Below are 56684 nucleotides of genomic sequence, written 5' to 3'. Positions count from 1 at the left end.
GTCCCGCCTGGAGCGCCCTCTCCTCGTCCACATCCGCAACAGCCGCGAGCCGCGCTCCGGCCTGCCGAGCGGCCCGTGCGTGGATCTGGGCGATAAAGCCAGTTCCGATGATTCCAACACGGACTTCCGATGATTCTCGTCGTATATCCAGCATGACATGGATGCTATGGACGACTTATGCTGCCAGTCAAGCAAAAGCTTCGTGCTCGGTATGCTTTTGTCCATCGGTGAGCGTCACGACGACGAGGGGATGCGGAGTTGACCATCGAAGCGGCAGGCGCAGGCGCACTTCTGGCGATCCTGCGGCATGGCGAAGCCCTGACCCGTACCGAATTGATGCAGCTCACCGGTCTCGCCAGGTCCACGGTGTCCCAGCGGCTCGATGCCCTGCTCGACCATCGATGGATCATGCCGGCGGGTGACGCGATCTCCTCCGGAGGAAGGCCCGCCGTCGCGTTCACGTTCAACGCCGGGGCAAGAGTCGTGCTCGCCGCCGATCTCGGCGCCACGCACGCGCGGCTCGCCGTGACCGACCTGGCCACCCAGGTGCTGGCCGAGCGCAGCCAGGACAGGGCGATCACCGAGGGCCCCGAGCGGGTCTTGGAGTGGCTTGTCCAGGAGTTCGAGAGCCTGTTGAGGGAGAGCGGGCACACGCTGTCCGACATTTGCGGAGTCGGCATCGGCCTGCCGGGACCGGTCGAGCACTCGACGGGCCAGCCCGTCAACCCGCCGATCATGCCCGGCTGGGACGGTTTCGACGTACCGGGCTGGCTCGAACCACGCCTCGGCGCCCCCGTCCTCGTCGACAATGACGTCAACATCATGGCGCTCGGCGAGCATTGGGCGGTCAGCCCCGAGATCGGGCACATGCTCTTCGTGAAGGTCGGCACTGGAATCGGCTGCGGCATCATCACCGAACACCGCCTGCACCGTGGCGCCCAGGGAGCCGCAGGCGACATCGGGCACGTCCAGGTCACCACCGCGCCCGAGCGGGTCTGCCGGTGCGGCAACGTCGGCTGCCTGGAAGCCGTGGCCGGGGGCGCGGCGATCGCCGAGCGGTTGCGCGCCGGCGGCGAGGACACGGCTGACAGCCGGGACGTGGTCGCCCTGGTCCGGTCCGGAAACCCCGCGGCGATCCAGATGATCCGCCAGGCCGGACGGGACATCGGGGAGGTCCTGGCGTCGCTGGTGAACTTCTTCAACCCCGGCGCGATCGTCATCGGCGGCGACCTGTCCGAGGCCGGCGAGCATCTGCTGGCCGGCGTCCGTGAACTCATCTACAGCCGCTCCCTGCCCTTGGCCACCCAGCACCTCACGGTCCGCGTCCGCCAACTCGGCGACCGCGCCGGCGTCATAGGGGCGTCGGTCATGGTCCTGGAGCACGTCCTCAACCCCACCGCGGTGGACCGCTCGGTCGCGGGTGCGTAGCCCTGGATCGACACAGGTCTGGCCCCGCTGGCATGCGGCGGGGCCAGAACCTGCGGCCTACGTCTGGTCGGCGGTCAGGACGCGGCCTTGGTGAAGGTGAATTCGTCCACGTCGAACAGGCCGGACCCGCTGCCCGCGAAGGTCAGATGCACGTCCGAGGTGCCCGCCGGGACATTCGACAGGGTCGTCGACACCTCCCGGAACGTCGACCAGCCACCGGTGTTCGGCACGGCGACCGAGCCCAGGATCGGGCCGGTCGGGGAACCGGTCCGAACCTGGAGGGTGCCGCCCGGACCACCGGACACGACCCGGGCGCGGAAGCCCGTAGCGCCGTTCACCGCGACCCCGTCGTATCGCGCCCAGTCCCCCGGATCGATGTAGCCCAGAGTCCGCCCGCCGTTCGCCCCGGCCTTGGTGTACGGCGACACCCCGCTCGCGGACGAGTACGACTCGGCCTGCACCGTGGTCGGGGAAGCCGTGGTCAGGTCCTTGATCCTGATGTTGCGGAACGAGACGTCGTCACCGGTCCCGTGGTTCTGGAGGCCGATGTGGCCGGCCAGGGAGCGGGCGGGGTTGGTGTTGGTGTAGTCGTTGATCTTCGTGCCGTTGAGGAACACCTGGAGACGCTCGCCCTCGACGAGCAGCTCGAAGGTGTTCCACTCACCTGACGGGTTGAGCGCGGCGTCGCGGGCTGCGACATCCGGGCCCTTGAAGGAGTAGACGGCCCCGGTGGTCCGGTCCGGGGAATCGGTGGGATCGATCTGGACCTCGTAGCCGTTGTTCACAGCCGACCATGGGTCGTTGGACGGCGGGAAGCCCAGGAAGACGCCGGAGTTGTCGTCGCCGTCCGTCTTCCAGTCCAGCTTCAGCGAGTACGAGGTGTACTGCTTGGCGCTGTACCAGAACAGCCCCATGCCCCCTTGCGACTTCAAGGTGGCGTCGGAGTTGCTGAAGCTCCCGGCTCCGGCTTGGGACCAGCCGGTGGTCGATCCGTTGTACAGGGCGGTGTAGCCGGTTTCGGGGCGGCAGTCGGCCTTCTTCTCACCCGCCGCGTACCGGATGCCGCCCAGCAGGTGCTTGCGGAAGGCCGCGTCGGTGTAGGACTGATCGGTGTGGCCCATGCCGGTGTACCAGGAGCGCCCGCCCTGGTAGGGCTTGCACCAGGCGATCGGATGGTCCCCCATCGCGTCGGACCCCGGGCTGTAGCTGGACTCGTCCAGCGAGGCCAGCACGTGCGCGCTGGAGCGGGGGTTGGTCTTGTAGTTGTACCACTCGTCGAACCTGCTCCAGGTCCCCGGCAGGTGCGCCGTACTGGAATGCGCCCCGTCCTCCACCTTGACCGCTGCGGTCTGCTGGTGCGGATGGCTCGTGAAGTAGGCGCCGACGAGCCCGCCGTAGAACGGCCAGCCGTACTCGGTGTCGGCGGCGGCGTGCACCCCGACGTAGCCGCCACCCGCCTTGATGTAGGCCTCGAAAGCCGATCGCTGGGCGTCGGTGAACAGTCGGCTCGCGGGATCGTTGGTGACGGTCGTGGTGTTGAGGAACACGACGGCCTCGTATTGGGCCAGGTTGCCCGAGGTGAAGGCGCCCGCGTCCTCGGTGGCGGTGACGGTGAAGCCGTTCGCCGCACCCAGGTCCTTGATCGCCTGGAGGCCGGCGGTGATGGCCGAACCGTGCCGGAACCCAACGGTCTTGGAGAAGACCAGGACGTCGAAGTCGTCCGCCGCTGCGGCGGTCGGCGCGGCGCTGACGCCGACGAGCGTGGTGAGCAGCGCCGCTGATGCGCTCAGGAATGCTCGGTATTTCACGTCAGGACCTTCCACTTCTGGTTCGCTCCGCCCCAACAGGTCCAGAGCTGGGTGCGCGTGCCGTTGGCGGAGTTGACGCCCTCCACATCAAGGCACTTACCGGAGTTGGGATTGACCAGCGAACCGTCGGCCCGCTGCTCCCACTTCTGCGCGACGGTGTCGTTGCATTGATACAGCTGCACCTTCGCCCCGTTGTCCTTCGAGGCCCCGCTCACGTCCAGGCACTTGCCCAGCGCCCGAAGCGTCTGGCCGTCGCGCTGCCAGGTCTGCGCACCGGTGTCGTTGCAGTCGTAGATCTGCACCTCGGTGCCGTCCTCGGACTTGCCGCCCTCGACGTCCAGGCACTTGCCGCCGAGGCCGACGATCGGGCCCGCGGTGGTGAAGCTGAAGGAGTCGACGTCGAAGAGCTTGCCGGAGCCGCCGGAGAAGGTCAGGTACAGCGTGGTCGTCTGCGCGGCCGCGCCGGAGACATTGCCGGTGACCGTCTTGAACGACTCCCAGCCGCCGGTGTTCGCAACCGCCGCCGAGCCCAGTACGGGTCCGGTGGGCGAGCCCGACCGGATCTGCAGCGTGCCGCCGACACCGCCGGAGGAGACCAGGGCGGTGAACGACTTCACCTTCTCCAGACGGTAGGGCGCGAAGGAGATCCAGTCACCGTTGTCGATGTCGCCGACGGTCTGCCCGCCTTCCGCGGCGGTCTTGTCGTACGGCCTGACGCCCGAGGACTTGTCGTAGTGCTCGGCCTGCCGCTTGCGCAGCTGGGTGGTGACGCGCTTGCCGCCCGGGAGGGCCTTGCTGTCGGTGTACGCGGCGTCGAATACGGGGAAGAGCCGCGCGGCGTCACCCTCGTTGGAGTCCTGCGCCTCGATCCATCCCGAGCAGCCCTTCTCCGAGGTCAGCGCGTGCGTGTGTGTGGTCGGAGGGGTGTCGTGCCGGACCAGGTTGGTCATCGAGGCCCGGTTGCAATCGGGTGAGGAGCCGTCCTCGGCGTCGGTCGCGGTGAACTGGAACGGGATGATGTCGCCGTAGGAGACCAGCTGGCCGTCCACCGGCTGGCTGACCGTGACGGTCGGCGGAGTGTTCCCGACCCCGATGACCGCGTCGGCCGTCGCGGTGGCGCCGTTGGAATCGCGGACGGTCAGGGTCGCCTTGTAGGTGCCGTTGGCGGTGTAGGTGTGGGACGGGTTGGCCTCGGTCGAGGTCTGTCCGTCCCCGAACGTCCACGAGAAGCTGATCGCATCGCCGTCCGGATCCTTCGACCCGGCGGAGGAGAAGTTCACCGCGAGGGGTGCGTGCCCGTACTTGGGGTTCGCGCCGGCCTCGGCCACCGGGGCGTGGTTGCCGCCCGCTCCGACGTAGTCGTACCGCAGCAGCCGGGAGTTCTCGTTCGGCAAGAAGTTCCCGCCGGTGCCGTAGTCCAGGACGTACAGGGCGCCGTCCGGACCGAACTCGACGTCCATCACCTGGTTGACGTTGTCCGACGGACTGTCCTTGAAGGTGCTGATCTCACCGACCCCGCCGCCGGACGTGACATGGACGGCCTTGATCCAGCCGCGCGCGAACTCGCCGGCGAAGAAGTGCTCGCTGAGCGACTGCGGGAACTTGGTCGTCGAGGGGTTGGTCGCGTCGTAGCGGTAGACCGGGCCGGCCATCGGCGCTTCCCCGCCCCCGCCGAACTCCGGCGGGCTGCCGGCGTCGCCGCCGTAGCGGATCCAGGACGGCTTGGCCGGGGGGAGCTTCGCCAGGCCGGTGTTGTTCGGGGAGTTGTTGGTGGGGCCGTCGACGCAGTCGTACTTCGGTCCGGTCGTGTTGGTCGCGAAGTTCCAGTCGTTGTACGTCTCGGCCGTGGTGTTGGTGCCGGTGCAGTAGGGCCAGCCGTAGTTGCCGGGGCCGGTGATCCGGTTGAACTCGACCTGCCCTGACGGACCGCGGTTGGGGTCGGTGGGGCCGCCGTCGGGGCCGTAGTCGCCCACGTAGATCGCGCCGGTCTGCTTGTCGATGTTCATGCGGTACGGGTTCCGCAGGCCCATCGCGTAGATCTCGGGCCGGGTCTTGGCCGTGCCGGGCGCGAAGAGGTTGCCCTGCGGGATCGAGTAACTGCCGTTGTCGTTGACCTTGATCCGGAGGATCTTGCCGCGCAGGTCGTTCGTGTTGGCCGAGGTGCGCTGGGCGTCGTAGGCCTCGCGGCCGGGCTGCTCGTCCAGCGGCGCGTAGCCGGTGGCGAACGGGTTGGTGTCGTCCCCGGTCGAGAGATACAGGTTGCCGGCGGAGTCGAAGTCGATGTCGCCGCCGACGTGGCAGCAGATGCCCCGGGTCGAGGCGACGTCGAGGACCTTGACCTCGCTCGTCGTGTCGAGGGTGTAGTCGGCCTTCAGCGTGAACCGGGACAGGCGGTTCACGTTCTCCGAGGCGGGCGCGTAGTAGAGGTAGATCCGCCGGTTCGAGGCGAACCCGGGGTCGACGCCGACGCCCTGCAGGCCTTCCTCGTCATGCGTGTAGACCGGAAGCGAGCCGATGACGGTGGTGTTGCCGCTCTTGTCGGTACGCCGCAGCTTGCCGTCCCGCGCGGTGTGCAGGACCGAGAGGTCGGGCAGCACCTCCATCGCGATGGGCTCACCGAGCTCCCCGCCGCCCTTTGCGAGGGTGACCTCCGAGAAGTCCTCGGGAACGATGTCATGCGCGGCAGCGGGGGTGGAGAGCCCGGCAACCGCTGAGAGTGACGCGGCCATCAGCATGAACGACACCATTGCCGCACGCCAGGGACGTGTTCTTCGAGACACGAAGTTGCCTTTCGACATTCGACACGCTCGCCGACCGCGTCGAGAGGCTGGATCACCCGCCCCTGCCGGCGTGCCACCCGCCGGCGTCCGGGACGCGCCGCCACAGTGACAGGCCCCCTTTTGCTCGTCAAGAGTCTTAACGGAAGCCTTGCACGCAGGTTCTTTTGCTTGACATCCGTCATAAGGGCTCGCATGATATCGACCAACAAAGGGGACTTAGGCCCAAGTTGAAGTCGGCGTGAGCCGCAATCCGGACAGCCGCCCCGGGACCCCCAACCCGCCGTACCGACACCTCTGGCACGCCGAGCCGGTGTCCGTACGGTTGCCACCCTGCGGGTTGGGGCCCGGTGCGGCGCCACGACGCCATCAGGGCGCCCCCGCAAGACCCAGTAGCAGGTTCTTCACCTCCGTGGCCCGGACCGGGCCAGTGACGGCATGCCGGTCGGAGCAGAGGATGAGAGGGCCGTCCTCCGGGTCCTCGGGCAGCCGGCCGTGACTGCCACGTACCGGCGAGGAATCGAGCGGTACGACCGCCATGCGGTACCGCATGCCGAGCTTCTTGCGCGCCAGGGCTGTCGCGGCCTTGACCATGACGTAGGGGTCGAGCGGGTCCATGAAGAGTTCGACCGGGTCGTAGCCGGGTTTGCGATGGATCTCGACCAGCCGCGCGAAGTCGGGTGCGCGGGCGTCGTCGAGCCAGTAGTAGTAGGTGAACCAGGCGTCGGGCTCCGCGATCGCGACCAGTTCCCCGGAGCGCGGGTGGTTCAGTCCCTGCGCCTTCTTGCCTTCGTCGTCAAGGAGTTGACCGAGGCCGGGCAGTCCTTCCAGCGCGGCACGGGTCGCGTCCAGGTCCTCCGGGCGGCGCACATACACGTGGGCGATCTGGTGGTCGGCGACCGCGAACGCCCGTGACGCCATCGGGTCCAGGTACTCCATGCCGTCCTGTGTGTGCACCTCCAGCAGGCCCGCGCGGCGCAGCACCCGGTTGATGTCTACGGTGCGGGTGACACGGGTGATGCCGTACTCGGACAGGGCGACGACGGTACGGCCCTCGGCGCGGGCGTCGTCCAGGAGCGGGGCCAGCGCGGTGTCCAGATCGGCGGCCGCTTTCAGGGAGCGCGGGTCGTCGGGGCCGTAGCGCTGCAGGTCGTAGTCCAGATGCGGCAGGTAACACAGGGTTAGGTCAGGACGCCGGGTGGTGATGATGTGGCGGGTGGCGTCGATGATCCACTGAGTGGAGACCAGGTCCGCGCCGGGGCCCCAGAAGCGGAACAGCGGGAAGGTGCCGAATTTGTCGGTCAGTTCGTCGTGCAGGGCGACGGGGCGGGTGTAGCAGTCGGGTTCCTTGCGGCCGTCGGCGTAGTAGATGGGGCGGGGGGTGACGGTGATGTCGGTGTCCGCGCCCATCGCGTACCACCAGCAGATGTTGGCGACCGTGTAGCCGGGGTGGGCGCGGCGGGCCGCGTCCCAGAGTTTGTCTCCCTCGACCAGGCCGTTGTGCTGCCGCCACAGCAGCACCTCGCCCAGGTCGCGGAAGTACCAGCCGTTGCCCACGATGCCGTGCTCGGCGGGCAGGGTGCCGGTCAGGAACGTCGACTGCGCCGCACATGTCACCGCGGGCAACACCGTGCCGAGGGGCGCCTGGGAGCCGGTCTCGGCCAGCCTGCGCAGGTTCGGCATGTGGTCGAGGAGACGGGGGGTGAGGCCGACGACGTCGAGCACGAGCAGGGGGGTGGGCCCGGTCATGGCAGCTCCTTCAGGCCGAGGTGGATCAGCAGGTCGCGGGCGAAGGCGAGTTCGGCGGCGATGCCCTCGATCAGGCCGGCGCGGTCGACAGGCCGCAGTGAGGGCGGCAGTGCCTCCCAGGTGTAGGTCTCCACCTCCAGGTGGCGCGTGCGGGCGACGGAGCCGCCGACGAGATGGGTGAGGCAGTCCCGCAGCACGGGCAGCGTGGAGGTCAGCGGCCTCGCGGGCACCGCGTGCAGGGGCACGTGGAAATGCGCACGCCAGGGTCCGGTTACCGGGAGGCCGCCGAGCCCGAGGGCCTCATCGAGGTCGTCGGTGCCGATCAGCCCCTCCGTCGTCCTCACCCGCGTCTGGTGCAGGAAGCGGGGTTCGTCGAAGGCGCGCAGCGCCTCGCGTACCTCGGGCAGGTGCGGGTCCTGCGCGTGCAGGGCGGCGGAGAGCTGAGCCTTGACCACGGGGATGTCAGCGGACCAGAGGTTGCCGAGCGCGGTCGCCGGGTCCTGGAAGGACGTGGCGAGGTGACAGGTGTCGACGCAGACACCGATCCGGTCGTGGCCTATGTCGAACAGTGGCCCGATGGCGTCGGCCGTCGTCTCCACGACACAGCCGGGCTCCGGTTCCAGGCCGATGCTGATCGACCGTCCGGTCGATCGCTCCATGGCATCAAGGTATTCGGCCAGGGAGAGGAGTGCGTTGTGCGCTGTGTGAGCCGACCTGGAGTCGTACGACGTCCGCCAGGCGAGCGGGAGGGTGGAGATGCTGCCTTCCCTGACGCCATCCGGCAGGAGCGCGGTGAGCAGACGGGCCAGGTTGGCGGTGTAGCGGAGGCGTTCGGGTTCGGCCCAATCCGGCCTGTACACCCGGTACTTGACCTCCTGGGCGCCGAACCCCTTGTAGGGAAAGCCGTTGAGGGTGACGACCTCAAGGCGCCGCATTGCCAGCTCGGCGCGCAGGAGTTGCAGGGCGTCGGGATCACTGATGAGCGTGAACGCGGCGTCCTCGGCGAGCCACAGGCCGATGCCGAGGCGGTCCAGGCCGAGGCGGCGGCGGACCGGCTCGCAGTAGTCGCGGAGTTGGGCCAGGACACCCGCCAGGGTCTCGGCCGGGTGGGCGTTGGTGCAGTACGCGAGGTGGACGGTGGAGCCGTCCGGGTGGAGGAAGCGCATGCGGTCACTCCCCGCCTCTGAGTACGGAGTTGCCCTCGTGCGTGGCGTCGGTTGCCTGGACGTCGAGGGCGAGGCGGCCGCTTTGCCCGTAGAAGGCGACGGGGTTGCGCCACAGCACCCGGTCGACCTCGTCCTCGGTGAAGCCCTCGGCCAGCATCAGGTCGCCGACCCTGCGGGTCTTGAGAGGATCGCTCCGTCCCCAGTCGGCGGCGGAGTTCACCAGCACCTGCTCGGGCCCGTATTCGCGCAGGATCGCGACCATCCGTTCCTCGTCCATCTTGGTGTCGGGATAGACGGAAAAGCCGAGCCAGCAGCCGCTGTCCTTGGCCTCCTTGACGGTGGTCTCGTTGAGGTGGTCGACCAGGACGTGGTCCGCGGGCAGGGCCGACTCCCGGACGACGTCGAGGGTACGGCGCAGACCCGCCAGCTTGTCGCGGTGCGGGGTGTGCACGAGTGCGGGCAGGCCGTACTCGGCGGCGAGCGCGAGCTGGGCAGCAAGGGCGGCGTCCTCGGCGGGGGTCATCGAGTCGTAGCCGATCTCACCGACGGCGACGACCTGGTCCTTGACCAGATACCGGGGCAGCTCGGCAAGGACGGGTAGGCAGCGCGGGTCGTTCGCCTCCTTGGGGTTGAGGGCGAGCGTGCAGTGGTAGGCGATGCCGTACTGGGCGGCCCGGAAGGGCTCCCAGCCGAGAAGGGAGTCGAAATAGTCGAGAAAGGAGGCCGGCGAGGTGCGGGGCTGGCCCAGCCAGAAGGAGGGCTCGACGACGGCACGGACGCCGGCGGCGTGCATGGCCTCGTAGTCGTCGGTGGTCCTGGACGTCATATGGATGTGCGGGTCGAAGATGCGCATCAGGACTCCTGGGTGGCGAGGCGCAGGGCGCGCTGGAGGTCGGTCGACACGGGACGGCCCGCCGCGGTGCGTTCGGCGGCGTAGTCGGTGAGCATCCGTGCCAGTTCTGCGTCCCCGGCCGCCCGGCGTTCGAGGTCGGTCACCGCGTTCAGAGGCACGCCGGTGAACAGGCATTTCAGTACGGCGTGCCGCCAGGCGTGGGCGCCCAGGTGCTCGCCGGCGTACGGGCCTACGGCGATCGCGACGAGCCGGGTGTCGTTGGTGCGCAGCGCGTCCTCGATCAAGGGGAGCGCGTCGGCGGGGGTCAGGTGCGGGAGATGGGGCAGGACGCGGAGGACGGCGCGGCGTTCGGCGGCCGTGCCGCGCGTGTACAGCCGGGCGAGGGCGGAGGGGGCCGGCTGGACCGCGTGCAGGAGGAGGACGCGGGCGTCGTCCTCGGCACCCCGACAATGCCGGCCCGCCTCCGCGAACCGCGCCTCCCAGACCGGCAGCGAGTGCCGGAAACCGTCCTGATCGACGGCCGCGTCGAGCACGGCCTGGGCCAGCCAGGCGCGGACCGGAGAGTCGAGGCTCTCCCACAGCTCTATGAGGCCGTTGGCCTGCGGAGTGGTCATGCGTGTGCTCCTTTCTCAAGGCCACGCAGGTAGTGGAGGCAGCTCTTGGCGAGGCTCGGCCCTGCGTGCGAGTGGCGGGGCAGCTCCACGCTGATCAGGCCCGGGTAGCCGTCGTGGGTGAGGTCGGCGAGGGCGTCAAGGACGGGCGGGAAGTCGATCTCGCCTGCCCCGAACGGGAGATGCTCGTGGATGCCCCGCCGCATGTCCTCGATCTGCACATGGCGCACCCAGGGCGCCGCGCTGCGGACGCAGTCGGCGGGCGAGGCGCGTTCCAGGCACTGGCAGTGGCCGATGTCGAGGGTCAGGCCGAGCGCGTCGGGGCTGCCGAGCAGGTGGCGCAGGTGGTGGAAGTCGGCGAGGGTGGCGAGGAGATGGCCGGGCTCGGGCTCCACGGCGAGCGGCATGCCCAGGCCGGTGGCGGTGTAGAGGACAATCGACAGCTCGTCGGTGAGCCACTTCCACGCGCTGTCCGGATCGACACCGTCAGGGAGGACGCCGCTGAAGCAGTGCACCGCGTGCGCTCCGAGGTCGGCGGCGATCTGGACGGCACGCATCAGCATGCGGACCCGGGCCGCGCGTCCCTCCGGGTCGGGGTCGAGCAGCGAGGGGCCGTGCTTGCGGCGCGCGTCGAGGATGTACCGGGCGCCGGTCTCGATCGTCACCGACAGCTCGAGGGTGCGCAGAGTGCGGGCCAGTCGGCCAACCCGGTCGGAGAGGTCCGGCGCCATGGGGTCGAGGTGCATGTGGTCGAGCGTGAGGGCGACGCCGTCGTAGCCGAGATCAGCGAGGAGGAAGAGGGCGTCGTCCAGGCGCAGGTCGGTGAGGCCGTTGGTGCCGTAGGCCAGGCGCAGGGTCATGTAGGGCTCACCTTCCGAGAGATACGGCGTGCCAGTGGTGCCAGTGCCATCAGTGCCGCGCCGCATGCGGGGGCGCCGGCGCGGGCCGCGAGGGCGGCCTGGAGCGGGATGAGTGACCTGATGCCGCCGCCCACGGCGCGTTGTGTGAGGTCCGGGGAGGGGTTGAGGGCGGCGTGGAGGTAGGGCCGGGCGGCAGTGGCGCCGTACAGAGCTGCGAAGGTCGGGGCGGCGAGGTCGCGGACCAGTCGCGTGCCCGGGGCCCCGTCCACTCGCCTGAATGCAAGTGCCGCAAAGATGACGGCACTTGTTGCCAGTGCGGCCATCGGAGCCAGGCCGGATCCGCCGGTGGTCTCGTTGCGGGCGACACGAGTCACCGCGTAGGTGTGGGCGGCCAGTGCCGCCGAGGACAGGGTCACGGCGGGGCGGAGAGGCCTCGCCCCGGTCGCCACCGCGCCGAGCAGCAGGTCCAAGCCGCGGGCGGCGCCCATGGCGACGGCGCCCGCGGGGGTGTGCTTGAGCTTCAGGTCGTACGCCCAGACGGTTGCGGCCAGGACGCCTGCGACCGCCGCCGCGGGGCGCCCCGCCCGGGCCGCGAGGGCCAGGCCGACTGTGGTCAGCCCGGCCGCCGCACCCATGGCGGCGGCCGGGTGGATACGACCCGACGGCAGCGGCCGGTCGGGGCGTTCGCGCGCGTCCTCGTCCTGGTCCGCCCAGTCGTTCAGGGCCATGCCCGCCTCGTAGAGGCACAGGGAACAGCCGATGGCGAGCGCCGTGCGCCGGTCGGCTCGCACGCCCGCGGCCGCCGCCCCGGCGAGTGCGTCGCCGGGGACGGTGAACAGTGCCGAGACGCGCAGGAGTTGGGCCCAGTCACGTGCCGCGCTCACGCCTTCGCCACCCGCAGCCGGACAGCGAGGACGAGCAGCGCGGCGTACTGCGCGGCCAGCGACGACGGCGCCCCCGGATCGGGGTCCTTGAAGTAGAACCCCAGCTCGGGGAGCGGGCCGGTGAGCCCCACTTCGTGCGCCCGGGCGACAATCCGGGCGAGGTCGAGGACCAGCGGTGCCGCGAGGGCGGAGTCGCATCCCTGCCAGATGGTCTGCAGGACCATCCGCGTGCCGAGGAATCCCTCGAAGGCGATGTGGTCCCAGGCCGTCTTCCAGTCCCCCATCGACGGTACGTCGTCGATGTGCACCACTCCCTCGGGGACGGTACCGAGGGTGTCGGCGAGGACCCGTTCCTTGCCGGCGTTCTTCGCGGCGGCCGCGTCCGGGTCGGCGAGCGCCGCGCCGTCTCCCCCGCCGAGCAGGTTGGCGCCGGACCACGAACGTACGGTGAGCGCGCGCTGGGCGAACATCGGGCCGAGCACGGAACGCAGCAGGGTCTGCCCGGTCTTGCCGTCCCGCCCGGCGACCGGCACCTCGTACGGACCGTGCAGCGCCGGATGGTGCAGTCCGGTTGACGGGGTGAAGTTCACGTATGCGGCCTGGGCGCGCAGCGCGGCAGCAGCGTACAGCGAGCTGGCGGGCAGCCTGTCGTCTCCCGCGAGGGGCGCCGGTTCGGTGGATGCGACGTTGACCACGACGCATCGGGCGAGGTTGTTGCGCATACGGAACGAGGCGATGTCCTCGGCGAAGGCGCTGATCAGTTCATGGTCGTCGCGCAAGTCGTCGAGGGGGCCGCCGGTCCGTATCTCCGCGTCGGCCGCGGCGAGTTCGGCGCGCACCGCGTGCGGCAGATCGTGCGGCAGGACTCCCTGGTCGGCGAGCTGCTCGGCGCGCTTCGGCAGGGGGCATGCCGCGACGTCGTGGCCGCCGAAGACCAGGGACGGCAGATCCGGCAGGCCGCAGTCGGCGAAGGACGGAGTGTGGGTGACCATGCCTACGGCCGGTTGGAGCCCCGCCGCGACGGCCGCGCACCCGGCGACCACCGTGGTGCCGACCGAGCCGCGGGCTCCTATCAGCCAGATTCCCGTACGTGGCGCTGCCAGTGCGGATGTCGATGATGTCGCCACGACCGCCTCCCTGCCGTTGTCTCTCGTCGCGTCATGCGTGTGAGGGGTGGACGGCCCGTGCCGGGGGCGTGAGTTGCCACCCCGGCACGGGCCCGTCTTTGGGGCCCCGTGTCCCGCCACGAGGGCCTTTCGTGCAAGTTCGTCGGAAACCTAGCCCTCTTTCGCGCGTATTGAAAGAGCTTATGCAGAAGAATTCTTGACTTTCATCGCCAGAGAACAAAAGTTTCCCGCTCCCTGCCTGGGGCGACCGCAACACCCTCCATCCATCCCGCCCCGTTACCGGTTCGTTGCTCGCAACCCTCGCCACAGCATGCCCTTTGTCTTCTGGCAATCAGAAGTAGTCGAAGATCTTGACCTAAGTCCTTTCCAGAACCGTCAGAGCACTGCTAAGTTCCACCGCTGAAGACACCGAAGCTAGAAGGCATGCGGAGGGAGGGCGACGTGAGACGCATGACGGCACGGCCCGCTAACGCACATCAGGCGCACATACTCAGGCTGTTGCGCGACGAAGGCCCCAACTCGCGTGCACAGCTGAGCGAGTTCGTGGACCTGTCCCGCTCCAAGCTCGCCGTCGAGGTGGACCGGCTCATGGAGATCGGGCTCGTGACGAACAACGGCCTCGCCGCCTCCAGGGGCGGACGCCGGTCGCACAACATCCGGCTCGCGCCCGAACTCCGCTTCCTGGGCGTCGACATCGGCGCCACCTCGGCGGATGTCGCCGTCACCAACGGGGAATTGGAGGTTCTCGGCCATCTGAGCAAGCAGGTCGACGTGCGGGACGGCCCCGTCGCGGTCTTCGAGCACGTCCTCGACATGGCCGGCAAGTTGAGGGCTGCCGGCATCGCCGAGGGCTTCGACGGGGCCGGGGTCGGCATCCCCGGGCCGGTGCGGTTCCCCGAGGGCATCCCGGTCGCGCCACCGCTCATGCCGGGCTGGGACAACTTCCCCGTCCGCGAGGCCCTCAGCCAGGACCTCGGTTGCCCGGTCATGGTCGACAACGACGCGAACCTGATGGCCCTCGGGGAACAGCACACAGGTGTGGCCAAGAACGTCAAGGACTTCCTCTGCCTGAAGATCGGCACCGGCATCGGCTGCGGCATCGTGGTCAACGGCGAGGTCTACCGCGGGGTGACCGGGAGCGCCGGCGACATCGGCCACATCCAGGTCGATCCCGACGGCCATCCCTGTGCCTGCGGCAACACCGGCTGCCTGGAAGCCCACTTCAGCGGTGCGGCGCTCGCCCGCGACGCGCTCATGGAGTCCGGGCACCCGGGTGAACTCGCCGACCGGCTGGCCGCATCGGGCACGCTCACCGGGGCCGACGTCGCCGCGGCAGCCGCGGCCGGTGATCCTGCGGCCGGTGATCTCATCCGGCAGGGCGGCGGCCACGTCGGGCAGGTCATCGCCGGGCTGGTGTCGTTCTTCAACCCGGGCTTGGTGGTCGTCGGCGGTGGAGTGACCGGTCTCGGCCACTCGCTGCTGGCCGCCATCCGCACCCAGGTCTACCGCAGGTCCCTTCCCCTGGCCACCGGCAGCCTTCCCATCGTCCTCAGCGAGCTCGGCCCCCAGGCCGGCGTCGTCGGCGCGGCCCGGCTCATCACCGAACGCGTCTTTTCCCCGGCATGACCCCCAAGGCCCGCCCCACCGTCTCAGTTCCCCGCCGACGGTGGGGCGCCTGAACCCGCCCGCCCCGGCGTCGAAAGCGCTCGCCAAGAGCCCACGCCGAGGGCGGCGGTTACGGCCCCGCCCCACCCGAGCGGTCTCCGCACCGCGCACCGACCGACACCCGCATCCCACAGCGCGGGAAACACAGCGCCACGCCCTTGAACGACCACGGAACCGAGGAACCGTCCCATGCCGCCATCACCCCCCGACACTCCAACAGCCGACTCCCCTGCGCCGCTGCTCAGGATGACCGGGATCACCAAGTCCTTCCCCGGCGTCCGCGCTCTGGCCGGCGTCGACCTGACGGTCGTCGCGGGCGAGGTGCACTGTCTCCTCGGCCAGAACGGTGCGGGAAAGTCCACCCTCATCAAGGTCCTGGCCGGCGCCCATCAGCCCGACGGCGGCGAGATCGTCTGGCAGGGGCAGCCCACCCGGCTGAAGTCCCCCATCGACGCCATGCGGCTCGGCATCGCGACCATCTACCAGGAACTCGACCTCGTCGAGCATCTCTCCGTGGCCGAGAACATCAGCCTCGGCCATGAACCGACCCACGCCGGATTCGTCGTACGCACCCGGCTCGCCCGCCAGCGCGCCGCCGCCCTCCTGAACCGGCTCGGCCACACGGAGATCGACCCCGCCGCCCCCGTCGCCGAACTCTCCGCCGCACAGCAGCAGATCGTCTCGATGGCCCGCGCCCTGTCCCACGACGCGCGGCTGATCGTCATGGACGAGCCGTCGGCCGCACTCGACCCGGATGAGGTGCGCAATCTCTTCCGCACCGTGGACACCCTGACGAGTGAGGGCGTCGCCATCATCTACATCTCCCACCGGTTGGAGGAGATCCGCACGATCGGCGACCGAGTTACCGTCCTCAAGGACGGCCGGTCAGTCGCCGACGGCTTGCCGACCCGGTCCACGCCCACGCCCGGCATCGTCGCCCTCATGACGGGTCGCACCGTCGAGCACGTCTTCCCCTACTCCCCGCGTGCGGCCAATCCGGTCACCTCCGCCGTGCCGCCCGTGCTGAAAGTGGAAGAGCTCAGCCGCCATGGGGAGTTCGAGCCGCTCGACCTTGAGGTCCGCCCGGGGGAGATCGTTGGGTTGGCCGGACTGGTGGGGTCCGGGCGGTCCGAGATCCTGGAGACCATCTTCGGTGCCCGTCAGCCCACGACGGGCCGGGTGTTCGTGGACGGCGAGGAGGTGCGGCCCGGCAACGTCCGTGCCGCGGTGCGCGCCGGCATCGGGCTCGCTCCCGAAGAGCGCAAGGCACAGGCCCTGCTGATGCTGGAGTCCGTCACCCGCAACGTCTCCATCTCCACCCTCGGCCGGTTCTCCCGACTCGGCTGGATCGACCGGGCCGCTGAGCGTGCCTCGGCACAGCAGGTCACCCGCGACCTGGCGCTCCACCCGGACAACCCGGACGCCCAGGTCAAGAACTTCTCCGGCGGCAACCAGCAGAAGGCCGTCCTGGCGCGCTGGCTGCTGAGGGGGTGCCGCGTCCTGCTCCTGGACGAACCCACCCGTGGCGTCGACATCGGGGCCCGCGTCGAGCTGTACGCGGTGATCCGGCGGCTGGCGGACGAAGGGATGGCCGTCGTCGTGGTCTCCAGCGAGATCCCCGAGGTTCTCGGCCTCGCCGACCGTGCCCTCGTGCTCCGTGAGGGCCGCGTCGTCCACCGCGCGCCCGTCGACCAACTGGACGAACACCGCGTACTCGATCTCGTACTCGAAGGGAACAACGCATCATGACGCAGTCCGCGGCCGCCCCCGCGGCCGAGAAGCCCGCTCCCGCCGCGCCACCGCCGCGCAGGCCCGCTCTCGGCCTCCGGCTCGATGTCCGCACTCTGTCGCTGCTGGGTGTGCTGGCGATCCTCGTGCTCGTGGGCGGCGTCACCAAGCCGGACGAGTTCCTGGCCGTGAGCAACCTTCAACTCGTGCTCACCCAGGCCTCGGTGATCGGTGTCGTCACGGTCGGCATGACCTTGGTGATCATCAGTGGTGGCATCGACCTGTCCGTCGGCGCGATCGTGGCGCTCGCCTCGGTATGGGCGACCACGGTCGCCACCCAGGAGTTCGGATTCACCGGCGTCCTGTTCACCGCGGTCCTGGTCGGTGTGGGCTGTGGCCTGGTCAACGGCGTGCTGATCGCCTACGGCCGGATGGTGCCGTTCATCGCCACCCTCGCCATGCTCGCCTCGGCCCGCGGCCTCGCCCTGCAGATCACCGATGGCAGCACCCAGGTCGTCACCATCCCCGAGATCCTCGATCTGGGCGAGAAGGACGCCTACATCCTCGGGGTGCCACCGCTCGTGATCGTCTTCGCGGTCGTCGTCGTCATCGGCTGGCTGCTGCTCAACCGGACAACGTTCGGACGACGCACCGTCGCCATCGGCGGCAACCCCGAAGCGGCCCGGCTCGCCGGCATCGACGTCCGCCGCCAGCGCCTCTACCTCTACCTGCTGTCCGGACTGTGCTGCGGCATCGCCGCCTTCATGCTCATCATCCTGTCCGGCTCCGGCCAGAACACCAACGGCAACCTCTACGAACTCGACGCCATCGCCGCGGCCATCATCGGCGGCACCCTGCTCAGCGGCGGCCGCGGCACCATCACCGGCTCCGTGCTCGGCGTCCTGATTTTTACCACCATCACCAACATCTTCGCTCTCAACAACCTCGAAACCGCGACCCAGCAGATCGCCAAGGGCGCCATCATCGTCGCCGCCGTCCTCATCCAACGCCGCACCGCCCACGAGTAAAGCGCCAGCCAAGGAGACACGAACATGGCTCAGCAAGTCGACCCCATCCGCAGAAGGCTGCTCTTCGGCACCGCCGCCGTGTCGGCAGGCGCGCTGCTCACCGCCTGCACCTCCAACGACTCCGGCTCCGACGACGGCTCGGCCGAACAGGCCCCCGTCGCCGACGACAAGCCCGGCAAGCACGTCACCATCGGCTTCGCCGGACCCCAGGCCGACCACGGCTGGCTCAACGCCATCAACGTCAACGCCCGTGATCGCGCCAAGAAGTACAAGGACGTCTCGCTGGAGATCACTGAGGGCTCCAACGACACCGCCGCCCAGATCGGCCAGATCGAGACGCTGATCAACAAGAAGGTCGACGTCCTGGTGATCCTGCCCGCCGACGGCAAGGCCCTCACGCAGGTCGGCCTGAAGGCAATGCGCGCGAACATCCCGGTCATCAACCTCGACCGCGTCTTCAACACCCCGCAGGCGTACCGCTGCTGGATCGGCGGCGACAACTACGGCATGGGCCTCAACGCCGGGCATTACATCGGCGAACAGCTCAAGGACAAGCAGAACGCCAAGGTCGTCGAACTCGCGGGAATGGACACGCTGGAGCTGACCCAGCAGCGCACCAAGGGCTTCGACGACGCCCTGAAGAACTACCCCAACATCAAGAAGGTGGCCCGCCAGGCGGCGGAGTTCACCGTCGAGTCCGGCCAGTCGAAGATGGCGTCACTGCTCCAGGCCAACAAGCAGTTCGACGCGCTGTGGAACCACGACGACGACCAGGGCGTCGGCGCCCTGCGCGCGATCGAGCAGGCCGGGCGCGACGAGTTCTTCATGGTCGGCGGCGCGGGGGCCCTCTCCGCCTTCCAGGCCATCAAGCAGGACAGCGGAGTGCTCAAGGCGACGGTCCTGTACCCGCCGACCATGGCCGCCTCCGCCATCGACCTGGCGCGCGCGCTGGGCCAGAGCAAGGGCCTGGGTGGCATGGCGGAGTTCGAGATCCCCTCGTCCATCACCCTGTACTCGGCCGTCGTCGACAAGGCCAACGTCGACCAGTACATGGCGACCGGATTCAAGTAAACCGCTCCGGGGATTCCCCCCACCGTCGCCGAGGCCCGGGGGCGGCGCGCCACACCACGCCGCCCCGGCCGCGTCAGGAGAACTCGCGCACATGACATCCCCGAACACGCAATCCGCCGTAACCCGGAAGCCGGTCCTCGGCATCGGCATGGTCGGCTACGCCTTCATGGGGGCCGTCCACTCCCAGGGCTGGCGCACGGCGGGCCGCGCCTTCGACCTGCCGTTCGAGCCGCAACTCACCGCGGTGTGCGGCCGGAACGAACAGGCGGCGCGGGCGGCCGCAGATCGGCTGGGCTGGGCGTCCGCCGAGACCGACTGGCGGGAGTTGATCGCACGCGACGACATCCACCTCGTCGACATCTGCACCCCCGGCGACAGCCACGCCGAGATCGCCGTCGCCGCGCTCGACGCCGGCAAACACGTGCTGTGCGAGAAGCCGCTGGCCAATACGGTCGCGGAAGCCGAGGCCATGGTCGCCGCGGCTGCGCGGAACCCGGGCCGCATCGCGATGGTCGGCTTCAACTACCGCCGCACTCCCGCCATTTCACTGGCACAGGCCCTCATCGAAGCGGGCCGGCTCGGCACACTCCGGCACATCCGCCTGACCTATCTCCAGGACTGGCTCGTCGACCCCGACTTCCCGCTCACGTGGCGACTGCGGCGGGAGACGGCCGGCTCCGGCGCGCTCGGAGATCTGGGATCGCACGTCGTCGACCTCGCCCAGTTCCTGACGGGCGAGCCATTGATCGGGGTTACCGGGCAGACTGAGACGTTCGTCCCCGAGCGCCCCCTCACACCAGGCCCCGGAGGTGACCGGGGCCAGGTCACCGTTGACGACGCCGCCCTGTTCACCGGCCGTTTCCCGTCCGGCGCACTCGCCTCGTTCGAGGCCAGCCGCTTCGCCCACGGCCGCAAGAACGCGCTGCGGTTCGAAGTCAACGGCGTGCGCGGCTCGTTGGCCTTCGACCTGGAGCGCCTCAACGAACTGCACTTCTTCGACGGCACCGCCCCCGCCCCCGAGGCCGGCTTCCGCCGCATCCTGGTCACCGAGCCCAAGCACCCCTACCTCGCCGGCTGGTGGCCTCCCGGTCATGGTCTCGGCTATGAGCACACGTTCGTCCACCAGGCCCATGACCTTGTGCACGCCATCGCCGACGGAACCCAGCCTTCCCCATCCTTCGCCGACGGTCTCCAGGTACAGCGCGTGCTCGCCGCTGTCGAGGAGAGCGCGTCCAAGGACAGCACGTACACCCCCGTCTTCACCACCGACCACGAATAAGGACGTGTGTCATGACCCACCGTTTCACGCTCTTCACCGGCCAGTGGGCGGACCTGCCCCTGGAGGAGGTCTGCAAGATCGCCACGGATGCCGGATTCGACGGCCTGGAACTCGCCTGCTGGGGTGACCACTTCCAGGTGGACGAGGCCCTGACCGACCCGTCCTATCTGGAATCTCGTCGCCAACTCCTGCAGAAGTACGGCCTGAAGTGCTGGGCGGTCTCCAATCACCTGGTCGGCCAGGCCGTTTGTGACGCCATCATCGACGAGCGTCACGAGGCCATCCTCCCGCGCGAGGTGTGGGGTGACGGCGACCCCGAGGGCGTACGGCGACGGGCCGCCGACCGGATGAAGGACACCGCCCGCGCGGCGGCGGCCTTCGGCGTCGAGACGGTGGTCGGCTTCACCGGCTCCGCCATCTGGCACCTGGTCGCCATGTTCCCGCCCACCACCGACGTCACGATCGAGCGCGGCTACCAGGACTTCGCCGACCGCTGGAACCCCATCCTCAACGTCTTCGACACCGAGGGCGTCCGGTTCGCCCACGAGGTCCACCCCAGCGAGATCGCCTACGACTACTGGACCACCGAACGGGCCCTGCAGGCCGTCGACCACCGGCCCAGCTTCGGCCTCAACTTCGACCCCTCCCACTTCGTCTGGCAGGACATCGACCCGGCGGGCTTCCTCTACGACTTCCGGGACCGCATCTACCACGTCGACTGTAAGGACGCCCGCAAGCGCCTCGACGGACGCAACGGCCGCCTCGGCTCCCATCTGCCCTGGGGCGACCCGCGCCGCGGCTGGGACTTCGTGTCGGTGGGCCGCGGCGACGTGCGCTGGGAGGACATCTTCCGCATGCTCCGCTTCATCGGGTTCGAGGGCCCCATCTCCGTCGAGTGGGAAGACGCCGGCATGGACCGCCTCCAGGGCGCCCCAGAGGCACTGGCCCACCTCAAGGCATACGACTTCAACCCGCCGTCGGCCTCGTTCGACGCGGCGTTCGGAGCAGCTCCCTGACAGGGCCCCGAAGGGCAAAGCGTTGGCAAAGCAGCGGGAGCGTGGGGCCGACTCACGCTCCTGACTCATTGAAGACACCGCCTGGAGGGAGCGGTACCCCGAACGGTCCCGACATCCCATCAGCACGAGCTCAGCGGGTGGCGGTGCACGCCCCCTCGACGGTCACTCCCTCCTCGACCGTCACCAAGCACCGCCACCCACCCTGCCCGTGCTGACGCGGACGCGTCGCTCCTGGCCTGTGACTACGGGCCAGGAGCGACGCGCTGCCGTTTCTCCGCGGCATCCGCCAGCAATTCGACGAGGGCCGCGCGGGCCCGGGCCACACGGGAGCGGACGGTTCCGATGGGGCAGTCGCTCACCTCGGCCGCCTCCGCGTAGGGCATGCCCCATCAGCTGCGTGAGGAGTGCATCATTCCTGACACAGCGGCCGCGTGGGGATATTGTGTCGAAACTGCTCCCACAAGGCGGCCTGGACGAATACGAGGTCCGTCGCTACGTCGGCTGGTACCGGCACATCACCCTGTCCATGCTCGCCCACGCATTCCTCGCGGCCCGGGCCGTGGGCGCGGCAAAGGGGGCGGCAGAAACGACACCACCAGCATTGTCCCTCTCACCGTGGCAGAGATCCAGCGCCTGCTGGACGCTCTCCTGCCCCACCTCAGACCCCACCAGGACCGCCAATGGCACGCACTGAGCTGGTCCCACTGGCGCAGACACCACCAAGCCATCGCCCGACGTTGCCACCACCGAAGAAGAACCAGCTCAGGACACGAATTCTCACTGGAGTATTAAGGCATTCCGTTATGCCTACCTGGATCGATCGATGATTCTCCTCTTCGCGTCACGATCCGTGCTGTGAGCGGTGGCGTGGAGCAGCTCCTCGCCCGGTCGGTTCTGGGAACTTTCTGAGAAGGGGTCGGCCCCTCGTTCGTGCGAACTCCGCGACCTGCGCCGTCCTCCCGCCGACTCTCAGAAATCTCCCAGAACCTCTCGGGAACGTCGTACCCACGACAGCCAGTGTGTGCTCGTCCCACGGCACGCGGCGCCGCCGTAGTCTCCCCCGTTCGGCGCCGCGTGCTCCCCGCGAGCGAAGCGGAGTGTTTCCCGTATGGCTGCCATCACGTCCCGTCGCCAGACCAGGCCCGGTCCCAGTCCGCGGCCTGGCACGAGTCCGCGGTCTCAACGCCGCACCGTGCCTGTACAACTGATCGGTCCGTGGCAGAACGCCCTGGAAGGGGCGGCGGCCGCGATGTGCGCGACAGTCGCCATGGCGGCTGTGTCCGCGCTGGCACTGGTCCTGCTCGACGCGGGGTCCGTCGGATCGCTGTGGTCGTTGGCGATGGTCCTGACGGCCATGTCTGTCGGCGGTTCGCTGAGCGCGAGTTCGGATGTCTCTGCGGACACCGGGTCGATGGGCGGGCTGGCCTCGCTGTTCGGCGGTGGTGGCGGCATGGGACCGTCGATGAGCGGTGCCGCCGATGTCATGCCGCTCGGAGTCACTCTGGTCGGCGCCGTCATCTTCTGGATCGCGTTCTCTTGGCGGCTGCGTCAGGGGCGGCAGCGGCGGTTCACTGGCGGTGAGCTGGCCGTGCGGGCGGCCGGAGCCGTGACCGCGGCGCTGGTCGCGCTCATGATCGTGGCCGGTCTCGCACAGGGATCTGCCACCGTGCCCGCGTCGGCGATGAGTCGGATGGGGGGAACCGGCGCGGGTCAGTCTGCGGGGGGCTTCGGTGGCGGGAGTGATCGCCTGAGGGAGCTTTTCGGCGGCGGCGGGGGGCTGGGTGATCTCTTGGGCAGCGGTGGTGGTGGTGACCTGGGCGGCCTGATGGGCGGTGGTGGCGCGGGGGCCGAGCCGATGCTGACGTATCACGTGAGCGTGGGAACCGCGGGCCTTGGTGCGGTTCTGTGGGTGGCCGTCGTACTCGGTGCGGGGTGCCTGATCAGCCGCCGGGTGCGGCTGCCGCTGGGCGGTGCGCTGGACGGGCTGCGCACGGCCTGGGGCCCAAGCTTCTCGGCCGTGGTCCGCACGACCCTGGTCCTGGCGGCCGTACCGATGGTGGCCTTGGCGATCATTGGGGCTGTGGTCGGCGGCCGGGCCGGCTCGGCGGCAGGCTCCGCCCTGTTGCTCGCCCCGAACGCCCTCGCGGTGTTCCTGACCCTGGGCGTCGGTTCGTCGTGGACGGCCGAGGTGCACCCGGTGCAGAGCGACGGCGGCAGCAACCCGCTCGCCTCACTCATGGGCGGCCTGGGTGGTACGGGTGGAATGGGCGGCGGCCGGCAGCCCGACCGTACCGAGCACCTCAGGTCCCTGTCGGCAGGCGGATGGCCGCTGTGGCTCGCGGCCCTCGCAGTGACCGGCCTGATCCTGCTCGCCTGCGCCCACCGCGCCGCCCGGGCCACACACCCCGGCCACAAGCTCCCGCTGCTCCCCTACCGCGGTCCGCTGGCCGGGCACCTCGGCATGGCCGCGCGGTTCGGTGTCGTCACGGCCATCGCCCTGGGCGTGGCCGCCTGGCTGGTGGGGGCGTCCGGGCGTTTCGGCGTCAGCGTGTTCGGCAGCGAGATGGGGGGAATGCAGGCCGAGTTGAGCGGCAGTGTGCTGCGGACGGTGGTCTTCGGGCTGCTCGTCGGCGGGCTGGCAGGGTTCGTGGGAAGTCTGCCGACCGCCGCGTTGCGCGGTGGCCGTGCGGCTCGGTGACAGCAGGCTTTGCGGCTCGGCTTTACGCGGTGAAGACAGCCCTCTTCGTATCCTGCCCGGCAAGCTCCCGGCTGCTGCGGGCCGCGCGCCTTCCGCCATGCCCCTCACCCGGAAATGTCCCCGTGTCTTGCCGGGCCGGGAGCGTGTCCCGGTCGCCTGGAGGCCCCCTTTGACACCTGTTGAGCGCCCTGCCCTGCCCGGCATCGGCATCGAGAGCGCGCCCGACGCGGCGGTTGCCGCGGGCGTGAACCTGCTCGTCGTGGACGACGAACCCACCGTGCGGGAACTGCTGTGCGCGGCCCTGCGACACGCCGGTTTCACTGTCGCCGCGGCCAGGACGGGGCAGGAGGCCCTGGATCGTGCGGGAGAGGTCTCGCCGGATCTGGTCCTGCTGGACGTGATGCTTCCCGACCTGGACGGCTTCGAGGTGATCCGACGGCTGCGTGAGCAGCACCGGCCGGCCTCGGCACCCCGTACCGGGCACATGCCGGTCGTGTTCCTCACCGCCCGCGACGCGACGCAGGACAAGATCGAGGGGCTGGTCCTGGGCGGCGACGACTACGTGACCAAGCCGTTCGACCTCCAGGAGCTGATCGCCCGCATCCGCGCCGTGCTGCGCCGCACCAGCGGCGACCCAACCGCGCAGCTGCGCGTGGCCGATCTGGAACTCGACCCCGACAGCGTCCAGGTGGCCAGAGCGGGGGAGCCGATACGTCTGTCGCCCACTGAGTTCCGGCTGCTGCACTACCTGATGATCAACGCCGGGCGCACGGTGTCCAAGCCGCAGATCCTCCAACGAGTCTGGAACTACGACTTCAACGGCGACACCGGCATCGTCGACACCTACATCAGCTACCTGCGCCGCAAGATCGACAACGGCGGCCCGAAGCTCATCCACACCGTGCACGGCGTGGGCTACGTACTGCGCGCACCGAAGACATAAGGACCGCAGGCATGAGGACTGACGTCACGAAGACCGAAGTCATGACCCCGCCCCGTCGTGCCCGTGCGCTGTGGGCACACGCGTCCCTGCGCAGCCGCGTGCTGATGCTGGCCGTCGCCCTGCTGACCACCGGGTTCACGGCGTTCGCCCTGGTCACCGGCAACGCCCTGCGGGGGTACATGGAGAACCGGGTCGACTCGCAACTCCGTGCGGCTGCCAGGGTGTTCGCCCTCCTGCCGCCGGCCGTGGCGGAGACCGGGGCCGAACGCAAGCCGCCGACGCGCCTCGCCGACTTCAGTACGGACGTCCTTGGCAACCCCGTGATCACGTACGTGGCGAAGGACGGCACCGTCGAGAGAAGCATCGACTCCCTCGCGGGAGCGAACCGGACGGACAACGCGCGAGGCCTGGCCCTTTCCCGGCTGGACACGGCCGCGGTCGCCGCCCACGGCGGCCAGCCGTTCACCGTCGACAGCACGACGGGCGACGCCCGCTGGCGGGTGATCGCCATGCCCAGGGCGGCGTCACGTGCCGTCCTGCCGCGGGCCGCGGTGACGACGTCGGCCGACTCGGGCAGCGTGGTCGTGGCGACGTCGATGGACCAGGTGGACAGCACGGTGGACCGTATGTGGCAGAACTACCGGAACACCGGCCTCGGTCTGCTCGCGGTCCTGGCCGTGGCGGGCTGGTTCGCGGTCCGATCCGGGCTGCGCCCACTGTCCCGCATCGAGCAGACGGCCGCCGAGATCGCGGGCGGTGACCTCTCCTGCCGAGTACCCGAACTAGCGAGCTCCAAGACGGAGTTGGGTCGTCTGACCGCCGCCCTGAACGGCATGCTCGGGCAGCTGGAGACCGCCTTCGCCACCCGCGCCGAGTCCGAGGCGCGAATGAGCCGGTTCGTCGCCGACGCCAGCCACGAGTTGCGCACCCCGCTGGCCGGCATCAAGGGTCTGACCGACCTTCACCGCATGGGCGCCCTTCCCGACCGCGAGGACATCGATGACACGATGGCCCGAATCGCCCGTGAATCCGAACGCCTCACGCGCCTCGTCGAGGACATGCTCCAGCTGGCTCGTCTCGACGAACATGCCCTGAAGGCCCCGGGGCAGCCCGCTGTCCGCCCTGCGTCCAGCTCCCCGCCAGGTCTCGACCTCACCCCCGCCGACCTGCGCACGCTCGCCGCGGACGCTCTGCACGACGTACGCGCCCTGGACCCGACCCGTGCCGTCACGCTGACCGGGCCGACCGGCGACGACCCGCCCGCCTCCGCGCCGGCCCTCGCCGACGAGGCCCGACTGCGCCAGGTAGTCACCAACCTGGTCGGCAACGCCGTCACCCACACACCACCCGGCACACCCATCCGCATCGGCGTGGGCACGGTCGGCGGCCATGCTCTCCTGGAGGTCGCCGACCAGGGCCCGGGTCTAAGCCCCGAGCAAAGCGGCCGTATCTTCGAGCGCTTCTACCGCGCCGACACCTCCCGCACCCGCGCCACCGGCGGCTCCGGCCTCGGCCTCGCCATCGTCCATTCCCTCGTCACCGCACACGGGGGCCACGTCGAGGTCGACTCCGCCCCCGGCCAGGGCGCGACCTTCCGCATCCTCCTGCCTCCGCTCACGGACCAGCAGACGTACCTCCATCAAGGGCGGGAACCACGCCCGTCGCGTGGATAGGACCAACTCGCCCGGCAGCCTTCTGAGTTCCTGCGACTCCCCTGGTCCAGATCAGTGCCGGTCCGACCAGAGGAGGCGTTACTGAGCGTTCGGCCGGCTCCCCGGCGGCCCACTGGTTGGCGCCGGGTGCGGCGCCAACCAGTGATGTGACAGTGACCCACCAGTGCCGTGACAGCAGTCCACCAGTGCGCTGGGTAAATCTCGGAGCCGCCAGAGCCTGGAAACCCCATCGATCGCGAGGGTTGTGGATTTCGCCGAGAAGGCGGGTCCCGACCCTTGTCCGCTCAAGGGCCAATTCCACCAGTACCGCGCGCCCGCTAGAAAGGACATGGAAGTGAACCCTGATCACGAATCCCGCAGCGGCGGACTCACCCCGCAGCGCCGCACCCTTCTTCTCGGCATGCTCGGCGGTGCCGGACTCAGCCTCGTCGGAAACACCGGAACCGCCGTGGCCGCCACGTCGAACGACCCAGCGGCGAATCCGGAAGCCGATTTCAACTTCGACACCGGAAACGCCGTCAGAGAACTGTTCGTCGAAGGGAGGCAGGCAGCAAGTGGCCTCAAGGCCATCGCTCCGATGGACGTCACCATGATGATTCGCGTCACGCAAATGGCACAACTCGCGTGGTTCGACGCGGTGGCGCCGTTCCACCCGACGGCGGTCGGCGTGTACTCGAGGCTGGGCCGTCGCCCCGCAAGCGAGAGCACCACCAACAGGAACAAGAACATCGCCCTCCTCTATGCCTCCCACCGGGTGCTCGAAACCCTGCTCCCAACGCAGAAAACGGAGTGGCGCAAGATCATGACCTCGGTCGGCCTGGATCCAGACGACAGGACGGAGAACAAGACCACTCCCATCGGCATCGGAAATCTCGCAGGGAAGGCCATCCTCGCGCACCGGCTGCGCGACGGCATGAACCAGCTCGGAGACGAAGGCGGCCGCACATACCACCCGCAGCCCTACGCGGACTACCTCGGATACCGCCCAGTCAACTCGGCCTTCGAGGTCCGCGACCCCTCACGCTGGCAGCCCCTCCTCGCACCCCACGATCGCCGGCTCAAGCAAGGGACCGGAGACGTCGGCGCCTTCGTCATACAGCAGTGTGCGACGCCGCAACTGAGTGTCACCAAGCCGTACTCCTACACCGACCCCGACGAATTCCGTCTCGCGCCTCCCAAGAAGAGCGACCACACCAACGCCAGGGCGTACAAGCGTCAGGTGGACGAAATCCTGGCGGCATCGGCGGAACTCACGGACGAGCAGAAGCTGATGGCGGAGATCTTCGACGACAAGTTTCTCGGTATCGGCCTCTCCATCGGAGAGGCGTGCGCGGCCCATGACCTGGATCTCGACGGATGGATTCAGGCACATATGCTCGCGGCCACTGCCGCTTTCGACACCTGCATCGCGGTGTGGAAAAGCAAGATCCGCTACGACGCGCCACGGCCGTTCACCGCGGTTCGGCACGTGTACGGCAGCGAGAAGGTCACGGCCTGGGGCGGGCCTGGGAAGGGAACAGTAAGTGATATCCCCGCCGACCAGTGGCGAGGCTACCTGCTAGTCGGGGATCATCCCGAATACCCCTCCGGGTCGACGAGCCTGATGGCCGCTCAGGCCCAGGTGACACGCCGTTTCCTCGATTCGGAAACCGTGGATTTCACGTTGCCCTACGCCAAGGGCTCGTCATTGGCGGAACCGGGCATCACGCCGGCCAAGGATCTCGTAGTGCACTTCGACACCTGGACTGAGCTGAACCGAGCGTGTGGCATGAGCAGGTTGTGGGGCGGAGTGCACTTCATGTCGGCGATCGAGGCCGGATGGGATCTCGGTGCCCGAGTAGGTGACCGCGCCTACGAGTTCGTGGTGAAGCACATCAAGGGCGAGGTCGGCCACTAATTCGCTTACCCCTCGGCCCGCGAGGTGGGCGCGACCTTGGCAGCCGGTCTGGTGGGCGCGGGCGGCCGCCCCGACCGCGCCGGCGCCGCAGTGCAACATCACAGGTCAAGAAATGGCTCGCCCAACGCCTGAGCGACGAGCGCTCGAGACGACGTATGTAACGAATGAATAACACACCGGGGCAATCGACAGCCTTCCCTCTCCCCCATCACGAGACCCCAGGGCGGCCTGTGCAAGCAGCGCCGCACGATGCTCATCGCGATGCGGTGCAACAGGGAGCATAAGAACGCATGTCTGCAATTAAGACCACACTGCGCATCACGACGGTCGCCGTCGCCACTGCCGTCGCTCTCGGAGTCGCCGGGCCGTTGGCGTCGGCGACCGAGGCGGAGCGCGCGCGTACTGCTGAGACACAGGCCGCCGCCGCGGAGGAGTCGGGCGCGCCGCAGATGGTGGAGAGCGGGCCTGACGAGCGTCTGGGCACACTTCCTGCGAACCCGTCCACGCAGCAACTCGTTGCGGCGATGTACCCGGGCGACAAGGCGGCCCAGGAGGCGGCGCTGGCCCATCTGCAGCAAAGCCCGCTGTTATTCGGCTTTTGGGACACTGCGTGGAAGGTGACAAAGTGCGTGGGCGCGATCGGCGCGTTCATCGCGGGGAACGCGCTGCTGGTGACCAAGGCCACCAAGTTCGGCGGCGCACTCAAGGGCGCCAAGCTCATAGTGCTGGCGGGGAACAAGGAGGAGCGGATCAAACTCCTCGCGGCCATATTCGGCGAGGTGACCGGGCTGACCACGGTCGCCACCCAGTGCGGCTGATCCAGGGCCGTTCACGAGAGGAGGCAGTAACGGTGGAGATGGCCTTCAAGGTGTCGTTTGTGCTCGCCACGGCCGTCGAGGCCGTCCTTGTCGCTGTGCTGCTCTTCCAGCTGTGGCGCCGGCAGCGGCATGAGGTCGCGCGTCCGCTGGTCCTCAGCGGCGGTGACGCGCTGAGCAGCGGGTGCGTTTGCGCGGGCGCAATGGCGCTCACGCTCCTGTTCACTGACGGCTGGGACAGCCCGGCGGCGGGCGACATTCCGCTGTACGGGGCGACGTTCGGGATGGCTACGGCGGGCCTCGTCTCGTTCCTGAACCGGCGAAGCGGAAGGTCCGGCACGGACCAGCGGGACGGAACGCGCTCCCCACGCGGCCGCGTCGCCCTCCTGCTGCCGCTCGGCTTCGGAGTGCTGGCGGGGCTGGCGGGCGTTTGATCGATCCGGCATCGCCGACGGTCGGCGGGACGGCAGGGACTTCGTCTGCCCGAACAGCAACGGGACCACACCCGGCTCTACTGCCGACCGCACCAGCAGGCTCATGGGGCCCGGCCGCCACTCGGCGCTGGAACGTTGAGCACCGCCAGCGCGATCGACACGAGCAGCTCGCGCTCGGTGTCGGTGAGTCGGGGCGGCGTGGGGCCCGGCTCGGAGGTCGGGTCCGGCGAGGCGGCGGAACGCTGCGCCTTCGCGTGGATCGACATGACGCCGATGCGGATCGCGCCGAGCGCGCAGCGACAGCGCAGCATCATCTCGGGGTCGTCCGTTCCGGCGATGAGTCGCTCCAGCCGCGCAAGTCGCCGGCCTAGGTCATGGCGGTCGACCAGGATGCGGAGCGCTGCGGGCTCGGTCGCGATGGCCTGCAGCGTACGGCCGCTGTTCTCGAGGGCGGCGATGATGCCGCGGACCATCATCTCCTGGTTGAACTCGGCGCCTTCGGCCTGCTCGGCGAACTGGTCCAGCGCCTCCACGACCGGGCCCACGAGCGCCGAGAGCAGCTCTTCCTTGGCCGGGAAGTGGTAGTAGAGGGCAGCGCTGGTCATCCCCAAGTGCTGTGCGAGGTCACGCATCGAGGTTCCGGAGTAGCCGCGCTCCGCGAAAAGCACGCTCGCGGCGTCCAAGATCCGCTGCCGGGTAACTCCAGCGGTGCTTCCGGCGATCCGGGCCATCGTTCTTCCAACTCCCGTTCTGGGGCTCGGGAGGTGTCGCACATCTGTCGTGCCGTCACCTGAGCTCTGTCTCGGTATGCTACCTTCGCAAGTATTAATCGATCGGCCGATTAATTCTTAGGAGCGGCATGACCCCGCTGGCCCGCTGGTGCTTCCGGCATCGCCTCTTAGTTCTCCTCATGTGGCTGTTGGCGTTAGGCGGCATCTCTGTGGCCAGCCAGGCCGCAGGCCCCGCTTACGCGAACGTATTCTCCGTCTCCGGCACCGAAGCGGAGAAGGCACAGGACCTCGTCAAGTCCGCGTTCCCGGACAGCGCGGGCGACATGGACACCGTCGTCTGGCAGGTGGCCGACGGGACCGTCCGGGACGCCGCGGTACGCGACCGGCTGTCCGAGACACTCGATGAGATCGGCCGGCTCGACACGGTCGGCTCGGTGACCAGTCCGTACTCGAAGGCCGGCACCACCCAGATCAGCCGCGACGGCCGTACCGCCTACGCCAGGATCACCTACCACAACACGGCCGAGGAACTGTCGGTGGAGGAGGCCGAGCGCGTCGTCGACACGGCGGCTGCGGCCCGTGCCGATGGGATCAATGTCGAGGTCTCGGGGCCTGTGGCAGAGAAGACCGAGGCGGGGCAGGCGGGCAACATCGCCGAATTCGTGGGCCTGGTGGCCGCCGCGGTCGTGCTCTATCTCGCCTTCGGGTCGCTGCTGGCGATGCTGTTGCCGCTGATCAGCGCGCTGTTCAGCGTCGGTACCGGCATTATGACGATCAAGCTTCTGTCGCACGGCCCCGACGTACCGGAACTGGCCGCCACCCTGTCGACGCTGATCGGACTCGGCGTAGGAATCGACTACGCACTGTTCATCATCACCCGCCACCGACAGGGACTCAAGGCGGGCCTCGCCCCGGAAGAGGCTGCTGTCCGGGCTCTCAACACGTCCGGCCGCGCGGTGCTCTTCGCCGGTGCCACGGTGTGCATCGCGCTGCTCGGCCTGCTGGCACTGCGGCTTGAATTCCTCACGGGCGTCGCGATCGCCACCACCGTGGTGGTGGTGCTCACCATGACCGCGTCGGTGACCTTCATGCCGGCGCTGCTCGGCCTGTGCGGCCTGCGGGTGCTTAGTCGCCGGGAGCGGCGGCGTCTGGCGGACGAGGGCTCGACCCAGGAGGAACCACGCGGACTTGCCGTGCGGTGGGCGGCATTCGTCCAGCGTCGTCCGGGCGGCCTGCTGACGGCTGCCGTACTCGTGCTGGCTGTTCTGACCATCCCCTTCTTCTCCCTCCGACTCGGCATCTCCGACCAGGGCAACCGTCCCGAGTCGAACACCACTCGCCAGGCGTACGACATGCTGGAGCAGGGATTCGGGCCGGGCTTCAACGGGCCGCTGCAACTGGTCGCCGAACTCGACGGCCAAAGCGACAAGGAAGCTCTACGGCAACTCGCCGACACCGTAAGGAATGACGCCGACGTGGCCTCGGTGGTAGCCCTGCCCGCGCAGCCGGACGCCACGACAGCCGTGGTGCAGGTGATCCCGAAGACCGCCCCCCAGGACGAGGCGACATCGGATCTCATCGCGCGACTGCGCGACACGACTGTCCCGGCCGCCGAGCGCGGCACCACCATGAAGGTCTACGTCGGCGGACAGACCGCGACGTTCGACGACTTCGCCACCGTCATGCTCGGCAAGCTGCCGTGGTTCGTGCTGATCGTGGTGGCGCTCGGGTTCCTTCTGCTGCTCGTGGCCTTCCGCAGTCTGGTGATCCCGGTAACGGCCGCGGTGATGAACCTGCTCGCCGCGGCGGCGTCGTTCGGTGTGCTGGTGGCGCTCTTCCAGTGGGGCTGGCTGTCAGGTCCGCTGGGGGTCGGTGGGGCCGGGCCGGTCGAGGCGTTCCTGCCGGCGGTGATGCTGGCGGTGCTGTTCGGACTGTCGATGGACTACCAGGTGTTCCTGGTCAGCAGGATGCACGAGGAGTGGGTGCACTCCCGCGACAACTCCAAGGCGGTGACGGTGGGCCTGACGAACACCAGCCGGGTCATCAACGCGGCTGCGGTCATCATGATCTGCGTCTTCTCGGCGTTCGTGTTCCGCGAGGAGCGGATCATCTCCGAGTTCGGCGTGGGTCTGGCGGCAGCCGTGGCGCTGGACGCGTTCGTCATCCGCACCATGCTGGTGCCCGCCGCCATGCGCGTACTGGGCACCGCCAACTGGTGGCTCCCCGGCTGGCTGGACAAGCGACTGCCCCACCTGGCGGTCGAGCCGACGGATGCACCCGCGTCTCCCTCGCCCCCACTTCCCGCGCCGGCGAAGGCCCCGGACGTACGGGCGAACTGACGGTGTGTCCACCACTGGTCCCCCAGCGGCAACGCCCGTTGGAGGACCAGTGGTGGACGGCTTGCTCGGCTGCTGGTGACGGCCATCTGTCCACCCCATCGGCCCGCGATGCCGCACTGCCAGCATCGCCTTGCAGGTGATCCGTACGAAGGAGCGCAGATGTCTCAGTTGTCGTTGTCTCAGGCCGCTCCGGTCGGGGGCAGCCGTATCCACGGCGTCGGAGCGTACCGGCCCGAGCGCGTCGTCACCAACGAGGAGATCGCCCCTCGTATCGGGGTGGCTCCCGAGTGGATCGCGCGCCGGTCGGGCATCCACACCCGGCGGTTCGCCGGACCGGATGAGCCGCTGGCGATGATGGCGGCCGCGGCCTCGGAGAAGGCCCTGACTGCGGCCGGACTGTCGGCCGACGAGGTGGACTGCGTCCTGGTCGCGACGATCAGCCATCTCCTTCAGATGCCCGCGCTGGCGGTGGACGTGGCCCACCGGCTCGGCGCCGCGCCCACCGCTGCATTCGACCTGTCGGCGGCCTGTGCCGGGTTCTGCCACGGCGTTGCGATGGCGGACAGCATGGTCCGGTCGGGCACCGCCCGCAACGTACTGCTGGTGGGGGCGGACCGTATGACGGATGTGGTGGACGCCGACGATCCGGCCACCGCCTTCCTCTTCGCGGACGGCGCCGGCGCCGTTGTCATCGGCCCCTCCGAGACGCCAGGCATCGGCCCGGTGGCCTGGGGCTCGGACGGTGAGCGGATGGACGCCATCACCATGACCGGCCACTGGACGCCGAGTCTCCGCGAGAATCCCGAACTTCCCTGGCCCTACCTGTGCATGACGGGCTGGAAGGTCTTCCGATGGGCCACCGAGACCATGGGTCATGCGGCCCGTCACGCCATCGAGCGAGCCGGTCTGACGCCCGGCGAGCTCTCCGCCTTCATCCCGCACCAGGCGAACGAACTCATCACCGACGCGCTGGTCAAGGACATCGGCCTGACCGCCGACACGGCCGTCGCCCGGGATATCGCCGACAGCGGCAACACCTCCGGCGCCTCGATCCCGATGGCCATGGAGAGCCTGCTCGCCTCAGGCCAGGCCCGGTCCGGTGAAGCAGCCCTGCTCATCGGTTTCGGCTCCGGACTGGTGCACGCCGGGCAGGTCGTCCTGCTCCCCTAGGCGCCGCTCATCACGACAGTCTCCCGTCCTGCTGTCGGTGTTGACCCGCTGGTGTCCTGCCCCAGCCCTCGACCAGCAAGGTCCGAAATCATCCGACGCAACCATCCGTTCCCCACACGCGAACTCGGAGCGTCCCATGAATCCCACCCTCACCGGCAAGCACGCGCTCGTCACGGGCGGCAGTCGAGGCATCGGAAGAGCCATCGTGCTCGCCCTCGCCCGGGCGGGAGCCGATGTCCTGGCCTGCCACCAGAACCCGAGCGCGGAAGCGGACCAGTTGGCCGCGGAACTGAAGAGGACCGAGGGCGACCACCACCTGCTGCAGGCGGACATCACCGACCCTGTCGACGTCGACCGCCTGGTGGATGAGGCGAGGACCAGGTACGGCTCGCTGGAGATCGTCGTGCACAACGCCGGCGTGATCAGCCATGTCCCGCTGCCGGAGCTGGAGTTGGCGGACTGGCACCGGGTGCTGGACACCAGCCTGACCGCGGCCTTCGTGGTGGTGCAGAAGACGCTTCCGCTGTACGGGGAGCAGTCCTCCGTCATACTGATCGGCTCCCGGTCCGCGGCGCGCGGTATCCCATTGCGGAGTCACTACACGGCGGCAAAGGCGGGCCTGGAAGGGTTCGCCCGCTCGGCCGCCAAGGAGCTGGGCGGACGCGGGGTGCGCGTCAACGTGATCGCACCCGGAGTGATCGACAGTGACGACACCAAGGCGATCCCGGCCGAACAACGCGCCCAACTGATCGCCCGCTACGGCGAGAAGACGGCACTCGGGCGGCTCGGCGAGACAGATGAGATCGCCGACGCCGCGGTCTTCCTCGCCGGCAACCTTTCCTCCTACGTGACCGGCCAGACGATCAACGTGGACGGGGGGATCTGATGTCCGCGGCCGGGTCGCACGCCGAATATCCGCCGACGCGACCCGGCCGCGTACCACCCTTCCGTCTTCCGATGGGTCGAGGGGCTCTGTCAGTTCCCGGCCAGCCGTTGCAGCGTGTACACCTTCACCAGTTCATGGACGGAGTAGCCCACCGGGCCGTCCTTGCTTCCCGCCGCCTGCAGCAGATGCCGGTCGGTGAGCCTGGCGAGCACCCCCTCGGCGCTCGCCAGGTCGCAGCCGAGTTGTTGGGCCGCGTCCTCCGCGGTGAACGGACTGCCGGCGCGCATCGCGAACAACTGCATAGCCAGCCGATCTCGCTCGTCCAGCTGCCGGAACCCTGCGTGGTACGAGGCACGCAGGTCGAGGCCGGGGAGGCTGGACTCGTCAAGACGGCGGCGAGGGTCGGCGAGCCGCTCGGCGAACTTGCCGAGCGGCCAGCCCGGCAGTCGGCTGAGCCGGGTACCGACTGCCCGCAGCGAGAGCGGAAGTCCACCGCAGAGCTCGACGATCCGGTCGACGGCGGTCGGGTCCTCGCCCGCCCGTTGTGGTCCGATGATCAAGGTGAGCAGTTGGTGGGCATCGTCGTCGGAAAGCGGGTCGAGGAGTACCAGCTCGGAGCCGGCAAGTCCGTGGGCGAGGCTGGTGACGATGACCGCACAGTCGCCGCTGCCCGGCAGCAGCGACTTGACCTGGGCCGTGGTCGCGGCGCTGTCGAGGAGGAAGAGCAACGAGCGGGAGGCACAGCGGCTGCGGAACAACTCACTGGCCTCGTCGATGTCGTCCGGGAGAGCGGAGCGGGGTTCGCCGAGTGCGGCGAGGAAACGGTGCAGCACGGTGCGCGGGTGAACCGGATCCGCACTGTCGCCGCGCAGGTCCACATAGAGCTGGCCGTCCGGGAATCGGTCGCGCACCCGGTGTGCGAGTCGCGTGGCCAGGGCCGACTTGCCCACTCCCGGCATGCCGGTGATCCACAGAACCGGCAGCGGGGCATGCTGGTCACGGCACTCCGCGAGGCGGCTCTCCAGCCGGGCGAGCACCTTTGTCCGTCCGGTGAAGTCGGCTATGTTGAGGGGCAGTTGAGCCGGATGCGGAACAGACCGGACCTGCTGGGCCGGGCCCCCCAGTGGCAGACCGACCGCGGCTGCGATCCGCGATCCGGCAGCCTCCTCTAAGTCCTCGTCGTCATCGTTGCGGGCCGCCATGTGCCCGGACCTCGCATCGATGCCGTTCGGCACGATCTGCACCGGACGCAGTGCCAGTTCGGGCGTGGACTCACCTTCGAGATGCAGTTCGGGTTCGGCCACCAATAGGGCGGTGTGGAGTCGGGCCAGCATGGGCGAGGGCTCCAGGCCCAACTCTTCGATCATGCCCCGCCGGAAGGTCTGATATGCCTCCAGGGCTTCGTGCCGCCGGCCGGAGCGGTACAGGGCGATCATGAGTTTACTGTGCACACCCTCGTCGAGCGGATGGTTGGTGCACAGCGTCTTCAGTTCACCGATCAGCTCGCGATGCCGGCCGAGCTGGAGTTCGGCCTCGAGCCGCAGCTCCAGTGCATGCTTCCGGCGCTCCTGAAACCGCGTGATCTGGAGGCCGAGCTGATCGCCGGGATCGACGTTGGCCAGCGGGGCGCCACGCCAGAAGGCGAGGGCGCTCGCGAGGAGTTCGGCGGCCGTCTCGGCATCTTGGCCGTCAAGTGCCTTCCGCCCCTGGTCGATCAGCTCCTCGAAGCCATGCACGTCGAGAATGCCTGCCGGAATATCCAGCCGGTAACCGTTCGCCTTCGTATGCAACGAGACACCGGAACCCCCGAGCACTTCAAAGACGTTCTTCCGGATCTTGTAGATGTACGACTGGAGAGTGGCGAGCGCACTCGTGGGCGGGGAGCTCCCCCATAACTCATCCATCATCTCGTGTACACCTACGATCCGATTCCCGGACACCACCAAGAGTGCCACCAGTTGCCGCAGCTTTGGCGCGCTGGGCGTTAATTCACGATCTTCGCTACCCATTACCTCCAGCGGCCCCAATACACGAAGCCGCACCCCAGGAACGTCAGTCATCCGCGTGATCCCCCTACTGAGAACATCGCCTCAGTCACGAAAAAATCAAGCAATGGCTTGCCGTGTCCGTCGAATTGAGGCCTCTGGGCCCGAAGGCGGACACTCGCTATAGGTCACCTTATCTTAGCGATAGTTGAGAATCCTAGTGTTTCGCGAGTATGTCGCTGAAATAAACCGTTCGCCACCTGACGCAAAAACCGAAAATGCTTCACTATGTAACTACTGGCGAGTCAAAAAGAAGGGGGGTGCCCCGCAGATCGGGACACCCCCCTTAAAGATGAATATTGTTCACGCCGAGTAGGCCGCTACCACTTCGTAAACGGCGAAGGGCATTCCGGATGGAGTCGGGTCGGCGAACTCGCGGATCGGTGCCGTCTGCCCTTTATGCCGGGCACCCTCCTCCCATTCCAGAAATGCATGCCGGTCCTCCCACTCGCTCAGCACGGCGAAACGAACTGGTTCCTTCACATCGCGGAGCAGTTCGTTGCGCAGCATGCCCGGCGTACCCTCCAACGCCTTACTGGACTCGTGGTACGCCTGTACCAACTTCTCTACGTCGTCCGAATCCTGGGCATCGCGGACCCGGACGTAGATGGTGACGCGAACCGTGCCCCGCTCGGTCTCGGCGCTCACCGCGTCTGCCCTGCCTTCGGCATCTCCGCGACGACGTCGGTGGTCACCATGGAGCCCTTCGTCCGGAACGGCTGCAGCTTGCTCCGGTGCCCGATGTGCTCGTCGCTGCGCTCGAACGCGCGGAAACGCTGTTCGTCGGTCCAGTCGCTGATGATGTAGTAGACGCCAGGCTCATCGTGGCTACGCATGAGCCATTGGCCAAGGTTGGCCGGCTGGCCGGTGATGACCTCGCCGATCTCCCGCCATGCGTCCTCGAACTCCTTCTCCTTGCCCTCGGCTATCTCGGCTCGCAGCAGCACCCTGAAAACCGGTCCGCGGTCGCCGTTCGCCGTCGCTTTCTGCACGCTGTCGCTCCCCTCTCCCGCAGAGCTGCCGTCGCCGCCGGCCTGGGCTGCGGCCTCTTCGATCAGCTTCTTGATGCGGGCCATTTCCTTGACCGTCTGCCGGTTCAGATGATCCTCGGCGCCGGAGTCGTCCACTGGCGCGGACGGCTTCATGGTGAACTCCTGGATCCAGCGCATACGGACGCCGTCCGGGCCCTCCGTGTACTCCCAGCGGATGTTCATGTACTCGAACAGGCCGTTGTCGAGCCGCCGTGCGGTGACCGTACGGTTCTCGGGTTCGGGAGTCCGCTCGGAGACCCAGCTCCACTGCTTCCCGTCCTCGTCCCGTTGGGTCGTGAGCCGGAACCGGACCGTGTCGCCCTCGACGGCGAGTACCTCGGACTCGGCGTACTCCTCGAACAGAACAGCCCACTGGGAAACGTCGTTGGTCATGTCCCAGACCAGTTCCATGGGGGCGTCGATGACAATGGAGTTGTCGGTGCGGCCGGCCATGTCAGGCCGCCTCTTCCAGGCGCCCGTTGACGTAGTCGAGCACCTGCCGGGGGGTCTCCATCTCCTCCATGGCGGAGTCCGGTATGCGCAGCTTGAACTCGTCCTGGATCTGAGTGACGACCTCAAGGACGGCCAGCGAGTCGACGTTCAGGTCGGTGAACGGCTTGTCGAGGACGTCCTCGGTCAGGCTCGACGCGTCCGCGGACTCGCCCTGAGTGGCCCGCATGATCTCGAGCAGCTTTTCCACGCTCAATGTGGTCACGTTTGCTCCCTCGTTGGGTGGTTGGGTTCGGTCACCCACGGGTCCTGCCGAGGCCCGTGGGTCATGAGTCAGGTCCGTGCGCCGGGCTCGTTTCAGGCCGCCGCGCGCAGCACCAGGGCTGCGTTGAAGCCGCCGACGCCCCTTGCGCAGACCAGTGCATGACGTATCGGCAGCTCCCGCGGCTCCGCACGGACGAGATCCAGCGGGTAGTCCGAGGCGGGTTCGGCCACATGCGGGGTGGGTGGCGCCACGCCGTCGCGGATGGCCAGCAGTGCGGTGGCGACGTCGAGGGCGCCGCCGCCCGAGTACATCCGCCCGGTTGCGGTCTTCGGCACGGTGACCGGCACACCGCGCGGGCCGAACACCTCCGTCAGTGCCGCGGCCTCCGCACGGTCCAGAGCCGGCGTCCCTGAGCCGTCCGCGAAGACCAGGTCGATGTCGCCCGGGGCGATCCGGGCGTCGTCGAGCGCGTTACGGATCGCCCGGCCCAGTGTCGGACCGCGTCCGGTGCCGGGGGCGGGATCGAAAGTCGCCGCATAGCCGGCGATCTCGCCGTAGATCCGCTCGACCCCGCGCCGCACCGCGTCTTCGCGCCGTTCCATGACCATGATTGCGCCGCCTTCACCCGGCACATAGCCCGCTGCACGGTCGTCGAACGGCAGGTAGGCAGCGGTCGGGTCCGGGCTCGGGCTGAGCAGCCCGGTCGCCAGCTGCGCGACCATGCAGGCCGGGGAGAGCGGGGCGTCGGTGCCACCCGTCACGGCGATGCGGGCACCGCGCCGCAGCAACCGCCGAGCGTGTCCGATGGCATCCAGTCCCCCGGCCTGTTCGGTCGCGATCAGCCCGCAGGGGCCACGCAGGCCGTGATGGATGGACAGCTGACCGGTGGTGGCCGCGTAGAACCAGGCCACGGACATGTAGGCGCTCACCCGCATGGGGCCGCCACTCCACATCTTCTGCAGTTCGTGCTGGCCGTACTCGACGCCCCCGGAGGAGTTCGCGGTGACCACGGCTCTGTCGTACTCGGGGAAGTCGGCGAGGTCGACGTGGGCATCCACCAGTGCCATGTTCGCACCGGCGAACGCAAAGTGTGTCATCCGGTCGGTTTGTGCGAGCAGCTTGGACGGGACATGGTCGGCCGCCTCGAAGTCGTCGACCTGTCCGGCGAGTTGAACGGTGTAGCCGGAGGGGTCGAAGCGGCGGATGCGGTCGATGCCGCTCTTGCCCGCCAGTGTGGTGGCCCAGTAGTCGTCGAGGCCCACGCCTGTGGGGGCGACCACGCCGAGACCGGTGATCACCGTCATCGCGTGCTCCTCGGAGAGATCAGTACGATCGCGCTCTGGAAGCCGCCGAATCCGCTTCCGACGCTGAGCACCACGTCGGTGGGGTGCTCACGCGCCTCGCGCGGGACGTAGTCGAGATCGCACTCGGGGTCGGGTGTGGTGAGGTTCGCCGTCGGCGGCACGACTCCGTGCTCGATGGCGAGGGCGGAGGCGGCCACCTCGATCGCGCCGATGGCGCCCAGGGAGTGGCCCACCATCGACTTGATCGAGCTGACCGGCACCCGACGGGCATGGTCCTTCAGACTGCGCTTGAACGCGGCTGTCTCGTGCCGGTCGTTCTGCCGGGTGCCCGATCCGTGCGCGTTGACGTAGTCGATGTCCTCGGCCGATATACCGGCTTGTTCCATGGCCCGGTCGATGGCCTCGGCCAGTTCCCGGCCGTCCGGCTTCAGGCCGGTCATGTGGTAGGCGTTGGCACGTCCGGCGTAGCCGGCCACCTCACAGTAGATCTTCGCGCCGCGCCGTACTGCCCGCTCCCGCGCCTCCATCACGAAGACCGCGGACCCCTCCCCCAGCACCAGTCCATCGCGGTCCCGGTCGAAGGGGCGGCAGGCATGTTCCGCGTCGTCGTTGCGGGTCGAGGTCGCCTTCAGCGAGTCGAAACAGGCCACCGTGATCGGCGAGATCGGGGCGTCCGTGGCACCACCGATCACGACGTCCGCGGAGCCCTCCTCGATCAGCTGCGCTGCGTGCCCGACCGCGTCGAGCCCGGAGGTGCAGCCGGTCGACACCACCGACGTCGGTCCCTCCGCGCCGACGCGCCGGGCCACCTCCACCCCCGCGGTACTGGGGATGACCGCGCCGTACAGGTGCCGTACGCCGTACTCCTCGTCGCACAGCCACTTACGGCCGCCGTCGCTGATGACGACGTACTCCTTCTCCATCATCATGGTGCTGCCGACCGCGTTGCCGATGGTGACACCGGTACGGGCCGGATCCAGGTCGCCCTCGCCGACCCCCGCGTCCGCGAGTGCCTCGCCGGTGGCGGCCACCGCCATCTGCACGGCCCGGTCCATCCGACGGATCTCCTGCGGCGCCAGGCCCAGCGCGGCCGCGTCGAAGTCGCACTCCGCCGCGATCCGGCAGCGGAACCGCTCCGGGTCGAACAGAGTGATCCGACGTGTGGCCGTACGGCCCGCGGTCACCGCCGCCCAGAAGTCGCGGGTACCGACCCCGCCCGGGGCGATGACGCCCATCCCGGTGATGACGGCACGTCGTTCATTCCTCATCGGGACCGGCCTCCTCCGTGTCGACGTGACCCAGCTCGGGGCGGGGAGCGAGCGGGCACGAGTGGAAGACGACGAACGCCGGCACAGTGCCGTCGTTGAGCATCTTGTGCCTGGTCATACGGGGGATGAGGATGCCCTCGCCCGCCGTCACCCGGTGGACGTCCGTGCCGTCCGTGGTCACTTCCAGACCGCCCTGCACCACGTACATGAACTCGTCCGAGTACGGGTGGTAGTGCTCCCTGATCCGTTCGCCGACGGCCAGCAGACCGGTGCCCATGAAACCGCTGGTCACTCCGGTCGTCGCCGGACCGAGGACGACCCGCACATCGCCGCCGTGCCGAGGGCTCGACGGGACCTCCCCGGCGGCAACCTTGCTGACAGGGAGCTCCGCCGTCCCCGTCGGCGGGGTGGTGTGTGCTTCGTGGGCGGACATCAGTCGGCCTGCCAGGTGTAGAACGGCAGCGCCATGGCGTGCTTGGGCTCGGACCACTTGGGGTCGTACGCGGTGATGAACGGCAACAGCCTCTCGTGGAGCTCCTTGAAGAGCGGGTGCTCCCGTGCCGCGTACAGCTTCTCCGTGGGGTCCTCGTCTGCCTCCACGAGGTGCATGTACAGGTCGTGGAAGCGGAAGAGCGTGCGTTGCCGCGCGCCGATGAGATGCGGCAGTTCTGTACTGTCCGACCAGCGGAACAGGTCTGCGACCTTGTCGGCATCTTCGGGTTTCATTCGCGCCACGATCAAAGTGCGGTGCATTCCGCCTCCCGGCAGTTCGATTCTGTGAGTCGCATGTGAGCTGAAAACCGCCCCTGCGCATCGTGGGTGGTACGCCTGGCGGCCCACTGGTCGCGGGCGGGCGGCGCGCCACCAGTGCGGGGACAGCGACCCACCAGCGCCCTCGGTCAAGGTCGGGCCGTCAGAACCTGGAGCCCGCATCGATCGCGAGGAAATCCATGACCGTTTCACAACCTGCCGGGGACGCCGGCATCCGGAAGCTGGGTGAGCTGGCATTCGCAGCCGGAAACGCAGCTGCCGTCCAGACGGCAACCCGGCTGAAGATCCCTGACATGATCGGCGACAAGCCCGTCCCGGTCGAGGAGCTCGCCGAGAAGGCGGGTCTCCAACCGCACCTGCTGTACCGGCTGTTGCGCGCCCTGACCACTTACGGTGTGTTCCAGGAGGTCGGTGAACGGAGCTTCGCGCACACCGAGATGTCGCTGCCACTGCGCGAGGACTCCCTCGACGGCATCCGCAACCTCATCCTGTGGATCGGCGCGCCGTGGACATGGCAGGCGTGGCCGCGCCTGGAGGAGGCGCTCCGCACCGGCAAGTCCGTCATCCCGTCGATCTACGGCAAGGAGTTCTACGACTATCTGCGGGAGGACGCGCCCGACGACGAGCAGTTGTTCGCCCGTGCCATGACGGACTCCAGCGTGCGCAGCTCGGACGTGGTCGCGCAAACCATCGACCTGACCGGCGTCGGCACCGTCGTGGACATCGGCGGCGGCCAGGGCTTGCTGCTGCGCACTCTCCTCGACCGGTTCCCTCACCTCAAGGGCGCCCTGTTCGACTTCGAGCAGGTGGTGGCCGGCGCCCACGAGGACCTCAAGGACGATGGCAGGCTCGCCGCCCGGACCAGGATCGTGCCGGGCAACTGCCTGGAGTCGGTGCCCGTCGAGGCGGACGTCTACATCCTGAAGAACCTCCTGGACTGGCCAGACGAGAACTCCCGCGCGGTGCTCCGCAACATCACCGCCAGCGCTCCGCCCGGAGCCCGGGTGATCATCATCGACAGCCTGGTGGACGCCCATCCCGACGAGATGCGGATCACCACCACGCTCGACCTCTTCCTCATGATGAACGTCGGCGGTCAGAAGCACGGCCTGGCCGGCTTCGACAAGCTGTTCGCTGCGACCGGAATCAAGAAGCTGAGCGTGCAAACCGTCCCGGGCACGCTGCCGCGACTGCACCTGGTCGAGGGTCTGTTGCACCGGGGTTGAGCGCTCCCTGGCGGCATGACGGTCTGGCCCCGTTCCCCCCGGACGGCCAGGACCTCACCGCAGGGAAGCGGCAAGGAAGCGTCTGTCCTCCGTGTGGCGGCGGGGGCAGGCGCTTCTGCGCGCCTGGCCTAGTGCACCAGGCGCGCGGGAGCGCCGTCATGAGCGGCCGTCAGAGGCTGACCGTCGCGGCCACTGCGCCGAGCGAGACGGCCACGGCGCCGAGTCCTACGCGTACTTGGTGGACGGTGCGCCACCGCAGCCGTACGTCCTCCCACTCCGGCGGCGGATCAGTCGGGTCGATCCGCTCCACCCACTCGTACAGCGGCCGTGCCCTCAGACGCGAGACGACGGCGATCCCGCAGAGGAACGCCGCCGCGAGCCCGTACAGCACCGCCGCGGTCATGTGGTCCACGATGACCACCAGGGCCACGTCGCCCAGCGCCGCGAGCACCACCAGAGCCGGCATCAGCTTGTCCATCCGGTACGCGAGCAACGTGTTCAACAGCCGGTAGTGATCGACCTTCAGCTCTCGCAGCACGGGCTCGATCACCAGCAGGCCGACCTGCAGACCTCCCAATACCGCACCGCTCACCACGATCGACAGCACACTCAGAGCCTCGGTCACCTCATACCTCCCACAGTCACGGGCCTTTGACCGGAGTCGAACGCATCGCGCTGGGCGATTGATCGGAGCCGCCTGGCGCCCGGTGGTGTCCCGGACACCAGCCGGGCCCCAACACACAGCCCGACAGTGGCCACATGACTGCCGCACCCGATCCACGACGCTGGTGGGGACTCGCCGTCATCGGCCTCGCTCAGCTGCTGGTGGTGCTCGACGCCACGATCATGAGCATCGCCCTCCCGCACGCCCAGGACAGCCTCGACATGAGCGACGGCAGCCGGCAGTGGGTCATCACCGCTTACACCCTTGCGTTCGGCGGACTGCTGCTCCTCGGCGGCCAGGTCGCCGACCGTGTTGGGTACAAGCGCACGTTCGTCATCGGTCTCGTCGGATTCGTGGTCGCCTCCACGCTGGGCGGCGCGGCACCCACGGCGGGACTGCTGTTCGCGGCACGAGCCGTCCAGGGCGTGTTCGCCGCGCTGCTCGCGCCGTCCGCACTCGCCCTGCTGACGACGTCCTTCCACGACCCCGTCGAACGCGCCAAGGCATTCGGCGTGTTCGGCGCGATCGCAGGGGCAGGCTCGGTGGTCGGCCTCATCGCCGGTGGTCTGCTCACCGAGTACCTGAGCTGGCGGTGGTGTCTGTACGCCAATCTGCCGCCCGGCGCCGTCGCCGTGGCCGGAGCGCTGATCGTGCTGCGCGATCGGCGGGGGAACACCGGTGCCCGCCTGGACCTCCCGGGTGTGCTGCTGGTCTGCCCCGGCCTCGTCGCCATGACCGCGGGCTTCGGAGCGGCGGCCGAGCGCGGCTGGGGTGACACCGCGGTGCTGGGCTTCCTCGCCGGGGGCGCCGTCCTGCTCGCTCTCTTCGCCCGCTGGCAGACCATCACACGGACGCCGCTGCTGCCACCGCGCATCGTGCGCAGCCGGGTGCGCGCGGGTGCGCACGTCACGATGGCGCTGGTCACCATAGGGCTCTTCGCCCTGTTCCTGTCCGTCACGTACTACCTGCAGACCGTCCTCGGCTACTCCCCGCTCAAAACCGGCCTGGCCTTCCTGCCGACCGCCCTCGGCATCATCGTCGGCGCGACCGGGATCTCCGCCCGACTCAGCCACAGGGTGCCACCGCGCGGCCTGATCGTGCCGGGCATGCTGCTGGCCGCGGCCGGGATGCTGCTGCTCACCGGGCTCGGCACCGAGCCGGCGTACCTGTCGCACGTACTGCCGGCGGAGTTCATGGTGGGCCTGGGCACCGGCACCACGTTCATGGCGGCGATCGGCAGCGCCTCGCTGGGCGTCGACCCCTGGGAGACAGGCATCGCCTCGGCCACCCTCACCACGGCACAGCAGATCGGCGGGTCCATAGGAGTCGCGCTGCTGAACACGCTGGCGAGCAGCGCGACACAGCGGTACGAGAGTACTCACCGCGGCGCGGAGCCCGGGCCCGGTGCGGACGTCGAACGGGCCGCCACGGTGCACGGGTTCGCGGTGGCGTCCGGCTGGGTCGCTGCGCTTGTGGCCGTAGGAGCGGTGGGCCTGGGGTTTCTGATCGTCGCCCGGGCGCAGTCGACCCCGTCCCCCATCGGGCCCGGATCGATGGAGCGTCCCGGCGGCAGTTCCTTTGCCCGACGTCAACCACCCGCGAACTCCGGAGGTAACCGCCCATGAGGAAGCCCGATGTCGTCGTGCCGGCCGTGCCGATCCCCGTGCTCCTGCCGCCCCTGCCCCTCCCGGCCGAGTCAACCTCGCTGGTTGGACGGCACATCACCGTCCTCGGTCAGGGGGGCTCCGCCCGTGCCATCGCGGCGAAGCTCGGCGCCCACGGCGCCACGGTCGACCTCCACCCACCCGGACACCCGATCCAGCTCCCTGCCCCAGACCGGCCCTGCCAGCGACTGGACGGTGTTCTCGTCCTGCTCCCCAGGACAGCGGGAGAAGCCGTCGCCTCCGATGCCATCGCCACAGCCATGGGGTGCTCGCCCCGCTGGCTGCTCGTGCTGGCCGCGGGGACCGATCCCGCCGAGGCAGGGCGAGCAGCCCTGGCCCTCGACCGCTGAGGCCCACGTCGAAACCGTTTCAACCTGAGGGAGCGTCATGTCCCGCAACCTGTTTACCTCGGAGTCCGTGTCCGAGGGGCATCCCGACAAAGCGGCGGACCGGATCGGCGACACGATCCTCGAAGCACTGCTCAAGGAAGGCCCGCTGTCGCACGTGGCAGCCGCCGCTCTGCGGGCCGCGGCCGGGGCCTGACATGCGCATCGCCGTCACCGGTTCGGTCGCCACGGACCATCTCATGACCTTTCCCGGCCGCATCGCCGACCAGTTCCTGCCTGACCGCCTGGACCGTGTCTCCCTCTCCTTCCTGGTGGACACCCTGGAGGTCCGGGACGGCGGAGTCGCGGCCAACATCGCCTACGGGCTCGCCCTGCTCGGCCACCGACCGCTCCTGATCGCCTCGGTCGGGACGGACTTCGCGGAGTACGGTGCCCGGCTGGCCGCGCTGGGAGTGGACCTCTCCGCCATCCGCGTCTCCCCCACCCGCCATACCGCCCGCTTTCTGTGCACCACGGACACAGACGGCAACCAGCTCGCTTCCTTCTACCCGGGCGCGATGAGCGAGGCGCCCGCCATCGACCTCGCCGCCGTATTGCAACGGAAGCGCGACGTCGATCTCGTCCTCATCGGTGCCGACGCCCCGGAGGCAATGACGCGCCACACCAGGGCCTGTCGCTCCATGGGGGTGCCCTTTGTCGCCGACCCGTCCCAGCAACTGGCCCGGCTCGACGCCTCGCAGATCGACGAACTCGTCGCCGGGGCCGACCACTTATTCACAAACGAGTACGAACGCGAGCTGCTCCTGGCCAAGACAGGCTGGACACCGGACGACGTACTGGCCCAAGTCTCCACCTGGGTGACCACCCTCGCCGAGAAGGGCAGCCGCGTAGAGCAGACCGGCAGGCCGCCGGCTGAGGTCCCGGCCGTGCCCGACACCACGGCGGTCGACCCGACGGGTGTGGGTGACGCCTTCCGCGCCGGCTACCTGTCGGCTCTCGCCGCGGGTGCTGATCCGGTTCGGTGCGCCCGGTCGGGCTCAGCCCTTGCCGCCCTGGCCCTCGGTGAGGTCGGCACCCAGACGTACACGCCGGCCTCCGGCGGATCGGACGACCTCGTCACAGCGCTGACTCCCGGACGCTGATGCTGTCGTCCTCAGCCGTGAGACGACACGGATTGTCGCCGTCCGGGATCTCCCATGCCACGATGCCCACCACCGCCGCCCCGGCGACGCTTTGCGGGTGAAGGAAGCGAGCAAGCGTCCTGCGCGGTGCACGGGCGAGCCGACACGCGGGTGGGAGGCCGACCGCACGGCTGCGGCCGGCGTGCCCGAAGCCACCGCCGTCGTGTGTCCAGCCGCATGCGCGAGAACCTGCGTCGCGTAGCCGACGGGCAGCGGAAGCAGGGCGACATTGACCAGGAGACGCTCAGCCGGGACCAGATCCGTGCCCAGGCCGCCGCAGTAGCCGCACCCGCGCAGGTGCCGAGCCAGCCGCTTGCGCCACAGTGGGCTCGGCCGACCGTTCCACAGATGGATGGCCTGGCTCAGGCGGGCGCAGCGCGGAACCACAGTCAGCGCACGCACGATCTGGCGCGCGGTATCCAGCTGTGCCTTCATCCGGCTCACTCGGACGGTGACATGGTGATCGGCCAGGCCGATCCGGTTCACGAGTTCCTTGCGGGTCAGATGTCCGGTGGTGACCAGCCACCATAACGAGAGCAGTTCCCGGTAGTCCTCGTCCATCCAGCGAGTGGCCTCAACGGTCTCGCGCCGCTGCCCGGACAGGCCCAGCTCGGTCAGGATGAGGTCCACGAAGTCCGCCCCCGGGTCGGCCACGGCCACGAGCTCCTCCAGGTCACGTGTCGGCAGTCGGCGCGCCTGGCGGTGTCTGCGGATCTGGTTTATCGTCACAGCGACCAGCCACGACCGGAACGCATGCTCGTCCCGGAGCCCGGGCAAGCCCCGGACGACGCACAGCATCGTGTCCTGGACCACGTCGTCCATGTCCACACTCTTCGGAAGCGCCCGCCCGACGATGTTGTAGACCAGCGGCAGACACCGGACCACCAGTTCCTCCAGCGCCCCCTGCTCTCCGTCCCGTGCCGCCACAACCAACTCTGGGCATTCCGCTGGGTCCCGCGTCATGTCGTCAGCGGTCATGCGAAGTGGGCCTTTCATCAGGTGAAACCGGCAACGTTTGCGGTGCTTGTGTGCCGTAGATGGACGGCATGGCGGGTCTCCTGGCGTCAGGGCGCCCGACACAGGATCACCACGTCGCCGCGGGCGTAGACCGTCTGCCAGCCACGCGCTTCGGCGTCACGCAGGGCCGCCTGGACTCCTCCTGGCGGAAAGGGCTCCTGTGTATCGGCGATCAACCAGTCGAGGTCCGGTCGCCGCGTCAGTACGTCATGAGTCGCCAGATGGACCGTTGCCCGGTCGGTCAGGTGTGGCGCGAGGTGGTTGCTCGCGGCAACGCGCGCGCCGTCCGGGATCAGAGCGAGTGCCGCCCGGGTGGCCGACCGGCGGGGGCTGTATTGCCAGAAGCCGGGATCGGCCAGATCCCGGAGCGGAAGGGCCGGCAGCAGCAGTGCGGCTACGAGCGCCGGGACCAGGAGTATGCGGCCCAGGATCCGGTCCCGGTCTCCGGCAATCCCACTCCCCCGGTCTTCCCATCGGCGCAGTGCGTCGATCAGGGCAAGGAAGACGATCGGCATCAAGACCGCCGAGTAGTGGTGATGCGGCCCCCAGTAAGCGGGGTTGGGAGACAAGAAGCGCCAGGCCAGCGTGGGCACTGCCAGCAGGACGAGGGGACTGACCAGGGCAAGGCCGGCGGTGATGCCCAACAACAGGGCGATGGTGGAAGCCTTGATGGCCCAGCCGTCGAGGGCCGTCAACGGGTCATCGCCGAGCGATGCATAGCCGTACGCACCATCCGGCGCGAGGGCCGGGATCACCAGCAGGACGGCCAGCGCCGAGCTCACGGGCCCGGCCACGCAGAGCGCCACGCCGGCCCGGCGGTGATGCCGCCACAGCAGCAGGCCGAGGACGAGCACCGTGGCGCCCAGATCCTCCTTGACCAGAACCAGTCCCACGGCCCACCAGGCGGATGCCACCCACCGTCCGTCCAAGTACGCACCGCATGCCAGAGCCAGCAGCGGCACGGCGAAAGCGACCTCGTGGAAGTCGAAACCGATCAGCTCCTGCAGCCCCCAGGAGAAGGCGTACGCCGCACCCAGCACCGGTCCCGCCGCCGGGTGCGGGACATGTCGGCTCGCGGCCCGCGCGACGACGTAGGCGGAGACCGCGACCAGGGCCACCTGGACGACGAGGAGCAGTTCGGCGTGCGGGAAGAGCAGGTAGAGCGGCGCGAGGACCGCCAGCACGGGGTGGAAGTGGTCACCGAACAGCGGGAACGCATCGTCCGTGAAGCCGACCGAAGCGCTCGCGGTGCGTATCTCGGAGGCGGGCCAGTCACCGGCGGCGTAGGAGCGGACGGCTTGTTCGAAGATGCCCAGGTCGTAACCCGTGGTGCCGAACACGGAGTGTCGGCGGAGCGCGAAGACGCTGTACACGACGAAGACGGCAGCGGCGATGAGCAGCGGCGTCCGCCGGTCGTGGCGCGGGTGTGCGGACGTAATGCGCCGGGCCGGTGGTGCGGTCAGAAGCATGCGCGGAGCCTGGCCGACCGGTGCTGAGGATCCGCTGAACGAGGCTGAGGATTTCTTCAGAGGCGCCGCTGTTCCGGCCCTCATACTGGGGCTTGTGCGCCTACTGGTGATCGAGGACGAGATGCGGATCGCCCAGTCTCTGCGCAGGGGTCTGACTGCCGCCGGGTATGCCGTCGATCTCGCGCACGACGGGGTGACCGGGCTTCATCTGGCCCGGGAATTCCCCTACGGCGCGATCGTGCTCGACATCATGCTGCCCGGCCTCAACGGCTACCGGGTGTGCTCACAGTTGCGGGCCGAGCACAACGACGTGGCCATCCTGATGCTGACCGCCAAGAACGGTGAGTACGACGAGGCGGAGGGGCTCGACTGCGGCGCCGACGACTATCTCGCCAAGCCGTTTTCGTACGTCGTGCTGGAAGCCCGGCTGCGTGCACTGCTCCGGCGCGGCGGAGCCCGGACCGCCGCTCCGCAGCTGACTTGCGGCGATCTCTGGCTCGACCCGGCACGCCGGACGTGCGGCCGGGGCCGTGAGCCGATTGCGCTGACGCCGAAGGAATTCGGGGTGCTGTGGTGCCTGATGGAGCGCATGGACGAAGTGGTCACCAAGTACGACCTGTTGGACGAGGTGTGGTCCGCGGACTTCACCGGCGACCCGAACATCGTCCAGGTGTACATCAGTGCGGTGCGGCGGAAGATCGACGCGCCGTTCGGCCGGGACACCATCGAGACGGTACGGGGTGGCGGCTACCGGATCGCCGGTGTCGGCCATGCGTGACCGGTGCGCCTGGCTGCCGCCACGCCCGGCATGGGCCGCCGCGGTCGCGGCCGCGGTGCCCGCGACGGCGGGGGCGGCCTGGCTGCAGCACGCCACCGCCGGGACGGCGACGCTCGCCGACTGGCCGTGGGAACGTGTGGAGGGCCGGATCGGGCCGTACGACGCGGAGGTCGTGTTCAGGTCCGGGTACACGCTCGGCGCGGCGTTCGTCGGAGTCGTCTGCTGGCTCGCGAGCCGCGGCGAGCTTCGCGTCGTACGGCTGCGGACCACCCTCGCCGCCACCGTCATGGCGCTCGTCATGCTCGTCACCAACACCCAGTGGCTGGGTAGCTACAACGGACCTCCCGATTTGGCCTACGGGCTGATCGTCGGTGCCCCGACCACCGCCCTGCTCGTCGGGGCGGTGGCCTGGGCGGCGCTCGGCCGTGGTGAGCGTCGTCTCCCGCTGCGCGGACGTCTCGCCCTGACCTCGGGGACCGTCGCGTCGCTGCTTCTGCTGCTCGTGATCTTCACAGGTCATTGGGCCGAGTACATTCCCGCCATTCAGGACCTGCACTGGTTCTGGATCATGACCACAACCGGCGTTCCCGTCGCAGGGCTGCTGACCGGAGCTCTCACCCGGATCGCCACCGGACACGCGCTGCGTCCCGTTGAGGCGATCCGCCAGCGCCTGGAGGAGATCACCGCCAGCTCCCTCGAACAGCGCGTGCCGACGCCGGACGCCGACCAGAACGACGAGATCGCCCGGCTGGCCCGCACCACCAACGCCACGCTCGACCGCCTCGAACACGCCTCGGTGCTGCAACGACAGTTCATCGCGGACGCCGCCCACGAACTGCGCAGCCCACTCGCGGGGCTGCGCGCACAGCTCGAGTCCGCGTCGCGCCACCCGCAGGGCGTGGACTGGCCGTCGGTGATCGAGGACGCCACCACCGATGTCATACGGCTCCAGGCGCTGGCCGAGGATCTGCTGCTGCTCGCCCGGCTCGACGCCACGGACGCCGGAACCGCCGGCGCTCCGGCCACTGACGCCGCTGAGGTTGATCTGGCCGCGCTCGCCGAGGACTTGGTGCGTGAATACCGGCATCTGCCCTGCGCCGACGGCCTCGACCTCACCCTGCGTCGAGACGACGGAACCACCGACCGCGCCGTCCCCACCCTGATCTCGGGCGACGCACTCCAGTTGGAGCGCCTGCTGCGCAACCTTCTGGACAACGCCTGCCGGCATGCCACGGGCGCGGTCACGCTCCGCCTCACGACGCACAACTCCGCCGACAACCCCACCGACATGGTCGTGATCGACGTATCGGACGACGGCCCGGGCATCCCACCCGCCGAACGAGACAGCGTATTCGAACGCTTCGTCCGCCTCGACGACGCCCGCGCCCGCACCACCGGGGGCGCCGGGCTGGGCCTGCCGATCGCCCGCGAGATCGCCCTGCGCCACGGCGGCACCCTCACGATCACGGACCGCACCTCGGGCGCGACGCTGCGAACACGGCTGCCCCGAGCCCGGGCGTCGAAGCTGCCGAACGGGACTCGGAGGCCGGGGGCAGCTGCTCGGACTGGCCGGCAGTGACGGCCCCTGCGCCCGGACGGCTCAGCCTTGGCGCCCCGGCCATCAGGGTGTGATCATTGTCAGCCCTTCCGGCGCGGTCACGTTCACTGTTCCATCGGCCGTGACCGTGACGTCCAGCTGGCCTCCGCCAACTTGGAGTCCTGTCACCGTGAGCGGTGCGTACGCCGAGGCGAAGCCGGGCGTCACGGTGACTGTTCCACCGGGGGCGTCCGCCTGGAGGCCGAGGGCGGCCTGGAGCACGAGGACCGAGGATGTGGCAGCCCACGCCTGGGGTCGGCAGGATGCCGGGTAAGGGGCGGGGCGCGGACCGGCCTCGGTGCCGTGGCCGGCGAAGAGTTCGGGCAGACGGGCGTCGAAGGCGGTCGAGGCGGTCAGCAGGCCCTGGGCCAGGGATGCGGCGGCGTCCGGAAAGCCGGCCCTGATCAGGCCGTGCACGGCGATGGCGGTGTCGTGGGGCCAGATGGAACCGGTGTGATAGCCGTAGGGGTTGAAGCCCACCGAGTTGCTGCTCAGCGTTCGCAGGCCGTGACCGGCGTCGAGGTCGGGGCCAGTGAGCCGGGCGGCCAGCAGCGCGCTTTCCTCCTCGTTGAGCAGTCCCGTGCCGAGGAGGTGGCCGAAGCCCGAGGTCACCGCGTCAGCCGGTCGGCCGTCCCGGTCGAGGGCGACCGCCGGATATGGGCCGCTTTCGTCCTCCACCCAGAAGTGCTTGCGGAAGCGGTCGGCCAGTTGCTCGGCCCATTCCTCCCAATGGTCGGCCCCCGGGCGGCCGAAGGCACGCAGCAGCGACGCCCCGCCGCGTGCCGCCTCGTAGGCGTACGCCTGGACTTCACACAGCGCGATCGGCGCCGCGGCGAGGCGGCCGTCGCGGTGCCGGATGGAGTCACCTGAGTCCTTCCAGCCCTGGTTGGACAGGCCGTGGGCGCCGTGGGCGCCGTACTTGAGGAAGCCGTCGCCGCTCGCCTCCGCCTGGTTGCGCATCCAGGCGAGTGCCGACTCGGCGTGCGGCAGTAGCAGTTCGACCTCCCTGGGGGGCAGGCCCCAACGCCAGGCGTCATGGAGGAGGGTGACCCACAGGGAGGTGGCGTCGACGGTGCCGTAGTACACCGGCGGGAGGAGGGAGTCCGCGAACTGGAGGGTGTCCCGGCGCACTTCGTGCAGGATCTTGCCTGGCTGTTCCTCGGTGGCCGGGTCGGTGACGGCACCCTGGCGGCGGGCGAGTGTGCGCAGAGTGCCGGCAGCAAGGTCGGTGCCGAGCGGGAGGAGCATGCGGGCAGCCCAGAGCGAGTCGCGACCGAAGAGGGTCAGAAACCAGGGGGCGCCGGCGGCCATGAACTGGTCCGGCCGGTCCGGGTCAGAGGACTGCGGATCCGCGAGGCGCAGGCGGTCCAGGTCGGCCAGTGACTGCTGGAGCCACCACTCGAGACGGCGGTCCGCACTGCGAACCACGGGAACACGCCAGGGCAGTTGGTCACCAGGCGGGGCCGGGAACTGGTCGCCGTCCGCATAGGCCGCAGTGCAGTTCAATGTCACGCTCCATGAAGCACCCGGCTGGAGATCGATGTCGTACGACAACTGCCCCGTCGGCACGTGGAGTGCGTCCGGGGCGGGCTCGCTGGCCAACTGGACGCTGAAGTCGCCGCTGCTCCAGGACAGTCCGACACCGTCGGTATCCGCGACCTGCGGCGTCACCGTCTCCAGCACCTGGCCCGACTTGACCTGCTCCATGGTGGCGAGGTCGGTGCCGGCGGTCACCGTCAGCTGGAGGTGCACGTGCTCGGTGCCCGCGTTGGTGACCTCGAAGACCTCCTCCAGTCGGCCGGCCACCGTGCGACGAAGCCGGCGCAGAGCGACCGCGGGGTCCGCCGTCACCTCACCGAGGCCCCGCAGGATCGCGCGGAAATCCGCCCGGTCCGCTCCCCGCAATCCGCCGTGGACCGGCGCCAGGGCGATGCCCTCCGCTGCGACCGTCAGCCGGGACAGGGCTCGGCGGTCGCCGTGGTAGAAGCCGTCTGCGCCCCCGCTGAGCTGCCCACTTTCCTGTGAGATCACCAGGCTCGGCGCGCACAGCGTGACGACGGCGTCATGCAGGAACGGCTGTAGTCCACCGACTGCAGAGACGGACTCTGTGACCGACCCGTTGGGGTCCTGAGTCTTGACAGTGATGTCCAATGGAGTAGAACCTCTCAGTGTTTTAGCGTTCCAAGGACACTAAGCCAGTCGCCAGAGCCCTGACAACGGTTTTGGAACGCTAAAACTGAATCCAAAACTCATCTGCAAGCCGGAGAGCCGCATGCCTCGCTCCAGCAAGAATTCCTCGGCCCAGGGCGGCCCGGTGACCCTCGCGACGGTCGCCGCCCGGGCCGGAGTCTCTGCGCAGACCGTGTCGAACGCGATCAACTCGCCGGACATACTGCGACCCGAGACCCTGGAGCGGGTCCGCCGCGCGATCGACGAAACGGGTTACCGCCCCAGCCGAGCCGCGCAGACACTGCGCACCCGTTCCAGCAAGCTGATCGGCTACGGCATCCAGCCCACTCCGCCCGGTGCCGCGGGTGCGGTCATGGACCGCTTCCTGCACGCCCTGTCGCAGGCCGTTGACGAGGCCGGGTACCGGATCCTACTGTTCGCTTCCCCGCCCGACGGCCCAAGCCTGAAGGGCTACGAGGAACTGCTGGCCCAGCACGAGGTCGACGGCTTCGTGCTCAGCGGTACCGACCGCAGCGACCCGCGCCAAGCATGGCTGACCAAGCGGGGCGTGCCGTTCGTCGGCTTCGGCCGGATGTGGTCGGGGCGCCAGGTCGGCGACTGGGTCGACGTAGACGGCGCCTCGGGCACGGATGCCGCCGTCGAGCACCTGGTCGCCCTGGGGCATCGCAAGATCGCCTTCCTGGGCTGGGAACGTGGTTCCTCCGGCGCCGGTGACGACCGTGCGGAGGGCTGGCTGCGAGCGATGAAGCGGCACGGACTGCCGACCCGCGGGCGGCGCGGGCAGAGTGTGAACGACATCGACGCAGCCCGCGCCGCCGTGAAGCCGCTGCTGGACGCCGGCGCGACCGCGGTGATCGCGGCCAGCGACATGCTGGCCCTCGGCTGCTATCAGTCGCTGCGCGAGCGCCGCGTGCTGCCCGGCCGTGACGTGGCCGTCGTCGGCTTCGACGACTCACCGACCGCCGAGATCCTCTACCCCGCCCTGACATCCGTCGCCCAGCCGCTGGAGGAAGTCGGCCAGGAATGCGTACGGCTGCTACTGGCACGGATCGCCGCCCCCGACGCACCACCCGAGCGGATCCTGCTGCAGCCCTCCCTGGCCATCCGCGACAGCAGCACCATCTCAACGTCCATCGCCGACGAGTAACCACCCCCGGCCACCCGTCCCCTCACCCCGAATCGTTCCGCCCTCCTCCACCCCCACATCCCTGGCGCACGCCTTCGTGTGCCCGGGCGGAGCCGCAAGTACCACACGTAACCCTCGGAGGAAGCAATGCGCAACTGTACGGCCGTAGCGGCCCTCGTCACATGTGCGGCCATGGTGGCCGCCACAGGCTGCTCGTCGAGTTTCGGCAGCGACAAGAAGACCACGCAGGACACCAGTGAAAAGCAGCACCTGACGGTGCTGATCGCCTCCTCGGGGGACGCGGAGACCAAGGCCGTCAAGGATGCGGCGGCGGCATGGGCCAAGCAGTCCGGCAACACGGTGACCGTCGACGTCGCCAAGGACATCAACCAGCAGCTGGCCCAGTCCTTCGCCGGGCACAAGCCGCCGGACGCCTTCTACGTCAACTCCGACCAGTTCGCCAACTACGCCAAGGGCGGCTCCCTTTACCCCTACGGCGACCGGATCAAGGACGCCGACGACTTCTCCGCCCAGCTGCGCGCCTCCTTCACCCACGACGGCAAGCTGGTCTGCCTGCCCAAGGACACCTCCACCCTCGCCCTGGCGATCAACGACGACCTGTGGAAGAAGGCCGGGCTGACCGCGAAGGACTACCCGACCACCTGGGCCGAACTCAAGACCGTCGCCGCCAGGCTGACCAAGGGCGACGTCACCGGGCTGGTCATCAACGGCGAGTACGCACGCGTCGGGGTCTTCATGAAACAGGCCGGCGGCTGGATAACCAACGCCGACCAGACGAAGATGACCGCCGACAGCACCCAGAACGCCCAGGCCCTCGACTACGTGCAGTCGCTGCTGAAGTCCGGCTCCCTGAAGTACGCCAACCAGGTCGACACCAACTGGGGCGGCGAGGCCCTCGGCAAGGGCAAGGCCGCCATGACCATCGAGGGCAACTGGCTCACCGGCGGCATGAAGGCCGACTACCCGGACATGAAGTACACGGCGGTCCCGCTGCCCGCCGGCCCGGCTGGCAAGGGCACCCTCGCCTTCAGCCAGTGCTGGGGCGTCGCCCAGGACAGCGCCCACCGCGCAGCCGCCGTGGATCTGGTGAAGTACCTGACCACTGCGGCACAGCAGTTGAAGAACGCGGACGCCTTCGGCGTGATGCCCTCCCGCAGCAGCGCCCTTGCCGAGTACGCGAAGAAGTACCCGTCCGCCAAGGCGTGGGCCGACGCCACCGCCCACGCGCAGGGCCCGGTGACCGTCGCGGGCTTCGACAAGGTCCTCACCCAGTTCAACACCGACCTCGCCGCGCTGAGCACCGGCGACCCGAAGAAGATCCTCGCCGACCTGCAGCGCAACGGCGAACCGGCCCTCACGACAGGCGAGTGAGCCAGCATGTTCCTGCGTACGTCACAGCACCCTCGCCCGGCCCCGCGTTCCCGCGCGGGCGGGGGTCCCCGTACGGTCGGCTCGCCGGGCGCACCTGACGCGCCCGGCGGCGTCGGCCCGGCCGCGGGGGGGCGCCGCCGCCCCGCCCCCCCCGGGCGGCCGCGGGCGCGGGGGGGGGGGGGTTGTGGGGGCGCCCGAGCGCGCGGGGGTCCTCCAGGCGGGGGGGGGGTTGTGGGGGCGCCCGAGCGCGCGGGGCTCATCCT

47 protein-coding genes and 3 pseudogenes (1 of these 50 running past the window's edge) are annotated in these 56684 nt (G+C 69.1%); 26 read left to right on the top strand and 24 right to left on the bottom strand.

Annotated elements, in window-relative coordinates; genetic code table 11:
- Positions 1-154 carry the start of a Gfo/Idh/MocA family protein gene (locus ACFWYS_RS37935; protein WP_384779313.1) on the bottom strand. The gene continues 938 nt to the left of window position 1, outside the view, so 154 of the gene's 1092 nt are visible here — the first part of the coding sequence; the start codon lies at positions 152-154; its stop codon lies off the left edge, out of view.
- Positions 155-258: 104 nt separating this feature from the next.
- Here ACFWYS_RS37935 and ACFWYS_RS37930 point away from each other — a divergent pair, with 104 nt between their 5' ends.
- Positions 259-1428 carry an ROK family protein gene (locus ACFWYS_RS37930; RefSeq protein WP_384779311.1) on the top strand — a complete coding sequence of 390 codons (1170 nt, stop codon included), beginning with the start codon at positions 259-261 and terminating at the stop codon, positions 1426-1428.
- Between the two features lie 74 nt (positions 1429-1502).
- Here the strand turns inward: ACFWYS_RS37930 and ACFWYS_RS37925 are convergent, their stop codons facing one another.
- From ACFWYS_RS37925 to ACFWYS_RS37885, 9 genes are all read right to left on the bottom strand, one after another.
- Positions 1503-3236 carry a ThuA domain-containing protein gene (locus ACFWYS_RS37925; RefSeq protein WP_384779308.1) on the bottom strand — a complete coding sequence of 578 codons (1734 nt, stop codon included), beginning with the start codon at positions 3234-3236 and terminating at the stop codon, positions 1503-1505.
- Complete coding sequence (locus ACFWYS_RS37920; RefSeq protein ID WP_384779305.1) at positions 3233-5971, bottom strand: PQQ-dependent sugar dehydrogenase; 2739 nt, start codon at positions 5969-5971, stop codon at positions 3233-3235. Before ACFWYS_RS37920 ends, ACFWYS_RS37925 begins: the two co-directional genes overlap by 4 nt.
- Before the next feature lie 411 nt (positions 5972-6382).
- Positions 6383-7762, bottom strand: a complete 1380-nt coding sequence (locus ACFWYS_RS37915; protein ID WP_384779302.1) for an alkaline phosphatase family protein — start codon at positions 7760-7762, stop codon at positions 6383-6385.
- Complete coding sequence (eboE, locus tag ACFWYS_RS37910) at positions 7759-8928, bottom strand: metabolite traffic protein EboE (RefSeq protein WP_384779299.1); 1170 nt, start codon at positions 8926-8928, stop codon at positions 7759-7761. Before eboE ends, ACFWYS_RS37915 begins: the two co-directional genes overlap by 4 nt.
- Before the next feature lie 4 nt (positions 8929-8932).
- Positions 8933-9781 carry a TatD family hydrolase gene (locus tag ACFWYS_RS37905; RefSeq protein WP_384779296.1) on the bottom strand — a complete coding sequence of 283 codons (849 nt, stop codon included), beginning with the start codon at positions 9779-9781 and terminating at the stop codon, positions 8933-8935.
- Positions 9781-10395 carry an EboA domain-containing protein gene (locus ACFWYS_RS37900; protein WP_384779293.1) on the bottom strand — a complete coding sequence of 205 codons (615 nt, stop codon included), beginning with the start codon at positions 10393-10395 and terminating at the stop codon, positions 9781-9783. The genes ACFWYS_RS37905 and ACFWYS_RS37900 overlap by 1 nt, the downstream gene beginning before the upstream one ends.
- Positions 10392-11252 carry a sugar phosphate isomerase/epimerase family protein gene (locus ACFWYS_RS37895; protein WP_384779290.1) on the bottom strand — a complete coding sequence of 287 codons (861 nt, stop codon included), beginning with the start codon at positions 11250-11252 and terminating at the stop codon, positions 10392-10394. The genes ACFWYS_RS37900 and ACFWYS_RS37895 overlap by 4 nt, the downstream gene beginning before the upstream one ends.
- The gene (locus ACFWYS_RS37890) at positions 11249-12136 is read right to left on the bottom strand and encodes an SCO3242 family prenyltransferase (RefSeq protein ID WP_384779287.1); all 888 of its coding nucleotides are present in this window, start codon (positions 12134-12136) and stop codon (positions 11249-11251) included. Before ACFWYS_RS37890 ends, ACFWYS_RS37895 begins: the two co-directional genes overlap by 4 nt.
- Complete coding sequence (locus ACFWYS_RS37885) at positions 12133-13263, bottom strand: inositol-3-phosphate synthase (protein ID WP_384779284.1); 1131 nt, start codon at positions 13261-13263, stop codon at positions 12133-12135. The genes ACFWYS_RS37890 and ACFWYS_RS37885 overlap by 4 nt, the downstream gene beginning before the upstream one ends.
- A gap of 450 nt (positions 13264-13713) precedes the next feature.
- On the opposite strand from ACFWYS_RS37885, the gene ACFWYS_RS37880 reads away from it, so the two are divergent.
- The 6 genes from ACFWYS_RS37880 to ACFWYS_RS37855 all read left to right on the top strand — a co-directional run bounded on the left by ACFWYS_RS37880 (position 13714) and on the right by ACFWYS_RS37855 (position 21050).
- The gene (locus ACFWYS_RS37880; protein ID WP_384779388.1) at positions 13714-14889 is read left to right on the top strand and encodes an ROK family transcriptional regulator; all 1176 of its coding nucleotides are present in this window, start codon (positions 13714-13716) and stop codon (positions 14887-14889) included.
- A 228-nt stretch (positions 14890-15117) separates the two neighbouring features.
- A complete protein-coding gene (locus ACFWYS_RS37875) occupies positions 15118-16677 on the top strand; it encodes a sugar ABC transporter ATP-binding protein (RefSeq protein WP_384779280.1) in 1560 nt (519 codons plus the stop codon).
- Complete coding sequence (locus ACFWYS_RS37870; protein WP_384779277.1) at positions 16674-17684, top strand: ABC transporter permease; 1011 nt, start codon at positions 16674-16676, stop codon at positions 17682-17684. Before ACFWYS_RS37875 ends, ACFWYS_RS37870 begins: the two co-directional genes overlap by 4 nt.
- A gap of 24 nt (positions 17685-17708) precedes the next feature.
- A complete protein-coding gene (locus ACFWYS_RS37865) occupies positions 17709-18755 on the top strand; it encodes a substrate-binding domain-containing protein (protein ID WP_384779274.1) in 1047 nt (348 codons plus the stop codon).
- A 91-nt stretch (positions 18756-18846) separates the two neighbouring features.
- The gene (locus ACFWYS_RS37860) at positions 18847-20034 is read left to right on the top strand and encodes a Gfo/Idh/MocA family protein (protein ID WP_384779271.1); all 1188 of its coding nucleotides are present in this window, start codon (positions 18847-18849) and stop codon (positions 20032-20034) included.
- Between the two features lie 11 nt (positions 20035-20045).
- Positions 20046-21050 carry a sugar phosphate isomerase/epimerase family protein gene (locus ACFWYS_RS37855; protein WP_384779268.1) on the top strand — a complete coding sequence of 335 codons (1005 nt, stop codon included), beginning with the start codon at positions 20046-20048 and terminating at the stop codon, positions 21048-21050.
- A gap of 242 nt (positions 21051-21292) precedes the next feature.
- Here ACFWYS_RS37855 and ACFWYS_RS37850 read toward each other — a convergent pair.
- Positions 21293-21436: pseudogene (locus ACFWYS_RS37850) on the bottom strand (sigma factor-like helix-turn-helix DNA-binding protein); the annotation flags it as partial.
- 80 nt (positions 21437-21516) lie between these two features.
- On the opposite strand from ACFWYS_RS37850, the pseudogene ACFWYS_RS37845 reads away from it, so the two are divergent.
- The 7 genes and pseudogenes from ACFWYS_RS37845 to ACFWYS_RS37815 form a co-directional block, all read left to right on the top strand.
- Positions 21517-21744: pseudogene (locus tag ACFWYS_RS37845) on the top strand (IS701 family transposase); the annotation flags it as partial.
- A gap of 498 nt (positions 21745-22242) precedes the next feature.
- Positions 22243-23748, top strand: coding sequence for a streptophobe family protein (locus tag ACFWYS_RS37840; protein WP_384779265.1), 1506 nt, complete (start codon positions 22243-22245; stop codon positions 23746-23748).
- A 169-nt stretch (positions 23749-23917) separates the two neighbouring features.
- On the top strand, positions 23918-24691 hold the full coding sequence (locus ACFWYS_RS37835; RefSeq protein WP_384779262.1) for a response regulator transcription factor: 774 nt from the start codon (positions 23918-23920) through the stop codon (positions 24689-24691).
- Between the two features lie 11 nt (positions 24692-24702).
- Complete coding sequence (locus ACFWYS_RS37830) at positions 24703-26364, top strand: ATP-binding protein (RefSeq protein WP_384779259.1); 1662 nt, start codon at positions 24703-24705, stop codon at positions 26362-26364.
- 244 nt (positions 26365-26608) lie between these two features.
- Positions 26609-28261: a DUF6851 domain-containing protein gene (locus tag ACFWYS_RS37825; RefSeq protein ID WP_384779256.1), complete on the top strand. Its 1653-nt coding sequence runs from the start codon at positions 26609-26611 to the stop codon at positions 28259-28261.
- Between the two features lie 290 nt (positions 28262-28551).
- Positions 28552-29079 carry a hypothetical protein gene (locus ACFWYS_RS37820; protein WP_384779253.1) on the top strand — a complete coding sequence of 176 codons (528 nt, stop codon included), beginning with the start codon at positions 28552-28554 and terminating at the stop codon, positions 29077-29079.
- A gap of 32 nt (positions 29080-29111) precedes the next feature.
- Entirely contained in the window at positions 29112-29510 is a 399-nt protein-coding gene (locus ACFWYS_RS37815; RefSeq protein WP_384779250.1) for a hypothetical protein, read from the top strand.
- A 101-nt stretch (positions 29511-29611) separates the two neighbouring features.
- Here ACFWYS_RS37815 and ACFWYS_RS37810 read toward each other — a convergent pair whose 3' ends face one another.
- Positions 29612-30241: a TetR family transcriptional regulator gene (locus ACFWYS_RS37810; RefSeq protein WP_384779247.1), complete on the bottom strand. Its 630-nt coding sequence runs from the start codon at positions 30239-30241 to the stop codon at positions 29612-29614.
- A gap of 128 nt (positions 30242-30369) precedes the next feature.
- Here ACFWYS_RS37810 and ACFWYS_RS37805 point away from each other — a divergent pair, with 128 nt between their 5' ends.
- The 3 genes from ACFWYS_RS37805 (at position 30370) to ACFWYS_RS37795 (ending at position 34636) form a co-directional block, all read left to right on the top strand.
- Positions 30370-32580, top strand: a complete 2211-nt coding sequence (locus ACFWYS_RS37805; protein ID WP_384779244.1) for an MMPL family transporter — start codon at positions 30370-30372, stop codon at positions 32578-32580.
- Between the two features lie 159 nt (positions 32581-32739).
- Positions 32740-33750 carry a beta-ketoacyl-ACP synthase III gene (locus ACFWYS_RS37800; RefSeq protein WP_384779240.1) on the top strand — a complete coding sequence of 337 codons (1011 nt, stop codon included), beginning with the start codon at positions 32740-32742 and terminating at the stop codon, positions 33748-33750.
- A gap of 136 nt (positions 33751-33886) precedes the next feature.
- The gene (locus tag ACFWYS_RS37795) at positions 33887-34636 is read left to right on the top strand and encodes an SDR family NAD(P)-dependent oxidoreductase (protein WP_384779237.1); all 750 of its coding nucleotides are present in this window, start codon (positions 33887-33889) and stop codon (positions 34634-34636) included.
- 89 nt (positions 34637-34725) lie between these two features.
- On the opposite strand, the gene ACFWYS_RS37790 is transcribed toward ACFWYS_RS37795, so the two are convergent.
- From ACFWYS_RS37790 to ACFWYS_RS37755, 8 genes are all read right to left on the bottom strand, one after another.
- The gene (locus ACFWYS_RS37790) at positions 34726-36543 is read right to left on the bottom strand and encodes a BTAD domain-containing putative transcriptional regulator (protein ID WP_384779233.1); all 1818 of its coding nucleotides are present in this window, start codon (positions 36541-36543) and stop codon (positions 34726-34728) included.
- A gap of 441 nt (positions 36544-36984) precedes the next feature.
- On the bottom strand, positions 36985-37329 hold the full coding sequence (locus ACFWYS_RS37785; protein ID WP_384779230.1) for an antibiotic biosynthesis monooxygenase family protein: 345 nt from the start codon (positions 37327-37329) through the stop codon (positions 36985-36987).
- A complete protein-coding gene (locus ACFWYS_RS37780; protein ID WP_384779227.1) occupies positions 37326-38165 on the bottom strand; it encodes an antibiotic biosynthesis monooxygenase in 840 nt (279 codons plus the stop codon). Before ACFWYS_RS37780 ends, ACFWYS_RS37785 begins: the two co-directional genes overlap by 4 nt.
- 1 nt (position 38166) lies before the next feature.
- Positions 38167-38412: an acyl carrier protein gene (locus ACFWYS_RS37775; protein ID WP_384779224.1), complete on the bottom strand. Its 246-nt coding sequence runs from the start codon at positions 38410-38412 to the stop codon at positions 38167-38169.
- Positions 38413-38519: 107 nt separating this feature from the next.
- The gene (locus ACFWYS_RS37770; protein WP_384779221.1) at positions 38520-39731 is read right to left on the bottom strand and encodes a ketosynthase chain-length factor; all 1212 of its coding nucleotides are present in this window, start codon (positions 39729-39731) and stop codon (positions 38520-38522) included.
- On the bottom strand, positions 39728-40999 hold the full coding sequence (locus ACFWYS_RS37765) for a beta-ketoacyl-[acyl-carrier-protein] synthase family protein (protein WP_384779218.1): 1272 nt from the start codon (positions 40997-40999) through the stop codon (positions 39728-39730). The genes ACFWYS_RS37770 and ACFWYS_RS37765 overlap by 4 nt, the downstream gene beginning before the upstream one ends.
- Complete coding sequence (locus ACFWYS_RS37760; protein WP_384779215.1) at positions 40989-41432, bottom strand: cupin domain-containing protein; 444 nt, start codon at positions 41430-41432, stop codon at positions 40989-40991. Before ACFWYS_RS37760 ends, ACFWYS_RS37765 begins: the two co-directional genes overlap by 11 nt.
- Complete coding sequence (locus tag ACFWYS_RS37755) at positions 41432-41752, bottom strand: TcmI family type II polyketide cyclase (RefSeq protein WP_384779212.1); 321 nt, start codon at positions 41750-41752, stop codon at positions 41432-41434. Before ACFWYS_RS37755 ends, ACFWYS_RS37760 begins: the two co-directional genes overlap by 1 nt.
- 197 nt (positions 41753-41949) lie before the next feature.
- Between ACFWYS_RS37755 and ACFWYS_RS37750 the strand changes: the two genes are divergently transcribed.
- Entirely contained in the window at positions 41950-42996 is a 1047-nt protein-coding gene (locus tag ACFWYS_RS37750) for a methyltransferase (protein ID WP_384779209.1), read from the top strand.
- Positions 42997-43165: 169 nt separating this feature from the next.
- Here ACFWYS_RS37750 and ACFWYS_RS37745 read toward each other — a convergent pair whose 3' ends face one another.
- Positions 43166-43621, bottom strand: a complete 456-nt coding sequence (locus ACFWYS_RS37745) for an anthrone oxygenase family protein (RefSeq protein WP_384779206.1) — start codon at positions 43619-43621, stop codon at positions 43166-43168.
- A 134-nt stretch (positions 43622-43755) separates the two neighbouring features.
- On the opposite strand from ACFWYS_RS37745, the gene ACFWYS_RS37740 reads away from it, so the two are divergent.
- The 4 genes and pseudogenes from ACFWYS_RS37740 (at position 43756) to ACFWYS_RS37725 (ending at position 46813) form a co-directional block, all read left to right on the top strand.
- Positions 43756-45285: an MFS transporter gene (locus ACFWYS_RS37740; protein ID WP_384779203.1), complete on the top strand. Its 1530-nt coding sequence runs from the start codon at positions 43756-43758 to the stop codon at positions 45283-45285.
- On the top strand, positions 45282-45674 hold the full coding sequence (locus ACFWYS_RS37735; RefSeq protein WP_384779200.1) for a hypothetical protein: 393 nt from the start codon (positions 45282-45284) through the stop codon (positions 45672-45674). The genes ACFWYS_RS37740 and ACFWYS_RS37735 overlap by 4 nt, the downstream gene beginning before the upstream one ends.
- Before the next feature lie 37 nt (positions 45675-45711).
- Positions 45712-45846 (top strand): annotated as a pseudogene (locus ACFWYS_RS37730) (S-adenosylmethionine synthetase N-terminal domain-containing protein); the annotation flags it as partial.
- A gap of 22 nt (positions 45847-45868) precedes the next feature.
- Positions 45869-46813: a carbohydrate kinase family protein gene (locus ACFWYS_RS37725; protein ID WP_384779197.1), complete on the top strand. Its 945-nt coding sequence runs from the start codon at positions 45869-45871 to the stop codon at positions 46811-46813.
- Here ACFWYS_RS37725 and ACFWYS_RS37720 read toward each other — a convergent pair.
- A complete protein-coding gene (locus ACFWYS_RS37720; protein ID WP_384779193.1) occupies positions 46709-47830 on the bottom strand; it encodes an RNA polymerase sigma factor in 1122 nt (373 codons plus the stop codon). The two genes, ACFWYS_RS37725 and ACFWYS_RS37720, sit on opposite strands and share 105 nt — an antisense overlap.
- A gap of 86 nt (positions 47831-47916) precedes the next feature.
- The gene (locus tag ACFWYS_RS37715; RefSeq protein WP_384779190.1) at positions 47917-49338 is read right to left on the bottom strand and encodes a DUF2079 domain-containing protein; all 1422 of its coding nucleotides are present in this window, start codon (positions 49336-49338) and stop codon (positions 47917-47919) included.
- Between the two features lie 94 nt (positions 49339-49432).
- Here ACFWYS_RS37715 and ACFWYS_RS37710 point away from each other — a divergent pair, with 94 nt between their 5' ends.
- Positions 49433-50116: a response regulator transcription factor gene (locus ACFWYS_RS37710; RefSeq protein WP_384779187.1), complete on the top strand. Its 684-nt coding sequence runs from the start codon at positions 49433-49435 to the stop codon at positions 50114-50116.
- The gene (locus ACFWYS_RS37705) at positions 50109-51695 is read left to right on the top strand and encodes a sensor histidine kinase (RefSeq protein ID WP_384779184.1); all 1587 of its coding nucleotides are present in this window, start codon (positions 50109-50111) and stop codon (positions 51693-51695) included. The genes ACFWYS_RS37710 and ACFWYS_RS37705 overlap by 8 nt, the downstream gene beginning before the upstream one ends.
- A gap of 42 nt (positions 51696-51737) precedes the next feature.
- On the opposite strand, the gene ACFWYS_RS37700 is transcribed toward ACFWYS_RS37705, so the two are convergent.
- Positions 51738-53864, bottom strand: a complete 2127-nt coding sequence (locus tag ACFWYS_RS37700) for a glycogen debranching N-terminal domain-containing protein (RefSeq protein ID WP_384779181.1) — start codon at positions 53862-53864, stop codon at positions 51738-51740.
- A 121-nt stretch (positions 53865-53985) separates the two neighbouring features.
- Here ACFWYS_RS37700 and ACFWYS_RS37695 point away from each other — a divergent pair, with 121 nt between their 5' ends.
- Entirely contained in the window at positions 53986-55050 is a 1065-nt protein-coding gene (locus ACFWYS_RS37695; RefSeq protein WP_384779178.1) for a LacI family DNA-binding transcriptional regulator, read from the top strand.
- 126 nt (positions 55051-55176) lie between these two features.
- A complete protein-coding gene (locus ACFWYS_RS37690; RefSeq protein WP_384779175.1) occupies positions 55177-56421 on the top strand; it encodes an extracellular solute-binding protein in 1245 nt (414 codons plus the stop codon).
- The last annotated feature ends 263 nt before the right edge of the window (positions 56422-56684 follow it).

Origin of the sequence: Streptomyces sp. NPDC059010, assembly GCF_042740355.1 — a bacterium.
Classification (GTDB): Bacteria; Actinomycetota; Actinomycetes; order Streptomycetales; family Streptomycetaceae; genus Streptomyces.
Note: the sequence above shows the minus strand (reverse complement) of the source record. Positions and strands in the feature narration are given on the sequence as shown.

What these genes read in the sequence shown, in the direction of transcription:
- ACFWYS_RS37735 (WP_384779200.1), top strand. Translation starts at nt 45,282, where the DNA reads ATGAGGAAGCCCGATGTCGTCGTGCCGGCCGTGCCGATCCCCGTGCTC.
- ACFWYS_RS37725 (WP_384779197.1), top strand. Translation starts at nt 45,869, where the DNA reads ATGCGCATCGCCGTCACCGGTTCGGTCGCCACGGACCATCTCATGACC.
- ACFWYS_RS37870 (WP_384779277.1), top strand. Translation starts at nt 16,674, where the DNA reads ATGACGCAGTCCGCGGCCGCCCCCGCGGCCGAGAAGCCCGCTCCCGCC.
- ACFWYS_RS37860 (WP_384779271.1), top strand. Translation starts at nt 18,847, where the DNA reads ATGACATCCCCGAACACGCAATCCGCCGTAACCCGGAAGCCGGTCCTC.
- ACFWYS_RS37920 (WP_384779305.1), bottom strand. Translation starts at nt 5,971, where the DNA reads ATGCTGATGGCCGCGTCACTCTCAGCGGTTGCCGGGCTCTCCACCCCC.
- ACFWYS_RS37780 (WP_384779227.1), bottom strand. Translation starts at nt 38,165, where the DNA reads ATGGCCGGCCGCACCGACAACTCCATTGTCATCGACGCCCCCATGGAA.
- ACFWYS_RS37720 (WP_384779193.1), bottom strand. Translation starts at nt 47,830, where the DNA reads ATGACCGCTGACGACATGACGCGGGACCCAGCGGAATGCCCAGAGTTG.
- ACFWYS_RS37875 (WP_384779280.1), top strand. Translation starts at nt 15,118, where the DNA reads ATGCCGCCATCACCCCCCGACACTCCAACAGCCGACTCCCCTGCGCCG.
- ACFWYS_RS37755 (WP_384779212.1), bottom strand. Translation starts at nt 41,752, where the DNA reads ATGCACCGCACTTTGATCGTGGCGCGAATGAAACCCGAAGATGCCGAC.
- ACFWYS_RS37740 (WP_384779203.1), top strand. Translation starts at nt 43,756, where the DNA reads ATGACTGCCGCACCCGATCCACGACGCTGGTGGGGACTCGCCGTCATC.
- ACFWYS_RS37750 (WP_384779209.1), top strand. Translation starts at nt 41,950, where the DNA reads ATGACCGTTTCACAACCTGCCGGGGACGCCGGCATCCGGAAGCTGGGT.
- ACFWYS_RS37895 (WP_384779290.1), bottom strand. Translation starts at nt 11,252, where the DNA reads ATGACCCTGCGCCTGGCCTACGGCACCAACGGCCTCACCGACCTGCGC.
- ACFWYS_RS37810 (WP_384779247.1), bottom strand. Translation starts at nt 30,241, where the DNA reads ATGGCCCGGATCGCCGGAAGCACCGCTGGAGTTACCCGGCAGCGGATC.
- ACFWYS_RS37790 (WP_384779233.1), bottom strand. Translation starts at nt 36,543, where the DNA reads ATGATGGATGAGTTATGGGGGAGCTCCCCGCCCACGAGTGCGCTCGCC.
- ACFWYS_RS37855 (WP_384779268.1), top strand. Translation starts at nt 20,046, where the DNA reads ATGACCCACCGTTTCACGCTCTTCACCGGCCAGTGGGCGGACCTGCCC.
- ACFWYS_RS37715 (WP_384779190.1), bottom strand. Translation starts at nt 49,338, where the DNA reads ATGCTTCTGACCGCACCACCGGCCCGGCGCATTACGTCCGCACACCCG.
- ACFWYS_RS37770 (WP_384779221.1), bottom strand. Translation starts at nt 39,731, where the DNA reads ATGACGGTGATCACCGGTCTCGGCGTGGTCGCCCCCACAGGCGTGGGC.
- ACFWYS_RS37805 (WP_384779244.1), top strand. Translation starts at nt 30,370, where the DNA reads ATGACCCCGCTGGCCCGCTGGTGCTTCCGGCATCGCCTCTTAGTTCTC.
- ACFWYS_RS37690 (WP_384779175.1), top strand. Translation starts at nt 55,177, where the DNA reads ATGCGCAACTGTACGGCCGTAGCGGCCCTCGTCACATGTGCGGCCATG.
- ACFWYS_RS37705 (WP_384779184.1), top strand. Translation starts at nt 50,109, where the DNA reads ATGCGTGACCGGTGCGCCTGGCTGCCGCCACGCCCGGCATGGGCCGCC.
- ACFWYS_RS37795 (WP_384779237.1), top strand. Translation starts at nt 33,887, where the DNA reads ATGAATCCCACCCTCACCGGCAAGCACGCGCTCGTCACGGGCGGCAGT.
- ACFWYS_RS37695 (WP_384779178.1), top strand. Translation starts at nt 53,986, where the DNA reads ATGCCTCGCTCCAGCAAGAATTCCTCGGCCCAGGGCGGCCCGGTGACC.
- ACFWYS_RS37900 (WP_384779293.1), bottom strand. Translation starts at nt 10,395, where the DNA reads ATGACCACTCCGCAGGCCAACGGCCTCATAGAGCTGTGGGAGAGCCTC.
- ACFWYS_RS37800 (WP_384779240.1), top strand. Translation starts at nt 32,740, where the DNA reads ATGTCTCAGTTGTCGTTGTCTCAGGCCGCTCCGGTCGGGGGCAGCCGT.
- ACFWYS_RS37765 (WP_384779218.1), bottom strand. Translation starts at nt 40,999, where the DNA reads ATGAGGAATGAACGACGTGCCGTCATCACCGGGATGGGCGTCATCGCC.
- ACFWYS_RS37915 (WP_384779302.1), bottom strand. Translation starts at nt 7,762, where the DNA reads ATGACCGGGCCCACCCCCCTGCTCGTGCTCGACGTCGTCGGCCTCACC.
- ACFWYS_RS37880 (WP_384779388.1), top strand. Translation starts at nt 13,714, where the DNA reads ATGACGGCACGGCCCGCTAACGCACATCAGGCGCACATACTCAGGCTG.
- eboE (WP_384779299.1), bottom strand. Translation starts at nt 8,928, where the DNA reads ATGCGCTTCCTCCACCCGGACGGCTCCACCGTCCACCTCGCGTACTGC.
- ACFWYS_RS37905 (WP_384779296.1), bottom strand. Translation starts at nt 9,781, where the DNA reads ATGCGCATCTTCGACCCGCACATCCATATGACGTCCAGGACCACCGAC.
- ACFWYS_RS37865 (WP_384779274.1), top strand. Translation starts at nt 17,709, where the DNA reads ATGGCTCAGCAAGTCGACCCCATCCGCAGAAGGCTGCTCTTCGGCACC.
- ACFWYS_RS37830 (WP_384779259.1), top strand. Translation starts at nt 24,703, where the DNA reads ATGAGGACTGACGTCACGAAGACCGAAGTCATGACCCCGCCCCGTCGT.
- ACFWYS_RS37760 (WP_384779215.1), bottom strand. Translation starts at nt 41,432, where the DNA reads ATGTCCGCCCACGAAGCACACACCACCCCGCCGACGGGGACGGCGGAG.
- ACFWYS_RS37820 (WP_384779253.1), top strand. Translation starts at nt 28,552, where the DNA reads ATGTCTGCAATTAAGACCACACTGCGCATCACGACGGTCGCCGTCGCC.